This is a genomic window from Psychrobacter sp. KFRI-CH2-11, assembly GCF_038239325.1.
Classification (GTDB): domain Bacteria; phylum Pseudomonadota; class Gammaproteobacteria; order Pseudomonadales; family Moraxellaceae; genus Psychrobacter; species Psychrobacter celer.
In genome coordinates this window covers 1845482-1903152 of sequence record NZ_CP151283.1, presented here as the reverse complement: position 1 = coordinate 1903152, position 57671 = coordinate 1845482, and the positions used below count along the sequence as shown (strand labels likewise).

The following is a 57671-nucleotide window of genomic DNA, read 5'->3' as shown; positions in this document are numbered from 1 at the left end:
TTTATAAATACCATCATCGTATGATGTGCTGGCAAGCTCGCTTTATAAGACAGGTATCGTCCTACTGGTATCAACAAGGGCGCTGTTATGTTGGACGGACTATCGTCGTTTGAATATCGCACTGTACGAATGATAAATGAATGATAAAAAAATCCCTCTATCCATGACAGATAGAGGGAAGGAGAAACTTCAGATAATCTTACTAAGCTTTAAAGACTGAGTGTTGATGGTTAAGTTTTAAAAGATCAAGTTTTAACGACCAAGCTTAGCGATCAAACTCAGTCGCTATATGATTAAGCGCAGTTAAGCGGCTTTTTTGCTAAGACCGATTGAGCGAAAAGCAGTTTTTAGGTTGCTATTGTGCTCAAGGATTTTTTGTTCAATCTTCGCATAATCGTGTTTTAGCTTCTCATCTACTTCATGCAAACGATCAGCATATTCAGTCTTTTTCAGCTCGATGGCTTTGGCTTTTAGCGCTTGCCACTCTTCAACGGTCTGCATAAAGGCGTCGTATTCAAACTTAATGCGATCTTGAAAGTTTTTCATCGCATGAGGAATATCGATGCCACCTGCTGTCGCCGTCTCGATCTGCTGCTGGGCTTTTTTAAACTGCATTTGCACTTCAGCATGCTTGATGGTCGTGTCATCGACCGTACGCAGCTCACTGGTCAGACCGATCTTTGATAGCCCTGCGATCAGCCATTTGGTTGGGTCATACTGCCACCATTTGACACCATTACGATAGTCGTATTGGAAGAAGTGATGGTAGTTATGATAGCCTTCACCCCATGTAAATATTGCCAACAAGAAGTTGTCACGGGCACTGTTGGTGTCGGTATACGGGCGCGTACCAAACATATGACACAAGGAGTTGATAAAGAAGGTAAAGTGATGCGTCAATACCAAACGCAGCAAACCTGCAATGATGAGTGTGCCCCAAACATCCCCTAATAGCCAACCAATCGCAGCGACCATACCGACGTTCATAGCAACCACCCACAAGCCATAATACTTATGCTGGATTTGCAAGACGCGATCTTTGGTCAAGTCGGGGATGTTTTTGTAATCGAACTTACCACTAGGGTAGTTGCGTAGCATCCAGCCAATATGACTGAACCAAAAGCCACGCTTGGCAGAGTATGGATCATCCAAACGATCATCGACATGACGATGATGGCTACGGTGCCCAGATACCCAGTCAAATGCTGATCCTTGTACCGCTAGGGTTGAGCCAAGCAATAAAAAGTTTTTGACAATAGGATGGGCTTTATAAGCACGGTGCGACAGCAGACGGTGATAGCCTGCAGTAATACTAATGCCAGTCCATACCATAAAAGCGCCAAACACGCCCCAAACTGGTGCGCTGACATCGTGAGTAAACAAATACCACGGCGTGATGATCGCAGCCGCAATCGGAGTGGCGACTAAGATAGTGGCTGGAATCCAGTTGATCGGCGCTTTGGTAAACTCAAACTCGCGCATGTCGATACTAGCTTCTTGAGATCCTGCAACTGGCGCGTCGATATGTGCGTAGTTGCGCTTGGCAACTGGCTGCTCACCTAGTGAGCTTTTCGTTTTATTTTCATCAAAGCGCGTTTTAAAGCGTGTGATTTGAGTGCTGGCGGTCTTAACAAGCGTGTCACCAGATTTGATAGCGAAACGTAAGCCTTTAAGCGGTAAGCCAAGTGCTTTTTTTGCAATCATATAACATCCCTAACGGTATTCATTTAAGCGTCTATGGTACCCTAAAAGAACAATAAAGTGAACACTTATGCACTATAAAAATATTGCTAAATAACAACAACTTGTATGGATTATAGACTGGATAGGTCAAAATAGCGATAGACTTATCAGATATGAAGGAGAAGTGTAAGTGTTACAGCAGATATGTATAAAAACCCATGTCTCAGAGCTGACGGAGTATCAGAACCTACAGATAGAAAGTTAACAGCGCAACCGTAACCTCTCATCGGCCCAATACCTGACTGGGAAAGTCAGTGATGATGACATCGACCTGCCAGTCGATCAGCTGCTGTATGGCATCGATATCATTGACCGTCCACGCACTCACCGGCAAGTTGTAACGGTGGCTATGAGCGATGATGGTTTCACTTAGCAGCGGATAATGCACGCCCAGCTGTATACAGCCCAACTGCAAAGCAGTATTGGTTGCGGTCGCCAGCGCTTCGGGGGTACGAATGAGTAAACCTCGCGGTAGGCGTTTTAGTTGCTGATGCCGCTGCAGACGCACATGCAGTTCGGTGTCAAAGCTGGTCAGCACAATCGGTAAATGAATCAGCGGCGTGTCAATCAGATCGCGCGCCAGCGCTTGGATAAGGGCGGTATAATCGGTGCGCTCATGGGTCTTGATCTCAAGCTCAATGACAGAAAACTCGTGCAACGTCTGGGCGATACTCGCTAGGGTGATAATAGGATGACCGAGCTGTAGGTGTCGTCTGATCTCCGCTAGAGTCAGCTGAGCAATACGCGACTGCTGGCCACACATCCGCGCCAAATCCTCATCGTGAAAGATCACTAAATGACCATCAGCGCTTAGCTGGACATCGAGCTCTACACCAGCCAAACCATGGTTTTTTAGACGCCCGATATGCTGAAACCCAAGTAAGGTGTTTTCTAAGGCTTCACCGCGCGCGCCGCGATGACCGAGTAACAGCGTGTTTTTAAAGTTTATCATCAGATGCAGTAACGAGTGTTTTAGACTCATCATATCGTCTGAGATAGACGACGTCTAACAACATTTACGACTGCTATCTGAGTACATGCTGAACCAAAATGAATCAAAATGGTGGGCGCTAGATTTAACCTTTAATGAATCAAAATGTTCAACACGCCCTATATAAATATGTCATTGTTATGTTTTTGCAACCAAACGCAGGTTTTGTGGCGAATGAGGGACGTTATTTGTATATCCATGGCAGACACTAATGACCATTTCACCCAAACACCGTATAATAATTTAGTTTTAACCGCTGGCAGCTAGGGTTTTGGTTTGAACATCAATCACTGTCCGTCAGTGACGGTACGAATTAGTAAATTGGGAGCAAAATACATATGAGCGTAGCAAATAAGAGTGTGAGCAAGTGGCAAAAAGTGGCTGGTATTGGCATGGTATGTGGTTTAGCGCTTGTCGGCTGTGATCGCTCAGAAAAAGAAGAGACGACAGAGACCGCTGAGCTGACAGAGCAAGAGTCCGCCGCAGAAAATGCTGCTGCTACTGCAGTCAGCTGTGATGATCCTATGGTGCAAGATCGCCTCAAAACGACACTAAAAAATACGCTCAATCAACAAGCACAGACGCTCGCTGCCAATTATGCAAATGACGCCGAGATCAGCCTTGCAGGCGCTAGCATCGCTGATAAGACCAATGGTGTTGTGATTGATGTACAAAACGCAGCAGTACTACAAGCAGCCAACAGCAATGGCATGACGACGTGTCAGGCGAGCGTCAGTATGACGCTCCCAAGTGAGGATTTGTATCAAGCCAGTCAAGTGCAAGCGGCCAACAATCAGCCAAGCCTGCAATCTCGTCTTGCGCAAAATAACATTCGTATCAATAACAACATGCTCGTGGATGACGCCTTTACCTATGTCGTTGGCGCTCAAGGCGGGCAAGTAAGTACGCGAATCGCAGGCCAGCCCGCGCTTCTCACTATCGTGGCTGATGTTATGGCAGGCTCTGTGTTTAAGTCGGCGATGGATGCCGCCCGCGCCGAGCGTGAAGTAGAACGTCGCGCTGCTGCACAAGACAATGAGCGTCAGTCTGCACCTGTGCGTCAGCCGCGCGCTGCCACACCAGTCGAGCCGATCCGTCCGATCCAGCCTACTACGCCGCCGACCATCGAGGTGCCAAGTACCAATAACCAAAATGAAAGCGCTAGTACTAGCACGCAAAGCAGTACAGCAGACAACAGTGCTGCGACTCCCAGTGAGCCTGCCGCACCTGCGACGCCAAAAGCAGTGCCAAAAGATGACAGCATCGATATGGTCATTATCGAAGATGAAAGCGCTACTTATTAATCTATAAAAATCAGTAATGATAGTGGTTTTCAGAAGAAAAGAACCCGTAACGTCTTTACGTTACGGGTTCTTTTTTTTGCTTGTATATATCAGAAGTCTCGGGCCCGCTACTTATCACTGGCGAAGTTTTGTAACACCTGACTGTCCCAAAGTACCTCAGAGACGTGCTCAGGGTCTGTGCAAAAACGTGCCGCGACAAACAACCAATCAGACAAACGGTTGATCAAGCTGATGGCCGTTGCTCGGATTGCGTGCGGACGCGCTTGCTGTAATAGGACCGCTTGGCGCTCAGCACGGCGACACACACTACGTGCGACATGCAGCTGACTAACCAGCAACGACCCAGTGGGTAAGATAAAGTCTTTTAGTGGCGCTAAGGTAGCGTTCATTGCATCGATTTGTTGCTCTAGCCATTCAATGTGCATGCTGTTCACGCCTTCATATTCTGGCATGGCAAGCTCACCACCAATATTAAACAAAAGATGCTGAATAATAGCCAACGCCTCAGAAAGCTCGGACTCGTCCGTCTGCGTCTTAAATGCTGATAGAGCGCCTTGCTGCAAGTACGCACGTACCATACCGAGGTGTGAGTTTAGCTCATCAATATCACCCATCACGCCAAACAAGATATCGGCTTTGCTCACGCGGCTGCCATCTGCCATGCCGGTGCTCCCATCATCGCCGGTACGTGTATATATTTTACTCAAACGGTTGCCCATCTTTATATCCTTAGCAGTTTTTATCGTTCAGTGGTGTTAGTTATGTGCTCATTGTAGTATTTTATGGCGGTTTTCGCTAAGATAATGGGTTAAGTTTTATCGCGCTGCAGATTCTATGATTGTCCATTGATCGCTGCGCGTGATTTTTTGTCTGTTTTGTTTGTATTCCACTTATTTATATCAAAGGCTTTTTAACTATGACCACACCACTTGCCGATGCGATGTCTCAGCTGGCCATTTATGATTCACTGACAGGTAGCAAGCGTCAGTTTGTACCACTCAAAGCAGGACAGGTCGGCATGTATGTGTGCGGGATGACCGTTTATGATTATTGTCATATTGGTCATGCGCGTGTGATGGTGGCCTTTGATATGGCGGTGCGCTGGCTTGCGCAGCTAGGCTATGACGTCAATTATGTCCGTAATATCACCGATATCGATGACAAAATCATCGCGCGGGCGAGTGAAAATGGCGAAGAGATTGGTGCATTGACCCAGCGTTTTATCGATGCAATGCACGAAGATGCGAGCGCTCTAGGCTGCCAGATGCCAGATGCTGAGCCGCGCGCGACCGATCATATCGACGAGATGCAGCAGATGATTGGCAACTTGGTCAACAATGACTATGCGTATGCAGGGGATCATGGTGACGTCTATTATGCGGTCGATAGCTTTGCTGATTATGGCAAATTATCTAAGCGTAACTTGGATGATATGCAGGCAGGCTCGCGTGTTGAGGTCGAGACTGACAAGCGCAATCCATTCGACTTTGTCTTATGGAAAGCGGCCAAACCCGATGAGCCGCAGTGGGCGTCGCCTTGGGGACAAGGGCGTCCTGGCTGGCATATAGAATGCTCAGCGATGTCGACCAAATGCCTAGGTGATACCTTTGATATCCATGGCGGTGGTCACGACCTACAGTTCCCGCATCACGAAAACGAAATCGCCCAGTCAGAAGCCGCGACAGGCTGCGAGTACGCGCGTAACTGGATGCATGTCGGCTTTATCAATGTCGATGGCGAAAAGATGTCGAAGTCACTGGGCAATTTCTTTACCATTCGTGATGTGACCGCGAAATACTTACCTGAGACGGTGCGTTTCTTCTTATTATCGAGCCATTATCGCAGTCAAGTAAATTTCTCAGACAGCGCTTTGGATGAAGCGCATAATAGCCTAAGCAGACTATACAACGCGCTAAAATTGGCCGAGCAACAAAAAGGGCAGTCAATCATAATCAATGCAGAGCTAGTGGCTGAAGCTTACGATAGTGCTGCTGGACAAGACTTTATCAAAGCCATGAATGATGACTTTAATAGCTCAACGGCGATTAGTGTGTTGTTTGGCTTGGCTCGAGATGTCAATAAAGCCGTTAAAGCTGAAGATGTGACGGCGGCATGGCAGTCAGCCCAGCAGCTCAAGGCCTTGGCACAAGTGTTAAATCTCTTGCAGCAGCCTGTACAGCAGTTCTTGCAAGCAATGACCGGAGAGCAGGCGGACAATGGACTAGATGATGCCGCTATCGATGCGCTTATCACTGAGCGTCATGATGCCAAAGCCAACAAAAACTTTGCCCGCGCCGATGAGATACGCGAGCAGTTAAAACAGGCGGGTATCGAGCTTGAAGACAGCCGTGCTGGTACCACATGGCGCCGCGCGTAAGCGGATTTGAGCAGGCTTATAAGACCATGCTTGTTTTTTACATATAAAGTCAGCTTGATGCTGGCTTTTTTTGTACTCAAAATAAATTTAGTCGATCCTAAATAAAGTTGGCATGCAAGATACTATGTGCCACGTGCTAAAAGTGTTTATTGTGCGCGGCGTTGGGACAGCACGCAAGGTATTAAATAAAATATCTATACGCCTTGTACCAAGACCAAACGGTTTTGATACCGCATTTACGGTATTCTTACGCTTGTACGATACGCTTATTTTTTATATAAATTCATACAACTTACGCAACTTACTGGCCGTCGATATATGAATACTTCTCACACGGATGCTGCTGAACATCATCAGACTGACACGGATAGAGTCATACCCATTATTTGCCATCGCACTATTGGCCATCGGCTGATCAATGACAAGTCGCAGAAGAGCCGGCGCGCTATGATATGGCAAATACTGGTGATGTTTTTTGTACTGACGCTCGGCGCGGCGATAGAGGCTGTTGCCCAGCCAGATGGTTTTGGTGAATACGCCGAGCAGCAGCTAGACTCGATGAGTGATGGCAGCGTCAGTATCTCTGAGATTAAAGAAGAGATATTTGACCCCACTGAGCGTAGCGCGGTAGAGCAGGCAGGTGAGTTGCAGGGTAATGCGGGTCTGACGGGTGAATATCATGAGAGCTATTATCTTTTGGATAGGCTCAATACCGGCTTGCCGCCGTTATCTAAGCCGCCAAACCTGAACACGCCGCTTGCCACGTTAGAGTTTTTTCAGTCGGCAGTGATGAAACAGCAGTATGACTTGGCCGCTTACGCGCTGAATATGAATCTGATCGACCAAAGCACTCAGCGCAGCCGCGCGCTTGAGCTCTCCAAGCGTTTGGATTTTTTATTGTCCGAAAGAGAGTTGTATGTGTTTGATGATTTGCCAGATCGTCCGGATGGACTTATTGAGCCGCCGCTGGGTAACAACAGCAGCGTGATGGGCATCGCTAGACGCTCCATTCAGCTTGGTTATATCGACTACCGCGAGCGCCGCGTGCCTATCTATTTGCAGCGCGTGAGAGTTGGGGAGGAGGCACCTGTCTGGGTGTTTTCCGCACAGACAGTAGGCAATATCGATAACCTATACGCGCAGTACCATCCGGCAGAGTTTGAGCGCTATCTGCCTGCCTGGTTAAAAATACAGTTTTTTAGTATTGCTTTGTGGGAGTTTTTAGCACTTGTTTTGTTTTTCTTGTTGACCATGGTGGCGGGCTGGCTACTGAGTAAGGGCACTGAAAAGCTCATCAGTCGCTATATCGATGATGAAAAATACAGCAACTACGTCGGCAGTAGTCATGGGGTAGCAGATCTTGTCAGCAAATTGACGGTACCTTTGACCTTTACCATCAGTTTTTCATTGGTGTTTACCTTAGTGTCAGGGGGCTTTCCTTATCTAGATGCGGTGGCCTCATCGACCCGCCCGCTGATTTGGATTGGACTGGTATTTAGCACCTCATGGCTTGGTATTCGGATTATTAACTTTTTTGCCAATCGCTATCAAAACATGCAGATCGAAAATCTGGCCGAAGAGCATTTTGATAAAGAGCGTCGTCGCCGCACCTATGTATCGATATTTCGCCGCGTCTTTATCTTTGTCATGATTTTGGGCAGTATCTGGATTGGGCTTAGCGAATTTACCAATATGGAGGGTCTTGGCAAGACGTTATTGACCTCAGCTGGTATCGCGGGGGTGGTTATCGGTATTGCTGCGCAGCCTATCTTGGGCAATATCATCGCAGGGGTGCAAGTGGCGGTGACTCAGCCTGTGCGTATTGGCGATACGGTGATGATGGAGGGGGATTGGACGACAATTGAAGATTTGCGTTATACCTATGCGGTGCTAAAGACGTGGGATGAGCGCCGATTGATCGTACCGATGCGCCGACTGATTACCGAGGTTGTAGAAAATTGGTCTCATACCGAGGTGCATCAGACTTGCGTGGTCTATCTTTACGTGGATTATGGTGCTGATATCGAGGCCATACGCGAAAAATTTATCTCACTGGTCAAAGATAACGACTTATGGGATGGTGAGACTGAGCCTGAGATGGTCACGGTATCGCTGAGCGAAAACACCATCAAATTAAGAGGAAGCCTAGCCTCTGATGGCCCGATGAATGCCTTTTATCTTGAATGTCAAGTACGTGAGCAGATGCTACATTATCTCTATCGTGAGCAAAAATCATATCTACCCGCTGAGCGTTTTATCATGAAGCAACACGAAGCGTGAGGTGCGCTATCTGTACTCGATACGCCAGTTAATCCCGTGCCGCTGTCTGAGTGATAGCGCAAATGCGCGCCTGTTTGTATGATATTTATCAATTCTACAAAATAAGCTGATAAATAAGCATGCGAGGTGCCTGCGTATTTGTTATAATATGGCGTTATTTTTAAGGGATAAATGAGCGATTAAGAGATAAGTCTGCACTGTATTTGTGCAAATTTATCACTCATAAATCAATGGCAATTTTCAAGTACTGGTGTTTGTTTAGTGATAAAGGGTTTTTAGACAAACAACGACTGGCTCATTGTCTATTATCGAAAGCTCTATGATAAAAAGCCTGCAACACATAAGGCTTTGACTATCGTAAAGTCATACTGGTGATCTTGGTTGATTGTCTTATCGCGAAAATCCCACCCATCAAAATAACCACCACTAGGGGTCTGTATGTTGCGAATTGTCGATGAAGCCTTAACCTTTGATGACGTTTTATTATTGCCAGCCTATTCTGAAGTCCTACCAAAAACTGCTGATCTGACCACCCGTTTGACCAAAAACATCACGTTGAATTTACCGCTGGTTTCTGCCGCTATGGATACGGTGACTGAGTCTGAAATGGCCATCACTATGGCGCAGCTAGGCGGGATGGGTATCTTGCACAAGAGTATGGATATCGCCAAACAAGCCACGCAAGTACGCCGTGTGAAAAAGTTTGAAGCAGGTACAGTGGTTGACCCTATCACGGTACATCCAGAGATGACCATTGGTGAGCTGTTGCAGTTGACCGAAGATAACAACATCTCAGGCGTGCCTGTTGTCGAAAAAGGCACAGATAGTGTGGTCGGTATCGTCACTCACAGAGACTGGCGCTTTGAAACCAACTTATCACTGCCTGTCAGCAAAATCATGACACCAAAAGATCAGCTGGTCACCGTACACGAAGGCGAGAGCAACGAAAACATCAAGCGTTTACTCCATGAGCATCGCATTGAAAAAGTCATCGTTATCGATGATAACTATCGCCTAAAAGGTCTGATCACAGTCAATGACTTTGCCAAAGCCGAAAACAACCCAAATGCGTGTAAAGATGAGCAAGGTCGTTTACGGGTTGGTGCTGCTGTCGGCACCGGCGCAGATACGCAGGCACGTGTCGAAGCTTTGATCGCAGCAGACGTCGATGTCATCGTGGTAGATACTGCGCATGGTCATTCAAAAGGTGTGATCGAAAAAGTCTCGTGGATCAAAAAACACTATCCTAACGTTCAAGTGATTGGTGGTAATATCGCCACCGGTGATGCAGCCCTTGCATTACGTGATGCAGGTGCAGACGCGGTAAAAGTCGGCATCGGCCCTGGTTCTATCTGTACCACGCGTATCATCGCTGGTATCGGTGTACCTCAAATCTCAGCAATCGACAATGTCGCAAGCGCCCTACAAGACAGCATTCCTTTGATTGCTGATGGGGGTATCCGCTACTCAGGTGATATGGCAAAAGCCATCGCCGCTGGTGCATCGTGCATCATGGTCGGCTCGCTCATGGCAGGTACCGAGGAGGCACCAGGTGAGGTCGAGTTGTTCCAAGGTCGCTACTACAAAGCCTATCGTGGCATGGGTAGCTTGGGTGCGATGTCAGGCTCAAATGGTTCATCAGACCGTTATTTCCAAGATGCCAAAGACGGCGTAGAAAAACTGGTGCCAGAGGGTATCGAAGGCCGCGTTCCTTATAAAGGCCCAGTAGCTGGCATCGTCAATCAGTTGGTCGGCGGCTTGCGCTCATCAATGGGTTACACAGGCTCTGCGACTATCGAAGATATGCGTAGCAAACCACAGTTTATCAAGGTGACGTCTGCTGGTATGAAAGAGTCGCACGTCCACGATGTGCAAATCACCAAAGAAGCACCAAACTACCGTGTGAACTAATTTGTTGTCCTACCTACTGTAGGTGCTGCGTTTTTGCCAGATTGCACGACTACAGAGACGTTAAGATACAAACAGCCAACAATGCCTCGTTATTGTTGGCTGTTTTTTTTGTAAAATACCAAAATGGATTATAGCCATAGTAATTACAACAACAGTGATTATAATGACAGTAACAATAATAACAGTAGTGCCGATCTCTGAGACGGCCTTTTACTTTTATATGTGAGGAAGATAGATAATGAGCTACTTTGGCACCGATGGTATTCGTGGAAAGTTTGGTGAATCGCCAATCACACCGGATTTTATTTTAAAATTGGGTTATGTGACAGGCAGGGTGCTGATAGAGAATAATACCAATCCATCGCGCAAGCCCAGTGTGGTCATCGGTAAAGATACTCGCCTGTCAGGTTATGTGATAGAAGGGGCGCTACAGTCGGGCTTTAATGCCGCAGGGGTGGATGTCCATATGCTCGGCCCATTGCCGACGCCTGCTATTGCGCATTTGACTCGCAGTTTTAATGCGGATGCTGGTGTGGTCATCTCCGCCTCGCACAATCCTTATTTTGATAATGGCATCAAGTTTTTTTCGGGCGATGGTAAAAAGCTGACCGATGAGATGCAGACGGCCATTAACGACAAGCTCACCGCCATCATGAGTGCCTCTGAAGCAGACAATAACACCATCATGCCTATTGTGGATCCTGCCAAACTTGGCAAAAACAATCGTATCAACGATGCCAAAGGTCGCTATATAGAATTCTGTAAAGGCAGCTTTCCTTATCAGTATGACTTAAGCCATCTCACCGTCGTCGTCGACTGCGCCAATGGAGCCGGTTATAGCGTGGCACCGAGAGTCATGCGTGAGCTGGGTGCCAATGTTATCGCCATCAATCATGCGCCTGATGGTATCAATATCAATGCTGACTGCGGCTCGACCCATCCAGCAGGTTTACAAAAGGCGGTCGTCGAGCATGGTGCTGATGTCGGGATCGCGCTAGATGGCGATGGTGACCGTATCGTGATGGTCGATGAAACGGGGGCGTTGGTCGATGGTGATGGGATCTTATACGTGCTCGCCACCCAAGGCGCAGACAAAGCTAAGGGCGTGGTCGGTACGTTGATGAGTAATATGGGGCTAGAGCTGGCGCTCAAAGCCGCTGAGATTGACTTTGTCCGTGCAAAAGTAGGCGATCGCTACGTGATGCAAGCGCTTGAGGCCAATGGTTGGATACTGGGCGGGGAGCCATCTGGTCATATTTTATGCTTGGATAAAAGCCGTACAGGCGATGCGATTATCGCAGGTTTGCAGGTGCTGGCTGTCATGCAAGCGCGTGGCCGTGCGCTTAGTGACTTGGTCGAAGGGTTTGACGTGCTACCACAAAAACTGGTCAACGTGCGCTTGTCTGAGATGAAAGACCCGTTTGAGTATCCTGAGCTGGTGGCCGCCTTTGACAAAGCGCGTGCGGCGCTGGCAGGTCGTGGTCGCTTACTCATTCGTCAATCAGGTACAGAGCCGATGATTCGAGTCATGGTTGAGTCCGACGACGAGATAGAATGTGATGTGCTGGCCAATGATCTGGCAGATCAGATCAAGGCGGTATTGGGCTAATTGATTGCCGTTAAAGGTTATGAAAATCAATCATGATCAGCAGTCACACTATATATTATATAAAGGAGTTGCCATGAGTATGGATTTTACCGATCAGCGTTTGTCATACGAAAAAGGCGTTTTAGATCAACAGTCAGTCCCCACCTCTCCATTTGAGCTACTCGGCGCATGGATGACTGAGGCGATTGAGCAAAAAGTACAAGAGCCTTATGCCATGAGTCTGGCCACTTGCGGCGCGGATCTTAAGCCCAGCGTCCGTATCGTATTGCTGCGTGAGATTACTGAGATAGGGGTAGTGTTTTATACCAATTACGACAGCGCTAAAGGACAAGATATCAGTGAAAACCCCAACGCTGAGGTGTTATTTTTTTGGCATGAGCTAGAGCGTCAGATTCGCATCAGTGGCCGTATTGCCAAAATAGACGCGGAAAAGTCAGCGGCTTATTTTCAAAAGCGTCCTCACGACAGTCAAGTTGGCGCATGGGTGAGCGAGCCACAAAGCGGGGAAGTGGCTGATCGGAAAGTGATGGAACAAAAATTCGCGCAGTTACAAAGCCGCTATCCCAGCGACAGTCCGGTGCCGACGCCGACGTTTTGGGGCGGTTATGAGATTACTGCTGAACATATCGAGTTTTGGCAGGGGCGCGCCAGCCGCATGCATGACCGTATCGTCTATAGCAGAGACGATAACAACAACTGGCAGACCAAGCGGCTATTACCATAGCCAAGCACGCTTTTTGCAACCACCGACTTCGTCCTTTTGTTGCGCCATTTATTGCTTAATATTCATCATCACCGCAGAAGACCCAAGTTTCGCTTGGGTCTTTTTTTTGTCGGTGTAATCGGTACCATGGCGATACCATTGAGGGTGATGATACAGTTGAGAGAAAAAATAACTGACAAGTGTTTTATTTTATCGCTGAGATGCTTGACGGCGCTATATTCTCGGTTCACACTATGATGCAGATTGATAAAGGTTTGCTGCGGTAATTGTAGCTCTGTAATTAATTGGACTAATACTGCTGAGTAGGCGAGTACCACTAAATATTAGGCCATGTCCTCAGTGTAACCATCAATCCAAATATAAACCTATAAAAGACATAGGATAGTGTCTGCTCGTTGTGACAAGGAAAGCAAAATGGATTTTGTACACATCATTCCACCCAAAACGCCACAGGCATGGCTCGACATGGATGCGCTCGATCACAATATCGCGCTGGTCAATCAAAAAACCCAAGCCGTCAATCTGCGTCTGGCCACCAAGTCCATACGCTCCATCGATGTTTTGCATTATATAAAAGACAGATCACCTCATTTTATCGGGCTTATGTCCTATGCGGCCGATGAATCCGTCTATCTGTTAGAAAATGGCTTTGACAATATTCTCTGCGCTTATCCGACCTTAGATACCATCAGCGTGACAAAAACCCTTAAATACACTCAGCAGGGAGCGGTGGTGATTTGGATGGTCGATCGTCCGGAGCATGTGGCGGTATTGGAGCGCGTTGGTATTGAGCACGGCGTCAAAATCGATGTCTGCTTGGATATCAATATGTCGATGCCACTGCCAAAACTATATTTTGGCACCAAACGCTCGGCACTGCTGCACAAAAAAGACATCAAAGCGCTGCTTAAGCACATAAAAAAGTCAGATCATATCAATCTCGTCGCTGCGATGGGTTACGAGGCGCAAATTGCAGGCTTGCCCGAGCATTTACCAGGCAAGGCGTTGTTGACACCTGCTATTAAACTACTCAAACACCGCTCCCAAAAGCAAGTCAGTCAGCGCCGCGGTGCTATGGTGAATTGGCTAAAAAAACAAGGCTATGCGTTGCAGCTGGTCAATGGCGGCGGCAGCGGCAGTATGGATTTTACCGCATGTCAGCCTGAGATTACCGAGGTAACAGTCGGCTCAGCTTATTATAAGCCTGCTTACTTTGATTATATGGAGAGCATGCAGGACTTTCGAGCGGCAGCAGGGTTTGTGTTGCCGGTAACGCGCCAGCCTGAAAAAGACGTGATCACGTGTCATGGCGGCGGCTTTATCGCCTCAGGCGCCGTAGGCGTTGACAAAGCTCCCGTGGTGCATTATCCCGCTGGTCTCACCATACTCAATGACGAGGGATTTGGTGAGGTGCAAACGCCCATGAAAATGGATAAACGTACCGTGTCAGAGACAAGCCTAAAGATTGGCGATGCGGTTTGGTGCCGTCATGCCAAAGCTGGCGAGCTTTGTGAGCACTTCAATGAGCTGGTCTGCTATGAAGGCGCTGATCAGATGCCGCAGGGCACAGCTGAGCAGGCTATAAACCATACCTCTATCCGCCGCAAGGATGTGGCGGTAACGATGACAACCTACCGAGGAGACGGCAGATGTTTTCATTAAAACAGTGGCAAGCAAATAACGAATGGCAAAACTGGGTAGGCTATGAGCGCGCGCAGCCAGAGCAAAAACTGATGCCCGCCTCGGTAGCAGAGCTGCAAGATATCATCAAGCAAGCAAGAAAAGATAAAAAACGCGTGAGAGTCACGGGCGCGGCGCACTCTTTTAGTGGCTGCGCCAAACCTGAAGAGATTGCTGTCAGCTTGCATCACATGCGCGGGCTTATCTCAGTGGATACCGAGGCTAAGTTGGCAACGCTACATGCAGGCACATATTTACATGAGATTGGTGAGGCACTAAAAGCGCATGGCCTTGCGCTTGAAAACATGGGCGACGTCCAAGCGCAGACCATCGCAGGTGCGGCCAGCACGGCAACCCACGGCACAGGAGTGACTCTTGGTTCTATCGCCAATCAAGTGGTGGGCTGGGAGTGGGTAGATGGGCGCGGTGAGCTGCACAGTCATCAGCGCGGCAACCCGCAGACAGACATTTGGGCAATGCGCTGCATGTCAGCCTCGGCATGCTGGGCGTCTTTACCAAGCTGACGCTCAGAGTCGTCGATCTATATGGTTTACAAGAGCGCAATGAGGTCATGGATTTTGCCGATGGTTTGGCAAACTTTCATAAAAACGCCCAGTCGCATCGTCATTTAGAGTGGTTTTTATTTCCTGGCACCAACAAATTACAGCAAAAAACGCTCTCGGTCATTGAGCCAAAACCGATGAGCCACGCGCAAAAGCTCAAAGATACGTTTGACAGCGTGGTGACGCTCAATGGGGCTTTTTATGTACTGTGTGAGCTTGCGCGCATGAAACCTGAATGGAGCAAAAAAGTTAGTCAAATATCCGCCAACTCTATTCCCAACACTAGGCGAGAGGGCTACAGTTACGAAGTATTTCCGACCCCGCGCGGCGTAAAATTTAACGAGTCGGAGTATTTTATTAAGCTCTCAGATTTTGATGCTTGTATCACTGAGGTCAATCAAATCTTGCTCAAAGACAATAAATACTCACACTTTCCCATTGAGGTGCGCACCCACAAAGGCGAGACAGGAATGCTTAGCCCAACCCAAGGTGAGGACTGTGCGGTGTTGTCTTTTCACGTTTATAAAGGTATGGACTGTGAGCCACTGTTTAAATGGCTGTATGAGTATATGAAAAAATGGCAGGGTCGCCCGCATTGGGGCAAGGTCAATAAGCTCAGCCATATAGAGCTACAAAACCTCTATCCTAAGCTCAATCGGTTTTTGCAAATACGCCGTGAGTATGACCCAGACAATGTGTTTATGAATCGCTGGCTTGAAGATAAGTTTTTAAACCATCGCCTATAGCGTGTCTGCATGTTGATCCATGAAAAGGGTTGTCGATTGCAGCAGACCTTAATCAGAACACAAAAAAAACAGCTCTATAAAGAGCTGTTTTTTATCCGCTATCGCTACGCTAGGCCACAGCTAGCGTAGGCTAATCGATAACCAATAAAAAGCTAACCAACAGACTGATCGTAATTGACCTCTAAGCGCATGCTACGCTGATAGCTATCGAGGCTAGCCAGCTGCAACGCATATTGCTCAATATGCGGATAGTCTGCCAGAGCATGACGTTTGGCCAGCATAATCAAGTCAAACGATAGCATAAAATCAGCACCGCTTAGCTTATTGCCAACGATAAAGGATTTATCTTTCACCTCATCGTTTAGGTAGCTGAGCAATCGATGCTTTTCAGCACTGATATAGCCATCTAAAAAGGCATTATCCTCCACGCCTGCTTTTTTGGTAAAAAGCTCAAGCAGCAGCGGCAGCATCAAAGAGCTTTCGGCAAAATGAATCCACTGCAGATAAGAGCCATAATCGCTACTGTCAGTCGCAGGGCGCAAGCGCTTGGGCGCAAAACGCTCAATCAGCAGCTCAGTGATAGCACCTGACTCCGCATATAACTGACCATCCATCTCGATAACCGGAGACTTACCCAGTGGATGGACTGCTTTTAGGCTGTCTGGGGCCAGATGCGTTGTCGCATCACGCTGATGGCTGACGATTTCGTAAGCGACGCCCAGCTCTTCTAAGAGCCATAGCGTACGTAATGAGCGTGATTGATTGAGATGATGTAAGCGAATCATGATGCCAGCCTTTTTAGAGAGTCCATTTTCGTTATATAAATCACCGAATACTTAACCGTTCAGTTTCGTCATTAAGCGTTTTGCTGCTTCTTCTGATGATGCTGGGTTTTGACCCGTAATCAATAAGCCGTCTTCAACGACAAAAGATTCCCAGTCCGCCGCCTTTTTGTAGTGACCGCCATTGGCTTTTAGCATATCCTCTACCAAAAACGGCACCACATCAGTTAGGCCAACGGCGTCTTCTTCAGTATTGGTAAAACCTGTCACCGTCTTGCCTTTGACCAAATACTCCTCATCGACTTTGACGTTTTTGAGGGCAGCAGGGGCATGGCAAACCAAGGCCACAGGCTTGTCTTGCTTGATAAAATCTTCGATCAAGTTGATAGAGTCTTGGTCGACAGCCAAATCCCATAGCGGGCCATGTCCACCTGGGTAAAACACTGAGTCGAAGTCGGAGGCATTGACGTCAGCGAGTTTTTTGGTAGTGGCAAGATGTTGCTGTGCGTCGCTGTCTGCTTTAAAGCGCTTGGTGTCTTTGGTTTGGGCATCATCGGTATCGCTACTAGGATCGAGTGGCGGCTGACCACCAGCAGGAGAGGCGAGAGTGATGTTGGCACCAGCATCCAAAAAAGCATAGTAAGGCGCAGCAAACTCTTCTAGCCAAAAGCCTGTTTGATTACCGGTATCGCCGAGTTTGTCGTGCGAGGTAAGTACCATTAAAATATTCATAATTGTCCTTTTTATGTCTGTGATTCTTGGCGTAAGTTAGAACGTGTTCTCATTTTAAAAAGGGTGATAAATAAACCGAGCCCTAACAGTATTACGGGTTAACACCTAATTTTCAGTAGCGGTTTTAACCCGTTATGTTGAGAAGTCGTTATTTGATTAGGGACTTGAGTTATTGAACGTCAGCGACTTTGATGACGGTTTTACCAAAGTTTTCACCATTGAGCATTTTGACAAAAGCATCCGGTGCATTGTTTAAGCCGTCAGTGATGTGCTCTTTGGTTTTCACCGCGCCTGATTCTACCCATTTACCCATAGTCTCCAAGAACTCTGGGAAATGATCGCCGTACTCTTCAAAGATAATAAAACCTTTGACCGTCAAGCGTTGTCTTAAAATCAGACCCATCAGCATACCCAAGCGGTCTTTACCCTCAGGCAAATCCGTGGCGTTGTACTGTGATACCAGACCACATACAGGGATACGCGCATGGGCGTTGAGTAGGGGCATCACCGCGTCAAATACTTTGCCGCCGACGTTTTCATAATAGATGTCGATACCATCTGGGCAGGCATTTTTTAATTGCTCGGCGAAATCATCGGCTTTGTGGTCGATACAGACATCAAAACCTAGCTCCCGAACTGCAAACTCACATTTATCCGCGCCGCCTGCGATACCGACCGTACGCAGTCCATACTGATTGCCTACTTGTCCGACGGTGGCACCGACAGGGCCGGTGGCCGCAGCAACGACGAGCGTCTCGCCTTTTTGTGGTTTACCGATATCGGTCAGACCCATATAGCCGGTAAACCCTGGCATACCAAGTACGCCCAGACCGTAAGAGGGATTTGCCATATCTTTGTCTAGCTTGACCACGCCTTCACCATTACTGACGCTATAATCCTGCCAACCTGAATTGGACACGACCAGGTCGCCCGCGGCAAAATTGTCGATATTGGACTCGACCACTTGTGCAACTGTGGCACCCATCATTACATCACCCACTTCTAGTGGATCGGCATAGCTTTTGGCGTCGCTCATACGTCCGCGCATGTAAGGGTCTAGTGATAGATAGACGGTGCGCAGTAGCATTTCGTCATCTTTGGGGGTTGGGATATCGCTGGTTGCCATATCAAAGTTTTCAGGTTTTGGCTCGCCAATTGGGCGGCTGGCCAATTTAATCTGACGGTTTGTTGTTTGATTTTGTTGGGCATCAAAGCTCATTTTAAGCATCCTTTTTTGTTATTGATTGATGGTTTTAGATCGAGCAGCCAATAAACGGAGCATGGCTGCCGATAGTTATTCACTGATTATGAAAAGACCATTAAGCCGCGCCAGTTAGCGCCCGCTCTAAGATACGACGTGATACCGTTAAGTCATTATCTTTATGCTCACCCAGCTTTACCATATTATGAGCGTCAAGCTGCTGGATGATCGGGTCAATCACTGACTCATCGAGCGCGGCATCTGCGAAGCTGACAGGTAAACCAAGGCTACGGAAAAAGTCCTCGGTATATACAATAGCAGTTTCGATAATGCTGTCATCGTCTTGTTTTGTATCAGTATTGCTGTCGATGGCCCAAACGTTACGAGCGTATTGAAGCAGTTTTTCTTTTTTGCTGTCTTTGAGCTCACGTAGTACAGATGGCAGTAAGATAGTCAGCGTGCGGGCGTGATCGATACCATGTAGCGAGGTCAGCTCATGGCCGATCATATGCGTTGTCCAGTCTTGTGGTACGCCAACGCCGATAAGACCGTTTAGCGCCATGGTTGCTGTCCACATGATGTTTTTGCGGGTTTCGAGGTTTTCTGCATCGGCTTTTACCGCCTGACCTTCTTCGATCAAAATCTTTAACAGGCTCTCAGCAAACGCGTCTTGCACCTTGGCATTGACAGGGTAGGTGAGATACTGCTCCATCACATGGACAAACGCATCTGCCACCCCATTCATCACTTGGCGCTCAGGCAAGGTGAGTGTTTTGGTCGGATCTAAGATAGAAAAGCTAGGATAGGCAAGCGGGTTGCCAAATGGTAGCTTGGCCTGACGATCACTGTGATTGACCACGCCGCCTGAGTTCATCTCTGAGCCAGTCGCAGGAATGGTCAATACTGCGCCTAGCGCCACTGCTGAGTCTATATCTTTGCAATAGCTGGTCAGCGCTTCCCACGCCTGATCTCGTGAGACCGTACCATCTTGCGTGGTCAAAGAAGACACAAGGGCGACAAACTTACTGCCATCAATCACTGAGCCGCCGCCAACGGCAAGCAAAAAGTCGATGTCATGCTCATTGACCATATCCGCCGCTTTTAGCAGGGTGTTAAACTCTGGGTTTGGCTCAATACCGCCAAACTCAAAGATATCGCGCTGACCGTTGGCTTTGAGCGCTGTTCTGACTTCATCCAAGGTGCCCGTGCGCTCAGCTGAGCCGCCGCCATAAGTGATGAGTACGCGAGCATCTTGCGGGACAAGCTCTGATAGCTCTTTGATTTGCCCTTCACCAAAGACGATGCGTACGGGATTGTAGTATTGAAAGTTATTCATAAGGTTCCTCAGTTAATGTTGTTTATCTGATAAAAAAGACAGCGATAAAAAGACAGCAAAAATAAAATCACTTATCTTTTACGATGGCGCACATTGTACATCAATTAGACCGGTCGTCTAGAGATGTTTACAAAAAACACTTATAACTCAGAAATCTTATTTACTCAGCTTACTCAGTGCAGGCAGGCTGGCCGTCGGGTGATATCGATATTTACTCAAACAAAGACGACGATAAGCGGTGGGCTTAGCGTCCCATTTGTGAGGTGGTCATTTGCCATACTTCTGCCAGTGGTGTGTTGGTTTGACTGGTTTTAGCGATTAAGCTGGCACCAAGCCACGCAAAATACCAGCGTTTTGCCATACTCTCAGCAGCGATATTCTCAGGGCGGGGCACCGACTGATCTGCCCAGCCAGCTTTGATTTGCTCAGCCAGCCAACTAATGGTTTGTTGATAGCCGGCGTTTAGGGCAATACGCATCGGCTCAGACAAATCAGCGACTTCGGCACTGAGCTTGACCACAAGGCACTTTTCGTGATCGCAGCCGTTTTGCTGGGTGTCATACCAGTTTTGAAAATAATCATAAAGCTTTTGTTGTGCGTTACTGTGACGACGACCAATGGTATCCAAACGCGTTTTATAATTAACAAAATAGTGACTGATGATGGCTTCACCGAAGGCTTCTTTTGACGTAAAGTAATGATAAAACGAGCCTTTCGGGACGCCAGCGGTGTCTAGTATTTGTTTGATACCCACGGCGGTAAAGCCTTTTTTGGCAATGAGCTGGTAGCCGACATCGAGCAGGTGAGTTTTAGTATCAGGAGGGATGGTCGTTGCATTGGCAGACGTTAAGTTGGTAGACATAGGGAGATGTCCTCTTATTATAGGGTTTGAAAGAATTAGGGTAAACATTGGCTACATTAGTCAGTGATTATATGACGGTGAGTCTTGTAGCCGTCATGCTACGATAGGGGGCTTCCCTTTATTATATATTATACGTTTTATTGATATATGTTGTGACGCTCTCAGGGATAGGCTCGTTACGTTTATTCAACACAGCAGAAGGCAAGATACGTTTCGTCACTATATTGGCTATGGTAGCATTAGACCAGTCGTCTAGCAAGTTGCTACTATTTTTACTACTTTATTATATAAGATAAATAAGGATAATCATGTCAACCAATACCAATAATCAAATCGGTCAAAACCTGTATGAGGATTTTCATCTACAATACATCGCAGGCGAATGGCAAAGCGGCCAAGATGATAGTGTCAATACCGATGTCAATCCATATAGTGGCGATACACTGGTGGAGATTCAGCAGGCCACCAAAGAGCAGCTCGACACCGCCTATCAAGCAGCACATGCGGCACAAAAACACTGGGCGCAGCAAACCCCAGCCGAGCGAGCCGCTGTCTTGTATAAAGTAGTCAATATTTTAGATCAGCGCCAAGAAGAAATCGTAGATTGGCTTATCAAAGAGTCGGGCAGTACCCGTATCAAGGCGATGGTAGAGTTGGGTAGCGCGCGAGCGATTACGCTAGAGGCGGCTACATTTCCCAATCGTGTCCATGGCCAGATTCGCCCATCCAACACCGCTGGTAAAGAAAACTTTGTATACCGTGAGCCAATCGGTGTCGTGGCGGTGATTAGCCCGTGGAATTTTCCGCTTCATTTGACTCAGCGCTCTATCGCTCCTGCGTTAGCCCTGGGTAATGCTGTGGTGCTCAAGCCTGCCAGCGACACGCCAATCACCGGTGGCTTGCTGCTCGCCAAGGTATTTGAAGAAGCAGGACTGCCAAAAGGCTTGCTGAACGTCGTCGTCGGTGCAGGCGAAGAGATCGGTGATGCCATCGTCACTCATGATATTCCAAGTTTTGTGTCATTTACAGGCTCGACCTCGGTCGGTAAGCATATCGGTGAGCTGGCCAATGGCGGCGACTATATCAAACAAGTTGCGCTAGAGCTGGGCGGTAACAGTCCGTTTGTGGTCCTAAAAGATGCTGATATCGAGCAAGCGGCAAAAGCGGCTGTCTTTGGTAAGTTTTTACATCAAGGTCAAATCTGTATTGCTATCAACCGCATCATCGTCGAAGATGACATTTATGATGACTTTGTGGCGCGTTTTTTGGCGCATGTTAAGACACTAAACGTCGGCGATCCAAGCCAAGAAGATACGGCAGTTGGGCCTATTATCAATAAAAAACAAGTCAAATCGCTAAAAGAGAAAATCGCCAAAGCCCAGCAACAAGGTGCCAAAATGCTATTAAGCGGCGAGATTAAAGGACAGGTGGTGCCGCCGCATATCTTCACCGAAGTCACCCGTGAGATGGACTTGTCGCGCAATGAAGTGTTTGGGCCACTGGTCGGTATCATTCGCGCCAAAGATGAAGCAGATGCGTTGTCCATTGCCAATGACTCGATGTATGGGTTGTCTAGCGCCGTCTTTACAGCAGACATGCAAAAAGGCCTGCGTTTTGCGCGCGGTATTCGCGCAGGTATGACACATATCAATGACATCTCGGTCAACGATGAGAGTAACGTGCCCTTTGGCGGTGAAAAGAACTCAGGTATCGGCCGCTTTAATGGTGAATGGGTGCTCGAAGAATTTACCAGAACGCACTGGATTTCTATGCAAAACGAGCCGCGTCAGTACCCATTTTAATTGCTTCATGCGCCGTGCTTGCTCAATGAGCGCAAAAAAAAGACCGCCATCAGTGCGGTCTTTTTCTGTTTAGGATAAATGAAAGGTATAATAAGCGAGAGGTATGATAGCTGAGATTAGCGAGAGTGAAAGCCGAGTAACGCTTCAATCTCTTCGACCGTCATTTGTCTGACAAGTGCCTGCTCTTCTACCGATAGACGGTTGGTATGCTCTTTGATCATTGTATAAATGCTACGCGAAATCTCAGAGGTCGTCGCATAGTACATTTGAGGTTGTTCTTTGGTAAGGGTGGTCAAAAATCTGTTGATGATTTTGCGTTTTTCGTCCGCTGCATGTTCTTCAGTCATAATAGTCTCCTAGAAGAGAACCATTTAAGCAGTCGGGGATATGAGAGTCAATAACAGGAGTGTAATAGTCGCTGTCACTATCACTATATCTATCACAACCTCTATATCTGTTATAACCTCTGTTATGACAATGGATAAATGACTTTTTAACAATGGTATTGTATAAGCTATAACATTCATTTAATATGAATTTTATAGCGCTATCTTTTAACTTTATATTAAGAAGACAGTTATGCACACTATCAAACTACCCAGCAAACCGCCAAGCTCGCTGCACCCCATACTCAATTTGAGCTTTCGTGTTTTCTTTAGTGGGGCGGCATTGTTTGCTGTCATCATAATGGCGTTGTGGGCGTTGGTGTTTACAGGCCATACCGATATTGATGCGCAGGTATTAAACCCGCTGTACTGGCATGGTCATGAGATGGTCTATGGGTATGCGCTGGCGGTGGTGGCAGGGTTTTTGTTGACAGCGGTGAAGACGTGGACTGGGGTGATGATGCCTTATGGTTATCGGCTGCTGGGTATCTTTATGTGTTGGCTGCTGGCGCGTTTAAGCTGGCTGGCGTTTGGACTGGGTGTGACGGTGACTGGCAGTAGTGTCGTGTGGTTGTACGCGGCGGCCGCGTTTGATCTATTGTTTGTGGGGCTGATGGCCTTGGCGGTCTTTCGCGCGGTATTACAGGTCAAGCAGTACAAGCAGATGGGTATCTTAGCCAAACTGGCATTGCTAACGTTGGGTAATGGGCTGTGCTATTGGGGCATTATCAGTGCGGATATGAGTATGACGAAACTCGGTATCTATCTGGGATTTTACTTAATTATCGGCTTGGTGTTGACCATTGGTCGGCGCGTGGTACCATTCTTTATCGAGCGCGGTTTGAGCGTGGCGGATGCTAATGGCGTCAAACAAACTGTGACCTTGCGCAATAGTAAAAGCCAAGATATCGCAAGCCTTTTGTTCTTTTTGGCGTTTTTTATCGTGGATTTGTTTTATCCTAATAAGTATTTGCTGACTGTGACGGCGCTTGGAGTGGCAGTGGTCAATATCATACGTCTTGTGGGCTGGTATCATCGCGGCATTTGGCAAAAGCCGTTATTATGGTCGTTGTATATTGCGTTTTTGGGTATGTGTCTGAGTTTTTTACTGTATGCACTGCAGCCATGGCTCGGTTATACTCATAGTATTGCCATGCATGGATTGGCGATTGCAGGTATCGGTATGATGACAGTAGCGATGATGACGCGGGTATCACTTGGACATACAGGACGCAATATCCATCAGCCGCCGAGGTCTGTCACTGTCATGTATGTGCTGATGGTGCTGGTGTTTATTAGCCGTGTGTTGTTACCGCTGGTTGATATGAGTCATTATCTGCTATGGATTATGGTTGCTCAAGGGGCGTGGATAGCTTGCTTTGTATTATTTTGCCTGAGTTATCTGCCGATGCTGGCACGCCCAAGACCCGATGGCCTGTTTGGATGATGCTGCTTAGCTACTGACATTAGAATAATGCCAACGGGCTAACAACTTTATGAGAATAAGTGAACGATAAGATGCGATTGACCAATTATAGTGATTATGCGCTGCGCTCGTTGATTTATCTGGCGGTGAGACCCACGCCTGAGACATTGGCAAACATCAGCGATATTGCCAGTAGCTATCATATTTCAAAGAGTCACTTGACCAAGATTATTCATCAATTGGGTCAGCTTGGTTATATAGAGAGTGTGCGCGGTAAGGGCGGCGGCATTCGACTGGCTGTCGCGCCAAAGGACATTAATTTGGGTGTACTGATCAAACAGATAGAGCCTGATTTTGATTTGGTTGAGTGTTTTGCCACGCCGGCACCTAGTGAAGCGCGCCAGCCGCGCTCAGCAGGATTGCCGATTACCCTTATCGCTGCAGAAGGCGCGGACAGCTCTAAACCGGTAGGCTGTGTGATTACGCCCGTATGTCAGCTTAAAAGCGTGTTTTTTGAGGCGTTGACGGCGTTTGTCGGGGTGTTGGAGAGATATACGCTGGCTGATATCATCGACAATAAAGACGAGCTGGCGACTGTTCTGTTTCATTAAACGCGTTTTTATGAAAAGCAGTTTTGTTGATTTTATCTTCTATGAGTCACTGTTTTATTCGAAAAGAGTGCACCAAAAAGGGAGCGCGCTTAAAGCGGTTCCCTTTTGCTGTATAGTAGATTCAATTTAAAAATGTTATAGCGCTACTGGTATAAATTTTTCTTGCGTGCTGTATACACAGAGGCTGCGAAAAATTCATCCCAGTAGCGCTTTGGAACTTATGACAGTTTTGTTTTCAACTGACTATATCCTACTTATATTTCAAACTAAGCCTAATTTCAGACTAAGCCTGTTCTAGCTTTGGTCGTGCTTTATCGATGGCTGTTAGTAGTGCCTTTTCAAACTCGCCCTCATTAAACCTCACCAAATAAGAGTGCGCGGCACAAAAGTTGCGTACATCGCGCCATTCGTGAGCCAGATTGGTCGCCCAGTCGCAGTATGTTTTTCCTGCGTTCGTCTCATTTTTGAGCGCTTTTTTGGTGGTTGGGTGCAGCAGTAACTCAGGAAGCACTTTTTCTAACAACTTGACGGGAGGACTCATAAAAGTATCATCGACGTGCAAGCTTTTGCTGGCCGGATGATAGGCGAGCAGTGAGCCTGCATGTATCATCTCATTAGGTGAGATGTAATGGATGCCTTGTGAGAGAGAAAACTGTAACTCAGGATAGCGCTTGGCGACTGCCTCGCTTTCGACCAAATCATCCGCCCACTGTACGTCGGGGACTTGTTTGTGATGGCGGCGACTGCCATAAAAAGTCGCCTGCGGAAAGTCTTTGGCCATTTGCGCGCAGCTGACGGTATGAAACGGATGGACGTTTAGGACGGCTTCGACATCTTGCCCCTGATTGGTCAAGGCCATCACTTCATCGCGCACGTCGCCTGTCAGCCCATAGCTGTCTAAAAAAATAAATTTGCCTGAGTCTAATTGCACCAGTGAGCACTGCGTACCGATATTGAGCACGCCGCCCAAACGAAAGGTGCCGCGTATGTTCCAAAACCCTGCACCCAAATCATGAATTTTATCTGACATATGGTCTTCCTTATAATGAAAATGATGTAAAAAAACGATAAACGTAAAAAATAGCTAAAATGTCGCCTCTAATAAAAACATCAAAACCAGCGGTAAAAAAAGCATCAAGGTCTACAAGAGTGCTCAACACGACTTAACAAGTATTAGGTCTTTGCCGCCCAAAGTCTGTTATAAAAAAGATAGCAGCAATGTAGATATGTAAAAATAAGGACACGCTCTAGATTTTGTGATTAAACTCTTTTTATCATGAAGTGGCGCGCCGCTGTGCTAAAATCCTTCAACTGACAAGTTTTCTAAAAGCCTTTTTTCTACGCATCGGCTTATAAGCATTGCTCCATAAACATTGTTTTTTTAGATGTTGTCTTTTAGGCATTGTTTTTACATGTTGTCTTGTAGGAGTGATCGTATAAATACTTCATTGTTCAAAATTGCTCAAAGCTTGCTATGTATGTCGTCGATACTGCAAGTTGTCAAGTAAATCACCTATCTTATCTATCACCGACGTCTGGCTTGTCTCAGCGGCGTCCAATACAGTTAGCACTATTTTGAAACCAATACATCATACAACAAGTCGCAACGTCGCCGACGCTCACCACTCAAACGGCGAGAGAGCATATCACGCAAACATGCCACACCATTCGCCTTCGTGGGTATTAAAGCTGACCATGGGGCTTATCGGCATGTTTGCTTTTTTGCAGGTCTATTCTGTGCAGGCTATCTTGCCAGTGCTTATCACAGACTTTGCTGCCACGGAAGTGCAGGCGGGTATGGTGGTTGGCGCGACGGTACTGGCGATTGCGATTATGTCGCCCTTTTTGGGTATGCTGTCTGATGCTGTCGGCCGCAAGGTGTTTATTGTTGGTGCTTTATTGTTTTTGGCGATACCAACGGCGCTTATCGCCCAAAGCCCGAGCATCGGCTGGATGGGGGTTTGGCGGTTTTTGCAGGGGTTGTCTGTACCCGGTATCACGGTGGTGACGATTGCTTATATCGGCGAGGAGTTTGAGGGGCGTGCGGTCACAGAGCTGATGTCGTTTTATGTATCAGGCTCTGTGCTCGGTGGCTTTATGGGCCGGTTTTTGCTGGGGCATTTGCATGAGCTGATCGGCTGGCGTGCAGGCTATTATGTGATGGCAGCGATGACGCTACTTGGCGCTTTATGGGTTACGAAGATGCTGCCTGCGTCGCGGCAGTTTGTGGCCAATCCAAACTTTCGCTCGGCGATACAGACGCTCGGCGAGCACTTAGTCAATCGTTACGTGGTGACTTCTTGCTTATTGGGCGCTTGCGTGCTGTTTTCGTTGGTTGGCTGTTTTACCTTTATCAATTTGCACCTTGCAGATACGCCTTATGAGCTGAGCACTGGGGCGCTTGCCAATATTTTTGCCGTGTATTTACTGGGGGTGATCATCACGCCGCTTTCTACCACATTGCTGCGCCGCTTTGGCTCAGCGCGTACGGTACGCGTGGCTGTGGTGGTCTCTATGCTTGGCGTACTGCTGACATTGGTCGCGCCGCTTTGGGGCGTGGTGATTGGGCTGGCGGTGATGTCGTCAGGAGTGTTTATTACCCAGTCGGCGACCATCAGTTATATCGCGGTCAATGTCAAAAAAGGCCGCTCTTTGGCGTCGGGTCTATATTATATGGGTTACTATGCAGGTGGCACGCTGGGTGCATGGCTGGGCGGCATCGCCTATGCGCGCGGGCAGTGGTCGCTGACGGTGTGGCTATTATTGTTTGTACAGGTTTTGGCGTTATTGGTCGCCAGTATGGGGATGATTAAGACCAAGCCGCACGCCGCGTAAATCTCTTGTTGAATAGCGGCAAAGCAGATAGGCGGGGTACGCAGCCCTACGGTTAGCGCTCTTTACATGAGACCGCTTTACATGGCATGGCTTTTTTCTTACTATCAATCAACAGTCTTCATACTTCATATAGTTAACCTATTTTAAAATAGGCACTTATTTAGAACAAATACTTGGCTGACAAAGGTTTGGCATTGACTTTTCAGTAAGAAAAAATAATAACAATCTGGATGTTTCATGCTTTACTTATAAGTATCTGCTATCCACAAAAACGAAAGACAAGGACGTTACATTTATGTCAAATATCTATCACAGTGCACCTGCTGCTTATGACTATCCATTGCTTGTCAAACAGCTTCTTAATCGTGCTAAGACGGTCTCGCTCGAGCAAGAAATCGTGTACGCAGATAAACAGCGATTTACTTATCAAGAGTTGTTTACGCGTATCAATCGCTTAGCCAATGTGCTGGCAGACCTCCACTTAGATGCAGGCGACGTGATTGCGGTCATGGACTGGGACAGCCACCGCTATCTTGAGTCTTATTTTGCGATTCCGATGTCAGAGTATATCTTACAAACGGTCAATATCCGCCTATCACCAGAAAAAATCCTCTATACCATCAACCACGCCAAGCCCAAAGTGCTGTTGCTCAACTCTGAGTTTGCGCCGTTGGTCAAAGACTATCAGTTTGAAAACTCCAGTATCGAGCATATTATTTGGCTAGATGACAATGGGGTGTCGTATGAGGGCGTGTTTGGCGGCAATCAAAACCGCGTCACAGGGGAGTATGAGGCACTGCTGGCAGCGGCTGATAGTGAGTTTGATTTTCCAGATTTTGATGAAGACACCATCGCCACGACTTTTTATACCTCAGGTACGACAGGCGATCCAAAAGGCGTGTTTTTTAGCCATCGTCAGCTGGTGTTGCATACGCTCACAGAAGCAGCGACTTTGGGTATGTTGCCCAACAAGCAAGGCGTCAGCTACGGCGATGTCTATATGCCCATGACGCCGATGTTCCATGTGCATGCGTGGGGTTTTCCGTTTACCGCCACCATGGTTGGCCTAAAGCAAGTTTATCCAGGTCGCTATGCCCCCGACAGTCTGCTGGATTTGATAATCAACGAAAAAGTCAGTGTCACCCATTGTGTACCGACGATTTTACAAATGGTGCTAAAAGAAGCACAAGAACGCGAGGCCAGTTTCAATGGTCTAAAAATGATCATCGGCGGCTCAAGACTGACAGAGGGTCTGGCAAAGGCTGCGTTAGCACAAGGCATCGAGGTCTATACAGGCTACGGTATGTCAGAGACAGCGCCTTTGATTAGCCTGACGGCGTTTAGTCTTAATGAGCCTGAAATGAGCGAAGAAGAGGATGTTGCGCGCCGCTGTATGACGGGTAAACCAGTACTGATGGTCGATGCGCAGATATGGGGCGAAAACAACCAGCCAGTAGGCACAGGCAAAGATAAGACAGGCGAGCTGGTACTACGAGCGCCGTGGCTAACCCAAAGCTATCTAAAAAATGACGATGCTGGCAAAGAGCTGTGGGAAAACGGCTATATGCACACTCAAGATATCGCATACATACGCTCTGATGGCTATATCCGTATCACTGATCGTCTAAAAGATGTGATCAAATCAGGCGGTGAGTGGATATCATCATTAGAGATTGAGACGATTTTGTCGCTGCATCCAGCGGTGGCTGATGTCTCGGTGATTGGGGTGCGTGATAAGCAGTGGGGCGAGCGTCCGCTGGCGTTGGTTGTCCTAAAACCTGCCTGCCAAGATACTAAAGTCGAAGATATCAAGGCCATCGCAGAAAAAGCAGTCGAGCGTGGTATCATCCCCAAATATGGCGTCCCAAGTCAGTTTAAGTTTGTCGATGATTTGCCAAAAACCTCAGTCGGAAAACACGATAAAAAAGTCATGCGAGAGATGTACGCCGATCAAACAGAGGTTTGATAGACAAAAATGGGCAGCCATGATGCCCCTGCCTATGCTAAAATATCGATGAGAATATAGGCATAATAGTTGACCTTTATCGATTGCTCTGCTACATTTTAAACCGATACATAACGTATCGGTTTTTTAGTTCTGGTAAGGATGACCAGTACCTCATTTAGACATGTTGTTATGATAATGTCTGATAAGGCCCTATTGCCCCACCTATCGTCACGCTAAGGACAGCTATTATGAGCGACACCATTCAAACTCCTATTGCCACTCAAGAGTCAGCCACCAATATGGCCGACAGCGCCTCTCAATTTGCAGATATCTACCACGCCTCAATTCATGATCGAGAGCAGTTTTGGGCGGAGCAAGCAAAGCGTATCTATTGGCACAAAGAGCCTGAGCAAATCCTCGATGACAGCAATCTGCCCTTTGCCAAATGGTATGTCGGCGGCGAAACCAACCTATGCTATAACTGTGTCGATCGTCATCTAGCAGAGCGTGCCGAGCAAGATGCTTTTATTTGGCTGTCTTCTGAGATTAACCAAGAGCTGATAGAGACTTTTCCTGCCATTGTTGATGCGTTCAAGGACTTGGGTAACCATGTCGAGCTATATACCGATTATGCCAAGCGCCGCCTGACCTACAATGACCTTTATAAAGAAGTCAATTATTTTGCCGATGTGCTGCAGCGTCATGGTATCGGCAAGGGTGACCGCGTCATCATCTATATGCCGATGATTTTAGAAGCCGCTTATGCCATGCTGGCTTGTGCTCGTATCGGTGCGGTGCATTCGGTGGTATTTGGTGGCTTCGCCGCGCATAACCTCGCCATTCGTATGGATGATGCTGAGGCAAAAATGGTCATCACTGTCGATGCAGGTCTACGCGGCGGTAAAGTGGTTAATTATAAGAGTTTGGTCAATCAAGGTGTGGCGCAAGCCACGGTCAAGCCCGAGCATGTATTGGTGGTCAATCGCGGGGTGCTACCATTTGAGCCGCAAGCCGTCGATGTCGACTATGCCGAGCAGCGCCGCATTAGCTGCGAAGCCAATGCCATTGTTGAGCCTGTGTGGCTAGAGTCCAACACGCCATCTTATTTGCTTTATACCTCAGGTACGACCGGTACACCCAAGGGTGTGCAGCGCGATACCGGCGGTCATGCAGTCGCCCTGACCACTTCGATGGATTATATCTATGATGGCAAGGCAGGCGAGACCTTTTGGGCGATATCAGATATCGGCTGGGCGGTCGGGCATTCTTATACCATCTATGCACCATTGCTCGCTGGAATGACTAGTGTGATGTATGAGGGTCTGCCGCATCGTCCAAACCCAGGTATCTGGTGGCGAATCGTCGAGGCCAATAAAGTCAATATCTTATTTACCGCACCGACGGGTGTGCGTATGCTCAAAAAGCAAGATGAGACATGGATGACGCGCTATGATGTCTCAAGCGTCAAGTCGTTTTTCTTAGCAGGCGAGCCACTTGATGAGTCAACAGCCAATTGGCTGACCAAGCACTTAGGCGTTCCGATCTTAGACCACTATTGGCAAACAGAGTCCGGCTGGCCGATTTTGAGCAACACGCCCAAGTTCAATCACAAACCGCACAAGCAAGGCTCACCTGGTTATCCCATGTATGGCTATGATGCTCGCGTTCTCAACGAAGAGACGGGCGAGCCATGCGCGGCAGGCGAAAAAGGCTTGCTGGCGATCAGTGCACCACTACCGCCTGGCTGTCTCACCACCGTATGGCGCAACGATGAGCGCTTTATGAGTAGCTATTTTGGCTTGTTTGATGGTCAGCAGTACTCAACATCAGACTATGCAGTCACTGATGAAGACGGCTATTTTTATATCTTAGGGCGTACCGATGATGTGATCAATGTCGCCGGTCATCGTATCGGTACCCAAGAGCTGGAAGAGGCCATCAGCACCCATCCTGAGATGGCGGAGTGCGCGGTCGTCGGTATTGCAGATGAGTTAAAAGGCGAGCTGCCGATCGCTTTTTGTGTGTTAAAAGATCATGAACAAGTGAAAACGACCGAAAACCGCTTTCGCATTGAGCAGCAGGTCATCGGCGCGGTGGTAAAATCGCTTGGCGGTATCGCAAGACCGGCAGCCATTTATTTCCCGCAAGCACTGCCAAAAACCCGCTCTGGCAAAATCTTGCGCCGCGCTATTCGTGCCTTAGCAGAAAACAAGCCCACCGGCGATATGTCGACACTCGATAACCCAGCTGCAATCGATGCAGTCAAACAATCTATGCAGGATTATTAGGACACGCCCGAATCTTCTCTTATGGCGGCTTGCCCAACAAATCAAAATACCGCTTAAAAACCAAAAAGCTCATGCTCGCTCATGGGCTTTTTGGTTTTTGATGATAAGAAAATGCAGATAGCCAAAAATCTTAGATAAAAGTTTGATAAAGCCCTTGACCCTAAAATTGTTTTATTGCTATAGTCAATAACGATACAAAATAAATCATTTTAAATTATTTATTAATCCATAAAAACTTCTGGTTTTTTATCCCTTTTAAGTATAACTAGACACCTCGACATGGTCGTCTCGCAGACAAGATAAGGATATCTTATGCACCACGTTCAGCAGCTCATCAATGGCCAGTTTGTAGACTCTACTACCAACGAGTGGATCGATATCACCGATCCTGCTACCCAAGAGGTCATCGCCAAAGTGCCGCAGACCACAGATGATGAAATCAATCAAGCCATCGCCGCGGCTCAAACAGCCTTTCAAACATGGCGCAAAACACCCATCACCACGCGCGCACGTATCTTTTTAAAATACCAGCAATTGATTCGCGAGCATATGGATGAGCTGGCAGAGACTTTGACAGCAGAGCAGGGCAAAACCATCGCTGATGCGCGCGGGGATGTGTTCCGCGGTTTAGAAGTGGTCGAGCATGCTGCAGGTATTGCCAACCTACAAATCGGTGATTTTGTCGAAAATGTCGCTTCAGGCGTTGACACTTATAGTATCTGGCAGCCGCTTGGGGTTTGTGCGGGTATCACACCGTTTAACTTCCCAGCGATGATTCCGTTATGGATGTTTCCGATGGCGATTGCCACGGGCAATACTTTTATCCTAAAGCCATCTGAGCAAGACCCGATGGTGACCATGCGTCTGGTAGAGCTGGCCGTCGAAGCTGGTGTCCCTGAAGGTGTGCTAAACGTCGTACATGGTGGTAAGGCCACAGTTGATGCCATCTGTGATCATCCAGACATCAAAGCGGTGTCGTTTGTCGGCTCTAGCGCTGTGGGTAAGCATGTCTATGAGCGTGCTAGCCAATCAGGCAAACGTGCCCAGTGTATGATGGGCGCAAAAAACCACGGCGTTATCTTGCCAGATGCTAATAAAGAGCAAACGCTCAATCAGCTAGCGGGCGCAGCCTTTGGGGCAGCAGGTCAACGCTGTATGGCGCTATCTGTCGTGGTGCTGGTCGGTGCGGCAGGCGAGTGGATCGATGACATAAAGGCCAAAGCCGAGAGCCTAGTGGTATCTGCTGGTAAAAACGATAAGGATTTGGGGCCACTGATTTCTCCTGCAGCAAAAGCACGCGTTGAGCATCTCATCGGTACAGGGGTAGAAGAAGGGGCGAGCTTGCTGCTTGATGGTCGTGGTATCACGGTTGAAGGGTTTGAAAAAGGCAACTTTGTAGGGCCGACTATCTTTGATAATGTCACAAGCGACATGCAAATCTACAAAGAAGAGATCTTTGGCCCTGTGCTGTGTATCATGCGCGCCGATAGCTTAGATGAGGCGATTGAGCTACTCAATGCCAACCCACATGGCAACGGCACCGCTATCTTTACTCAATCAGGGGCCGCAGCACATAAGTTCCAGCAAGACGTGCAAGTCGGACAGATCGGCATTAACTTGCCAATTCCTGTGCCACTACCGATGTTCTCATTCTCAGGCTCACGCGCCAGTAAACTCGGTGATTTGGGTCCTTATGGCAAACAAGCAGTGCAGTTTTATACCCAAACCAAGACGGTTACAGCGCGCTGGTTTGATGACGAGGCCAGCCGCGGGGTCAATACCACTATTTCGATATAAGGCCTTAGTCTGTGTCATTGCGGTATAGTGTCTATCTTGCTGATTGTCGCCATGTGTATTTTTGCCATGCAAGCATGTGTCGATGACGTTATACCGCTGTTATACTGTATAACCCGACATTTTATGACCGATACTGTATCATGACCGATACGGTATCAATCATACCGTTAACCGACGTTAAAACGGGCACGGCTGACCCATTTTTACTCTATTTGTAATGCATGCACAAGGATGACCCCATGGATTTTTCATTGACCGACGACCAGATCGCCTTTCGCCAAACCGCCAAACAGTTTGCTCAAAAAGAGCTCAAACCAAACGCCGCTGAGTGGGACCGCACCTCAGATTTCCCAGTCGATGTCATCAAAAAAACTGGCGAGCTTGGTTTTTTGGGGCTGTATACCAATCCAGAGTATGACGGCCTTGGGCTACTGCGCTTAGACTCCGCCATGGTGTTTGAGGAGCTGGCATGGGGCGATACCGCGGTCGCCGCTTATATGAGTATTCATAATATGGCAGGCTGGATGATCGGTGAGTATGGCAGTGATACTCTGTGTAAAAAATATCTACCAAAGATGGTCAGTGGTGAGTGGCTTGGCAGTTATTGCTTGACCGAGCCCAATGCCGGCTCGGATGCGGCCTCACTACGCAGTAAAGCCGACAAGCAGGGCGACTATTATGTGTTAAATGGCGAAAAGACCTTTATCTCGGGCGCAGGCGCGACCGATGTACTGGTCGTCATGGCACGAACAGGCGCCGCCGGTCCAAAAGGTATATCAGCGTTTGTCGTCGATGCCCATAGCGATGGCATTGAGTACGGCAAAAATGAGCACAAAATGGGCTGGAAAGCACAGCCCACACGCACCATCAGTTTTAAAGATGTCAAAGTCCCAGCCGAAAATCTAATCGGCGAGGAAGGCCAAGGTTTTCGTATTGCGATGAAAGGCTTGGACGGTGGACGTATCAATATCGGTATCTGTGCGGTCGGTACAGCGCAGTCGGCGCTTGAGACCGCGACCAATTATGTGCAAGAGCGCAGTCAATTTGGTAGCCCGATTGCCAGCCTACAGTCGGTGCAATTCAAGCTTGCTGATATGTTGACTCAGACCATTACCGCACGGCAAATGCTGTATCTGGCGGCCAACAAAGTCGACAATCAAGACAGCCAAGCATCGACCTATTGTGCGATGGCAAAGCGTCTGTCTACTGATCTTTGTTTTGATGTGGCCAATCAAGCACTACAACTGCATGGTGGCTATGGCTATCTCAATGAGTATCCGCTTGAGCGTCACGTGCGAGACTTGCGCGTCCATCAGATATTAGAAGGCACCAATGAGATCATGCGCGTGATCGTCTCGCGTCAGCTGATGCAAGATGATGCGCTGAGCCAGCTACGCTAATCTTGGTATTGGGTTTTTAGGACGTGTCTTCATTTCAAAAATGGTGATAAAAATAAAGGATTACTTATGACGGATTACACCAATCTCAACCTAGCTATTGATGGTCACATCGCCACCGTGACACTAAATAATCCACCTGCTCATACGTGGACGATGGATAGTCTGCCCGCGCTCAAGCAGTTGGTGACCGATCTTAATGCCAATGATGAGGTATATGCCCTAATCATTCATGGCGATGGTGAAAAATTCTTTTCAGCAGGGGCGGACCTAAATAATTTCTCAGACGGTGACAAAGGCCGAGCCATCAGCATGGCCATTGCTTTTGGCGAAGCGTTTGAAGCCCTGTCAGCTTATCGCGGCGTGAGTATTGCAGTCATCAACGGCTACGCGATGGGCGGCGGGCTTGAGTGCGCGCTGGCCTGTGATATCCGTATCGCAGAAGCACACGCCCAGATGGCACTACCAGAGACGGGTGTGGGGCTATTGCCTTGTGCTGGTGGTACACAAAATCTGCCGATGCTGGTGGGTGAAGGCTGGGCCAAGCGTATGATATTGTGCGGTGAACGCGTCGATGCCGAGACGGCCTTGCGTATCGGTTTGGTTGAGGAGGTCGTGGACAAAGGCGCAGGACTACAAGCAGCACAAGCGTTGGCAAAAAAAGCTGCCAAACAGTCTCCTGTTGCCGTCAGTTATTCTAAAGCCCTTATCCAAGCAGCTAGACATAACCCGCCTGCGCAAAACCTCATCCATGAGCGCGAAGCATTTGTAAAGCTGTTTGATACCAACGATCAGCGCGAAGGCGTGCAAGCGTTTTTAGAAAAACGTCAGCCAACTTGGCAAAATAAATAAACGCCCAAGACCGTATTGATAAAACGCCCTAATATTCATTTTACTTTTTGTAGGTCTTTTTATGACAACCTCAACAGATAACAATAATCAAAACGCTGCTACGCCCGCCGCGCCAGTATTGTTTGATACTGAACAGACAGACTGTGGTCATCTCATTGGTATTATGACGCTTAACACACCAAAATCTCTCAATGCCCTAAGTGTCGAGATGTGTCAATTATTGGCCGCGCAATTAGAGCAGTGGGAGCGTGACGAACAGGTAGTGGCGTTGGTGCTCAAAGGCGCAGGCGACAAGGCGTTTTGTGCAGGTGGTGATATTCGCAAGCTATATGACAGCATGTCAGAGTCTGCGCCACTACCTAACCCTTATGCGACAGAGTTTTTTGGTCATGAGTACCGTCTCTATCGGCAGATGCATTTTTATTCCAAGCCGCTGATACTCTGGGGCGATGGCATCATCATGGGCGGCGGTATGGGGCTGATGGCAGGGTGTAGCCACCGTGTGGTCACTGAGCGTACGCGCTTTGCCATGCCTGAGGTGACCATTGGGCTGTTCCCTGATGCCTCTGGTAGTTGGTTTTTGCAGCGTATACCCGCCAAGATGGGATTGTTTTTAGGCCTGACTGGGGCGATGTGTAATGGCAACGATGCCATCTTGTCCAATCTAGCTGAGTATGCCGTGAGCAGCAGCGATTATGATGCCATCTTACAACGTCTCAAACAAAGCGATTGGCAGCAAGCCGCTCACCGTACAGACATAAGTCATCAGCGCCAGCATAACAGCGCGCACGATATCGTCAGCCGCGCACTGGCGGCGCAGCCTGTCACTGAGTTGCCTGCTAGTAAATTGGCCACCTATTGGCATGCCATTGGACAGTTAATAAATAGCGGCGGATTGGGTGATATTGATGCCATCTTGCAAAGCGACGCGGCGTTGGAGAAGTTAGATGCCGACTTTGCGCAAGATAGCTGGACGCAGCGCGCTGTTGCCACTTATCGAGCAGGCTGCCCTGTGACAGTGGCGTTGACTTATGCACTGTATCATCAAGTTGCAGACCTATCGCTTGAGCAGGTCTTGTACCTAGAAGCCAATGTCGCTGTACACTGCGCTGCCAATCCTGACTTCAAAGAAGGCGTACGGGCGCTGCTGATTGATAAAGACCGCAACCCCAATTGGTCGCGTTCATTGGCAGACTGTCTCAGTGCCGATGGACAGGCATACATTTATCAGCATTTCACCAATCCCTATGCGGCAGGCGAGCACCCATTGGAAGGCTGGCTGGGCGGTGAGGCTTTGGGGAGCCAGATTATCAACCACTAACAACCTACTAAAAATAAGAGCAGATCTGCCTAAGTAGCCGAGCAGGTGCTACTGGCAATAACATAAAAAATCAATCATCAAGGAGCGATGAGATGGGTATGAAGGACACAAATACCAAAAATACGACAAAGAGTGCCAAGGCAAAACCAACGATTGCCTTTATTGGTCTTGGTAATATGGGCGCACCGATGGCAGAAAACCTATTAAAGGCAGGCTATTCGCTATCAGTATATGATTTATCTGCAGAAGCATGCGAGCGCCTGCAGCAAGCAGGTGCCAGCGTCGCTACCAGCCCAAAAGAGGCGGCGAGCAATACGAATGTTGTGATTAGTATGTTGCCAGCGGGCAAGCACGTCCATTCTGTCTATCTAGGTGAGAATGGATCTGATGGCTTGCTAGCAGAGCTGCCCAAGGGCACACTGGTCATCGATAGTAGTACCATCGCTGCCGCTGACGCCAGATTGGTAGCAGACGCCGCAACTGGTCTTGGTATAGATTTTTTAGATGCGCCCGTCTCTGGCGGTACAGGCGGTGCCATCGCTGGTAGTTTGACCTTCATCGTTGGCGGTAGTGCCGACGCATTTGCCAAAGCAGAGCCGATACTGGCGGTGATGGGCAAAAACATCTTTCATGCAGGCGAGCATGGAGCAGGACAAGTCGCCAAAATTTGTAACAATATGCTCTTAGGTATCTTGATGGCAGGGACGGCAGAGGCCATCAATCTAGGCGTAAAAAACGGCCTCGATGCCAAAGTATTGTCTGACATCATGCTACAAAGCTCTGGGCGCAACTGGACGCTGGAGGTTTATAACCCTTATCCTCAGGTGTTAGAAAATGTGCCATCGAGTAAGGGCTACAAAGGCGGCTTCATGAGTAAGCTGATGCAAAAAGACCTCAACCTTGCCATGCAAACGGCCAAAGATACCGCGGTCGAGACACCGATGGGTGCCAAGGCGACAGAGCTCTATGACGATCACGCGCGCGAAAATGGCGACAAAGATTTTTCTAGTATCATGGGGCGTCATGACCATTCGGTGTTGTCTTAAAGTGCCTAATTCTTGAATTGCTTAGTTTTTGAATTGCTTAGTCTTTGAAATATCTGTCTCGAACGCACAAAGCTACTAAAGACAATCGTCTCAAAGCAAAAAAGGTCTGCGCTATCTGTGATAGCGCAGACCTTTTGGTTATAAAATCCTGCTTAGTTTTGTAGCTCATAGACCAAAGCCTGAATATCCTGAGCGGCTGTCTGCAGGCGCGGCACATGCGTCATCAGCTCGTCTAACGACACGCGTATGGTCGGCGCATGCAGGTACAAAGAGGCCAGATAACGTGACTTCTTATCTAATACAGGCACAGACACCGCCACCATCTCCGAAATAAACTCTTCGTTGTCGATACCGACCCCTGTCTCAGCGATTTTATCCAGCTCTTGATTGAGCGCATCGATATCAGTGATGGTGTTTTTGGTAAACTTATCCAAAGGCAAGCCTTTCAATATCTTGTTACGGCTAGTGGTGGAGAGCTGGCTCAGATACAGCTTACCCGTTGCTGTACACCACATCGGAGACTTGACGCCCACAGGCAGATAAATCTGCAAGGGTAGTGAGGTCTGCGCGCGGTTGGTATAGAGCATATTCATGTGATAAGGAATCGCAATCCCGCAAGTCTCTTCGATCTCCTCGACCAGCTTATGCAAAACCATCTGCCGCTCATTAAAAAACTGGCGCTGCTGCCACAGCTCAACGCTCAAATTGCGTACTCGCTTGCCAGGTATGATGCCGCCGCCGATATCAACGGTGACAAACCCCTCATCCACCAGATTTTGAATCAAACGATGGATGGTCGGTTTTGGAATGTCCAGCTCTTGCGATAGCTCAAGTGGAGAGAGCGGCTTAGAAGCATAAGACACCGCTTCTATAATCTCTAACACACGGGTAATCGACGATACTTTAGGCATATAAATGGCTCGATAATGATAAAAAAAGAGAAAGCGCAGTCGCTTGCAACGCGTTAATAATTATAACAAAAAATCATAAACCTGAGGCTTTGTAACTGGATTATTACTGTCTCTAATTTAGCACAATATAATGCTTAGACAAACGTTAGTCGCGGTATAACAAAACATTTATGTCGTTTATTTTCCTAACTGATTTTTTTGTCCAAAAACACCCTTAGATACGTCAACTCACAAAACACAACAATCTGTAGTAATAAGCTATATAACTGTTATTGAAGCTGAGACGTCAGTAAGCGATGATAATGACATATTTTGTAATATCCTTACATGAGTATTAAGTCACTTAAAAATCATGTCTACGCTGTTGGATCACTTTGAGAGCGTTGTGTAACAGAAAGTTGAAGTTTTGCCGGTTGATGTAGCAATTATTACAATACCTATGCAATCTTTACATAATGGCAAATAAAAAGCGCGTCTGTAGGGGTGACTTTTTGAGCCAAAATTGTTTTAATCTGCTCAACAAAATGATGGATTTAAAAAGAACTAAATTGTCATTTTTTTTGGGCGAGTTATTCCACACTTTAGGAGAGTATTTATGAAAATTATTAAACTAACAGCAATTTCTGCTGCCGTTTTGGCTTCAACTGCTGCACTAGCGGCTGAGCCAGTTGTCGTTGTTGATGACAACACAGCTGTCGCTTATGAAGCAGAGCCAGTTGCGGTCGCTTATGAAGCAGAGCCAGTTGCGGTCGCTTATGAAGCAGAACCTGCTTATGCATACAATGCTGATGCTGGTGTGGTACGTAACACCACTGGCGCCGTCGTTGGTGGTACTAAGACTTTTTTCCAAACCGCTATCAACCCAGCCGCTGTCAGTGCTGAAGTTGGTACACTAGGTTATGGTGCCAATATCGCTTGGGGTTTGAACGAAAACACTGAACTACAAGCCGGTTGGGCAGGTGGTGATGTTGCTGAGCTATTTGGCGGCGACTTTGATGCAAACGACGTAAACTATGATGTAGACTCTGACTTTAGTAACCCATACCTAGGCGTACAACTACGTCCTACTGGCAATTGGTTCACTATGGGCGCAGGTATCATCGTACCGGATAACGATATCGACGTAACTGCTAATCCAGAAGGCGGCGTATATAAAATCAATGGCGCAGAATATGATGCAGATGACGTAGGTTCTTTACAGGGTACTATGGAGCATCGTAACAAATTAGCGCCTTATGCAACTATTGGTTTCCGCCCAAATATTACCAATAACTTTGGTCTATTCGGTGAAATCGGTGCTGCATACATGGGTAAAACTGATGCCACCGTAACTGCAAGCAATACGAGCAATAACTTTGTTAGTATCAAAGATGGTGCTGGTAATAACGTTGTTACTACACAAACTGCTGAAGATGTTGCGCGTTTGGCTGAAAATGAACTAGAAGATAAAGACTACTTAGAGTGGATGCCAATCGTAAAAGTTGGTGCAACTTACCGCTTCTAATTTAATCACAGTCTACTGGCTGTTATTAGATAAATAAAAAACGATCCTATTTATTAGGGTCGTTTTTTTTGTGCGCTGAGTAGTAACAAGTAGTAAGATGCCTCGCAATTGAGAGCGCTTTAGAAGTTAGCCATAGATCCTCATCAAAACACCAGTACAATATGTTGCCTAGGAATGATGACGATACGGTACCCTGTTTTTTTATCCATCACAGTCATCAGATGATGGTCGTCTATCACGCTGTCTATCAAATCCCCTATCAGATAAGCGTAGTCGATACCCAGCCCTTGCGCGAGGGTGTATTGATATACCTTGATATAGCTTTCTTTTATTTGCCATAGCTGCTTTGCTATCGCATCACGCTGCCATGCAGGTAGCCGTTGCAATACCGCCTTTTCTTTATCAGCATAAAAGCGCCGAACCACCTGCCAAGCTACCTCATTTGCTTCTATATCGATGCCAGCAGGACGATGCCGGCTGATAATGACGGCCACCTGATTGTCTAGACAGCTCGTTGGTTGAGTGCTGCTATTATCAGTATCGTCTGTATTTTTTGCGCCTGTATGGCTAAAGCATACGTAGTATTTGCTACGAGCAAGCTGATAAGGAAAGGCTGACTCATCTAAAGTATCGTCTATCTGTAGCTTGGTGAGTAGCTGTTGTAACAACAGCCGTACGCCTTGCCGCTGTAGTTGGCGCTGCTGCTGCGCCCGATCAGGTGCTGATATGTCTGCAGGCGCACGGCAATACTGCCACTGCTGTGTATCATCTATATGGGTGTTTAGGGCGTATCGGCTTAGATAAGGCGGCTTATTGATATGCTTATGGGCAAGGGCGTTGACACGGGCGGTGGCACACCATGTCGTAGGCCCAAGTCTCACAATATGAGTTTGTGTTAAGTATAAGGGCATAGGTGTAGCCGCAGGTTTTATGTAGGAGTAGGAAGTATAAAGCCCAGCAACGTGATATTGCTGGGCCTTTTTAGTATTACGCTGACGATTGGTAATACGAGCGTATGGGGTTTGTCTTAATAAGACAGCTCCGCGCGGCGGTTTTGCGCATAGGCGGCCTCGGTGGTGCCAGCGGCGGCAGGGCGCTCTTCACCGTAGCTGATGATACGGATATTGTTGACCGCGACACCTTGGGCGGCCAGATAGTCACGCGCTGCTTGGGCGCGGCGCTCGCCTAGCGCCATGTTATACTCGCGGCTACCACGCTCATCGGTATGACCAGCAATTACTACGCCAGCGGTTGGGTTTGAGCGTAGCAAGCTTGCGTGTTGATTGAGGACATTGGCCGCTTGTGCGGTGATTTCGCTACTATCGAAGGCAAAGTAAACGACGGCTTGTAGGTTGTCTGCGCCAGTGACGACGGTACTAGCGTTGTCTACGATGACGGCACCATTATAGCCCGTCTGACCGCCTGGGATACCTAGTGGGGCAACCACAACTTCAGAGGTGGCGCGTTTGGTCGCACAGCCTGTAGTGATTGCGACAGCGCTTGACAATACAGCGAGAACTGCAAGCTTAGAAAAACGAATTGACATGGTGAGCTCCTAAAATTTTTAATTAACGTTGTTGTTGTAAACTGCTTCGATAAAACTCAGGCAATTACCATTTATCATATATTCAGTGTTACTTTATGTAAGTAGTATTACTGTAAATAACTCGAGAATTTACAATCAGATATGCTCGTTTTGTTATATACAGCTGTTTTGACAAATGCTCTGATATCGAGGTAGAAAGACAAACTACCAGCGGTGCTTGCCCCAGTTTTCAGGGTTTGCCCAATAGTCGGCATTGAGCCAGTTAGGCAGCTGCTTATAGTCATACAGATTAAATTGCCACAGTGTCGCTGACCCAAGAGCATGGGCGGCGGCAGGCATCTGGGTCATATCGGCACCTGATAGGTCGGTATCCCCTGTCAAGGTAGAGGTCTGTAATATATCAAACGGGGTAAATCCATAGGGTTGTAAGTCGATATTGTGCTCAAGGGCGATGAGTAGATGGGCGGCATACAGGTCGCGATAGCGCATGAGTAATGGGATATACTGCTGTAGCTGCTCTGCTGATAGCGCCGGCAGCCAAAAACACACTAGCTCATACCGCTCAGGTACTGGCTGTTGGTTGAGCGCCAGTAGGGTCGATGAGGCAAGTTTGTCAGCTGGCTGTGTGGTATCGCCGGCTTGAAAATCAGCATGGTTGGTAAGCGCTGTATGTAATAACGCTAGCGTGTTTTTGTCTTCGGTTACCCACAGCAGACCGGGCTTATCCTCAATATTTTTGGTGCTTTTGCTGTCTGATTGAGTGTTTGTCTGCGTATTAGTTGCCTGTGTTAAAGTGGGCAATAGCGCATCGATATACGCTATTAATAAAGGTAGCGTCACCTCTGCGCGACGAGCGGATTGCTTTGTCATATGATAGGCCGTTTCTCAAATGGTAATCGTCAGTGTCTTTATTAAATCATTTTGGTATTCATTATCCAATGAAAAATTGAGCCTTAAAACGACCAAACTTACTGTTTTTACCAAAGCCAGCTATCTGACTGATTTATTTAAATTTGACTATCAGCCGCGGATTATCAGCGTCACAATCTAGGGAGTTGCTCTTGAAATTTGGTGATTTAGGCCAATGTAGCTAAAAAAATAAACAGCTAAACCTCATCAAATCTAACACAGTGCTTTTAGGTGTTAAGGTTAGGGCGTGCCTTCAATTCACTCGATAGTTATCTAAATGGGCTAAAAATGGCCAAATTTTGCCAAAAATCGTCAAACAGCTGGTCAATATCCCGATATTAACGGCGCTATTTTCCTTGTTTGACCGCAATTTATCTCATTTTTATCACCATTTTTGAAATAAAGACACGCCCTAGGAAGCGCTAGGAATTTTGATCACACGTACTTTTTATAAATAACAATAGGAATCCCCATGTCTACTGCTGAAACAGATGCCCAAATTATCGATCCTGAAATGCCTGATGTGCCACCACAAGCACCCAGCAAAATCAATCTAAAAGACTATCAAAAACCAAGCTTTGCTGTCGAAACGGTCGATTTGGATATCAAGCTATATGAAGACCACGCGCAGGTAGCTAGCACGCTACAGATGGTGCGCCAAAGTGCAGGAGATCTTGTGCTATTTGGTGAGGATTTGGCGCTACTGGCGCTTACGATGAACGGCGAGTCATTGCCCTCCGAGCGCTATCAACATAGAGCAGGCAAGCTGACGATAGCAGATGCCCCTGATGACGTTACTTTAGAGATACAAGTGCGTATCTGCCCGCAGACCAACACAGCGCTTGAGGGGCTATATATGGCGGGCAGTGGCGACGATACCATGTTTGTCACTCAGTGCGAGCCTGAGGGGTTTCGTAAGATCACTTTTTATCCAGATCGCCCTGATGTGCTGGCGGTATTTACCACGCGCTTGGAGGCGGATAAGCGTTATCCAACGCTGCTGGCCAATGGTAATTTGGTAGAGGCGGGCGACGTCAGTGGTACACCAGACCGCCATTATGCCATCTGGCATGACCCGACCAACAAGCCAAGCTATTTGTTTGCTTGCGTCATCGCTGATTTGGATGTCTTGACCGATTCATATACCACCAGTGAAGGGCGCGAGGTGACGCTTGAGCTTTATGCCAAGTCTGCCGATATCGATAAGTGCGATGTCGGTATGCAGGCGCTAAAAGACGCCATGCGCTGGGACGAGGTCAACTATGGCCGCGCTTATGATTTAGACCGTTATATGATCGTCGCTGTCAGTCAATTTAATATGGGCGCGATGGAAAACAAAGGTTTAAATATCTTTAATACCGCTTGCGTGCTATCTAGTCCTGAGACAACCACAGATGCGCGCAGCTTTAGTGTCAAATCTATCATTGCTCATGAGTATTTTCATAACTGGACGGGCAACCGCATTACCTGCCGTGATTGGTTTCAGCTATGCCTAAAAGAAGGCCTTACGGTGTACCGTGATCAGTCGTTTTCTGCCGATCAGCAATCAAGCGCGGTACAGCGTATCGATGATGTGGCCACCTTGCGCGCGCATCAGTTTGCCGAAGATGCAGGGCCGCTTGCGCATCCTGTGCGTCCTGAGAGTTTTGTTGAGATCAATAATTTTTATACGACGACTGTCTATGAGAAAGGCGCGGAAATCGTGCGTATGATTGCCAATACGCTAGGGCCAGTCAACTTCCGAAAAGGGACAGATGAGTATTTTCGCCGTTATGATGGGCAAGCGGTGACGGTGGAAGATTTTTTATCTGCGCTCAGTATTACCGATAGTAAGATTGAGGAATTTATCGACTGGTATCGTCAGCCTGGCACGCCTGTGGTGACAGGTCATCAAGACTATGACGGCGACACGCAGACCTTGACCATAACGTTGAGTCAAAAAACCCGTCAGGTCGCAGGTTTTGATGCGCCAAAGCCCTTACCGATACCTGTAGCGACGGCACTGTTTGAGCGAAATACTGGCAATATCGTCGCCGAGCGTATGTTACTACTCGATCAAGAAACACAAGCCTTCGTCTTTGAAAATGTGACCAGCGAGCCTGTGGTATCGCTATTACGTGACTTTAGTGCCCCTGTACAGCTCAATTATGCTTATCAAGACGCTGATTTGGCGTTTTTACTTGAGCACGAGACCAATGGTTTTAACCGCTGGCAAGTGACGCAGATGCTGGTCAATCGTATCTTGCTACAAAACAAAGGCGAGAAAAGTAGCCCAGATATTTATCTGCATGCACTGGCGCAGACATTGCCAACGCTTGCCGCCGAGGATGCGATGCTGGCGGCACGCTTACTGGATATTCCATCGGCGCAGGAGCTGGCATCTGCCATACCGCAGGACTATGACCCAGAAGCGATCAAAGCGCAGCGTGAAGGTTTATATCAACAGCTGGCTTTGGCATTAAAAGATGAGTGGGCAGAGCTTTATAAGCAGCTACCCATACAGGCGTATCAAGACAGTGCCGATGCTCGCGGCAGACGTGCGCTGCGTAATGTGGTGCTCGATATGGCGGTGACCGCCAACGTTGCTGGGGCTGCTGAATGGGCACAGCGGCAGTATGATAATGCCAGCTGTATGACAGAGCGTTTTGGCGCGTTAAAGGTCATGGTCAATCATCAACTGGCAAAAGCTGATGACTATCTAGCAGATTTTTATGAGCGCTTCCAAGACAATGATTTGGTCATTGACTTGTGGTTTAGTGTGCAGGCATCTGCCGATACGGTCGACCCTGACGCCATTACTGCACTGCTTACCCATAAGGACTTTGATTGGAATACGCCCAACCGTGTCCGCTCGGTCGTCGGTGCCTTTGCCTCGCAGCCTACCGTACTATGGACAGCTGATGGACTGGATATCTATACCGGTGTCATCAAAAAATTGGATACTGCCAATCCAGTATTGGCATCGCGCTTATTACAAGTGCTGGCGCGCTGGAACACTTTGGCTGAGCCGCGCCGTCAGATGGCGCATGAGCAGCTGCTTGATTTACAAAAGCAGGTATCGTCTAAGCATGTGCTTGAGAGTTTAGAGAGTGTGCTTGGGTCTACAGGCGAGTAGGATAGGATATAGTCGATGCACTCTAAAAAGCGCATAGCGCTACTGGGATGAATTTTGCGCAGCCTCTGGGAACGCAGCACGCAAGTAAAATTTATACCAGTAGCGCGTTTAAATTTATATAACAGTTTTATTTTCAACTGACTATAGATAAGAATCATCAGATTAAAAAAAGTTAAATAAAGACAGCCATAAAAAGCCCGTCCGATATGCGTATCGGGCGGGCTTTTTTTAGCGTATCACAGTATCAGTGCTGGGCGTGCTAGCTAGACGATAGCTCTTTGCATTGAGAGTTAGCGATTTGGCAAGACGTCTTTGACCATATCACGCAGCTTGTATAGAGCTGTGACCGTACTGTCCCAATCCAAGCAGCCGTCGGTGATAGATTTGCCATACTCAAGCTGGCTTAAGTCAGCCGTCAGCTTTTGATTGCCGCCCTTAAGGTGACTTTCGATCATCATACCGATGATGGATTTGTTGCCGTTTTGGATTTGTTCGGCGACGTTCGTGATGACCATTGGTTGTAGATATGGGTCTTTACCTGAGTTGGCATGGCTTGAGTCAATCATGATTTTGCCATTGGTTTTGCCTTTGGCCAGTGCGTTTTCGGCTTGTGCTACCGCCGTTTCATCATAGTTTGGTTTGCCATTACCACCGCGCAATACCACGTGAGCGTAAGGGTTGCCTTTTGATTTGATGATAGAGACTTTGCCATCTGCTGATAGACCTAAGAAACTATGGCCTTCTTTGACCGCTTGCATGGCGTTGACCGCGACTGTCATTCCGCCGTCGGTGCCGTTTTTGAAGCCCACTGGACAAGACAAACCTGAGCTCATCTCACGGTGCGTCTGGCTTTCAGTGGTACGCGCACCAATGGCTGACCAGCTGATCAAATCCTGCATGTATTGCGGCGTATTTGGGTCCAAGGCCTCGGTGGCACACGGCAAGCCTTTTTCGTTGAGATCTAACAAAAGCTTACGCGCCGTACGCAAGCCTTTTTCGATATCAAAGCTGTCATTCATGTCAGGGTCGTTGATCATGCCTTTCCAGCCCACCGTCGTACGGGGTTTTTCAAAATAGACACGCATTACCACAAATATGCTATCTTCGATCTCTTTTGCCAATACCGCCAAACGATCGGCGTATTCGTGAGCGGCTTTAATATCGTGAATAGAGCAGGGGCCGATGACCACAAACAAGCGCTTGTCTTTACCGTCCAAGATATCTTGGATAGTGTTGCGGCCTTTTAGGACGGTATTATAAGCTTTGTCTGACAAAGGCAGCTCAGCTTTTAGCTCAGCGGGAGTGATCAAAGGAATGAATTTTTCAATATTCACGTCGTCAATATCTGCATTATGGGTAACTGGTGTTGTCATGGTTATATATCGTCTAGCTGATTTATAGGGATATTCATTATGCGGACAAAAGCGCTGGTTGACAAGGGCAGTCATACAGTTAATTAACTGATAACTGGAATGAGGAAGCCAAAATCCAGTTATCATTGTGACGCCTGCGTTGGATATAAAAACAGGCGGCGCGTGGTTTTTGTGAGTCAATTTAGCTATTTTGGCCGTCGTCACGTATGATGGCAGCGTCAATGAGCATCGTTATTAGCGTTATCAGGCCTTATGGCCACTGACATGTGTTATATTTTATAATTGTTTTTATCGTACCTTTATCATCTTCATATCGAGAGCTTGTCATGACAGATTTTGCTACCCTTAACCACTCCCTTGATGTGACGCCAGACGCAGCGGTACAGACGCTTAAAAGTCACAGCACGGCTGAGCTTTTGGTACCTGAGTCAAACGCGGGTCCACTGGTCATCGGTATCGTCGCAGGCGAGGTGTCAGGTGATAGCTTGGGTGCCGACTTTATGCAGCAGATGAACAATCTGCGCGATGATATTGTTTGGGTCGGGGTCGGCGGCGCCAAGATGCAAGCACAAGGATTACAAAGCATCTTTGCATTAGAGCGATTGGCTGTGATGGGTCTGGTCGAGGTGATGGCACAATTGCCAGATTTACTAAAGGCACGCCGTGAGTTATTAGCAGCGTTTCAAGACGCTGCTATTGACTGGTTTATTGGTATCGATGCGCCTGATTTTAATCTGCGGGTCGCAAAAAAACTAAAGTCTAAAGGGGTGTTTTGTGTTCAGTATGTCAGCCCCTCTATTTGGGCATGGCGTGAGTCGCGTATTCATAATATCAAAGCAGCCACCGATTTGGTGCTGTGCTTGTTTCCGTTTGAGCTGCCAGTCTATGAGCGTCATAACCACCCAGCAGTCTGTGTCGGTCATCCGCTGTTACGCACCATAGATCAAGGGCTACTCGCGACACCTATCAATCAGCGCCGCAGTGAGCTGGTCTGGCATAATGATGGCTTGCAGCAGTTTTTTATTGATCGTTTTGATGAAGTCAGTCAGCTCATTTGCGTGATGCCAGGATCACGGCGCGGGGAGATTACCGCCATATTGCCTTTGATGCTTGATGGTATTCAAAAATTGATATTATTGGACCCAAAACTGTGTTTTATCATCCCTACTGTGGATCAAAACCATCAATATATCGTGCAAGATGTCATCGATAAACGCTCAGAACAGCTGCGCGCCGCTATCGTAGTGGTCTACGATGATAGTCAGCCAACCTTTAGTCAGCAAGCGATGGCAGCAGCCGATGTGGTGATGCTAGCCTCAGGCACCGCGACACTAGAGGCGATGCTGCTTGAGCGACCGATGGTGGTGATTTATCAGTTAAATCAGCTGACCTATCAGATCGCCAAGCGTCTGGTAAAAGTGCCTTATGTGGCGTTGCCCAATATCCTAGCAGATACCGCGATAGTGCCTGAACTGATACAAGAGCAGGCGAGTGGGGACAATATCTGCCGTACGGTGATGCGTTTATTACAGCCACGCGCCTATGCCGAGCAAATGAGCGATCTGCTTACCACCAAACAGCTATTACAGCAGCAAAGTAACCATGAGCCGGCAAACAGCGTCATCGAGCAATGGTATAAGCAAAACCACCAGCAATAACACATATCATCTGTGCCATATGGCAGCACTGTTATGACAAAGTGCTAAAAACCATACTAAGAACAATGCTAAAGACAATGTCACCAAGTCCAACTTTCACCCCTTAAAAAAAGATATAACAGTGTTATGAGTAACCCATCTAGTAGTGCCCAGCCTTTGATACCGATTGATGTACGTATTGAGCAAGTCGATATCAAAGGGCAGTATATTCAACTAGCAGCGCCCATCCATTTGTCTGGTCAACTATATGCATCGGAGCTACAAAGCCAATATGGGCAGACGACAAAGGACGCGGCCTTGCCACTACAAATAGGTGTCGATGAAGCTGGCCGCGGCCCTTTGCTAGGCTCTGTCAATGTCGCCGCGGCGCTATTACCTGCCGCGTGGTCGGGGCTCATAGAAGCGCAGCCGCTAAAGGATACCCCGCTGTCTGTATTGACCGACTCCAAGCAGTTGAGTGAAAAAAAGCGTGACAGGCTTTATCCCTTGGTGCAGCAGTATGCGGTCGGGTATATCATCGCGGAGATACCTGCCGCCGTCATCGACCAAATCAATATTTTGCAGGCGACGATGCTCGGTATGCGTTTGTGTACCGAGGAGCTGCTACAAGCAGTTGCCGCTCATTTAACGACTGTCGGTCATCGCTTTATCGAAGTGCTAATCGATGGCAACCGCTGTCCTGATTTAAACGTTAGTAAGCTTGCCAAGGCAGGTATAGCGCCCGCTATGCTCGACTGTCAAGCATGGGTCAAGGGCGATGGGCGTCATACCAGTATCGCCGCGGCCAGTATATTGGCAAAGGTGAGCCGTGATAAGGCCATGTATGAATTAGATGCGCAGTATCCTGAGTATGGCATCGCCAAACACAAAGGCTATCCAACGCGCGCTCATATGGCAGCCGTTGCGACGCTTGGTGTGTTACCAGAGCATAGGCGCAGTTTTGCCCCTATAAGAAGGGCGCTGGAGAGCGAATGATAAACGCCGACTATGCTCGTTATCGTTAGGGCGTGTTGCACATTCAACCATGGTACTGACAGAGAGTATTTTTTAGGCGACTCTAAGGTAATTAATCTACGTTTCGTAAGCTTTAATGAACTTATTTGACGAGGTATGCTTTTTTATTTTTATCATTACCAATGACCGATGATTTAAAAAGCTGTGAGATTGCACGTCGGCAAGAGCAAAGCCAGCAGTAAGACCTTACAGCAGCAGTCATTTAGTTTTACCACAGGTGAAGTGAACTACTAGGACATGCTTTGTCGAACGCCTCTTAGAACGATGAGTTTGGTTGTTCTAAAAAGGCTTCTTCTGCCGCTGTCGACTCTCGGTCCAATATGTCGTTACGGTGCGGATAGCGGCCAAACTGCTCGATAATATCTTTATGACGGTGCTCAAAGTCGAGTGTCATCGCGTCATCTAACTGCTCAAAGAGCAGCAAGTAGCGCTCATGAATCATCAAAGATTCAGAGTGCATAAATGGCATAATCATAAATTTGCGCCACTGCGCGGGTAGGGTGTCGAAATGTGGTTGTTGAATGGCTTCTTGCGCCAATATCAGTGCCATGCCATCTTGTGCAAAGGCATTGGCTTGCCCGCGGCACAGATTGCGCGAAAACTGATCGAGTACAATAATCTCAGCCAAGCGTCCTGCTAGAGCAGTGATGGAGCTGTTACTATCTGCTGCGGCGTTGGCGATACGCCAAGTGACACATTCACCTTGTTTGGCAGCTTGCCAAATCTTACCAAATTTTTCTCTTATTTTTTGATCAAAGGCATCGTTTTTTTCAAACCAATACGCCTCATTGTCTTTATCAAACCAAAAATCTAAAACCGCCCGCGCATCGGCATCAAGATGCGCTAAATTGATATTTTTTGGTTCAAGCTGAGATAAATTGGCTTGGCTCGCCGCGCTGGAATAATCGGTTGATAATGACATAAGATATTCTAATTATAGTGAATTTAGTCTACTATAGCGCAATTATTTATATCTGTCATGATGCCAACCGCAGCGATTAGGTAACCACTTATGAATGTTGAAAACACTGTAATAACCTCTGATCTATCCTCTCTACCTACGCCTTATTATTTGCTCGATGAAACGGCAATCGTTGCCAATATGCAGATTATCGCACGTCTGTGTGAGTTATCTGGTGCCAAGGCTTTGCTTGCGCTCAAGTGTTTTGCCACGTGGGGCGTGTTTGATGTGATGCAGCCTTATTTGCATGGTACGACCTCGTCTTCGCTCAATGAAGTGCGTTTGGGCTATGAGACTTTTGGTAACAACAGCGATGCCAATAACAGTGATAAAAAAGAAACCCATGCCTATAGTGTCGCCTATAGCGCGGATGAAATCGATGAAGTATTAAGCTACGCGGACAAGATTATCTTTAACTCCATCTCGCAGCTGCATGCCTTCAAAGATAAAGCGCATGCACAGGACATTCCAGTCGGGCTACGTCTCAACCCAAAGACCAGTAACTCGTCGTTTATCATCGCTGATCCTGCCCGTCCTTTTAGCCGTCTTGGTGAGCATGACAAAGATAAGATTGCCGCAGTGCTTGGTGATATCACAGGGGTCATGATTCATAACAACTGTGAAAACGACAGCTTTGAGGCGTTTAGCGCAAGCTTGGCTGATATCGAAGACAGGTTTGGTGATATTTTAGCGCAGCTTGAGTGGGTGAGCCTCGGCGGCGGTATTCACTTTATCGCACCTAGTTATCCACTAGAAAAATTAGCCGACAGACTAAAAGGCTTTAGTGAAAAATACGGCGTACAAGTCTATCTTGAGCCAGGTGAGGCCAGTATTCATGGCGCCGGCACGCTGGTCACAACAGTGCTGGACACCATGCACAATGACAAAAACCTCGCCGTCGTCGATGCTTCTATCGAGGCGCATATGCTGGATTTGCTGATATATCGTGAGTCTGCGCCAATCACTTCTGTCAATGCAGACTCAGTGGAGGTGCTGCCTGTCGAACAAGTACAACAAGACGCTGCTGACAATACTATTATCTACGGACGCTCTTGCTTGGCTGGCGATATCTTTGGCGAGTATGCTTTGGCGCATGAGCTGCAAGTAGGCGACACCGTTGCGTTTGGTAATGCGGCAGGCTATACCATGGTTAAGAAAAACTGGTTTAATGGTGTTAATATGCCAGCGATTGTGATTCGACGTCTAGATGGCAGTATTGATGTGCAGCGCGAATTTGATTATCAAGATTACAAAGCCAGCTTGTCGTAGTAGCAGGCTTCGTTTTTAAGGTTAAGTTATCAAAAACAAAGACTTGAGGGTAAAGGTTCAAACTTTAAATTCATTGGTTTTTTCTACATTATTTTTATCGACAACCGAATAAAAATTGTTATAATCGCGTCGAATAAAACGCCTACAAAAAGGGTGCTTTGTTCGACGGGTGCGTGGGTTTTCCTCGGTCTTCCTTTTTAATTCACGCATATCATTCACTCGTTTCTGTTTTGCATAGCCAGTATCGATGGTATCGACAGGGACACAAAGGAGGATTGTTCATTGAACACAAATCAAACCAAAGCTAGTAAAAAAAACGTACTCATCATTGGCGCAGGCGGTGTCGCGCAAGTGGTCGCGCATAAATGTGCGATGCACAACGATGTACTGGGCGAGATTCACATTGCTTCACGTACCAAAGATAAGTGTGATGCTATCGCTAAAAGCGTCGAGGACAAAGGCAGCTTTAAGCAAGCGGCAGTCTTGCATACCCATCAAGTCGATGCCATGGATAGTCAAGCTGTTATCGATCTTATCAACGATACAGGGATTCAAATTCTAATCAATGTCGGCTCGGCATTTATCAATATGACGGTGTTAGAAGCTTGTATTGAGACGGGTGCGGCTTATATTGACACCGCTATCCATGAAGATCCGCGTAAGATTTGTGAAACGCCGCCATGGTATGACAACTACGAATGGAAACGCAAGCAGCGCTGCGCTGACAATAATGTCACGGCAATCTTGGGTGCAGGGTTTGATCCAGGTATGGTCAATGCCTACGCGCGTCTGGGCTATGACATGATGGATAAAGGTTCAGTGACGGATATCGATATTATCGATATCAATGCTGGCAGTCACGGTAAGTACTTTGCCACCAACTTCGACCCTGAGATTAATTTCCGTGAGTTTACCGGTACGGTGTACTCTTGGCAGGACAGCCGCTGGCAGTCGAATAAGATGTTTGAAGTCAAGCGTACCGACGATTTGCCAGTCGTTGGCGAGCAAAACAGCTACTTAAGTGGGCATGACGAGATTCATTCTTTATCAGCCAACCTAGATGTGCCAAATATTCGTTTTTGGATGGGCTTTGGCGAGCACTATATTAATGTCTTTACCGTGCTCCAAAACCTAGGTCTATTGTCTGAGCAGCCGGTGATGACCGCCGAAGGGCAAGAAGTTATTCCGCTAAAGGTGGTCAAAGCGGTACTACCAGACCCAAGCTCGCTGGCTCCGAACTATACCGGCAAGACTTGCATTGGTGACAAGGTCAAGGGCCAGATAAATGGCGTCGATACTGAGGTATTTATTTATAATGTCTCAGACCATAAAGACGCCTACAATGAAGTTGGTAGCCAAGGTATCTCTTATACCGCAGGCGTGCCACCTGTCGCTGCTGCGATACTGGTCGCCACTGGCGAATGGGACGCCGGTCAGATGGTCAATGTCGAAGAGCTGGATGCTAAGCCCTTTATCAATCTACTCAATAAGATTGGCTTGCCAACCCGTATTCAAGACGCCAATGGTGATAGAGCATTAGAGTTTGATATTTAGTCAGTAAGTTTATGTCATAAAAGAGCCTATCTTTTGTAGATAGGCTTTTTTTATGCTTGGTTTTACAAGATAATGGCAGCGCTGATACTGATGTCTACTATTATCTGTCGTTTTAGAGCAATGGCTTACGCTTCACTAGGGTTGTACTTTCTCAGCGCCGCGATACGATCATCCAGTGTTGGGTGTGAGCGGAAAAGGTTAGCTATACTAAAGCCTGTAGACTGCCCAGACGAGATAGCAAAGGCTTTCATGCTCTCAGGCATCTGGTCTGGACGCTGCTCAGCAGGACGCAGGGCATCTAGTGCGCTGATCATCTTGTCACGGCTGGCAAGCTTGGCACCCATCTCATCAGCACGAAATTCGCGTAGGCGTGAGAACCACATAACGATGGCGGATGCCAAAAATCCTAGCAAGATATCCATCACGATACTGGTGACAAAGTAGCCAATACCAGGGCCTTCGCCTTCGTTTTTAAACACAGTACGATCGACGAAATTACCGATAATACGCGCAAAGAACATCACAAAGGCGTTCACTACCCCTTGAATGAGTGCAAGTGTGACCATGTCGCCATTGGCCACATGACCAATCTCATGCGCCAATACCGCTTCTATTTCATCTGCAGTCATATTCTGGAGTAGACCCGATGAGACGGCAACCAGCGCTTTGTTTTTATTCCAGCCTGTGGCAAACGCATTGGGCTGCGAGTTGTTAAAAATACCCACTTCAGGCATATCGATATTGACCGCGCGCGCTTGTTTGGCGACCGTATCTATCAGCCATTGCTCAGTGGCATTGCTTGGTGCCTCAATGACCACCGTTCCCGTTGATTTTTTTGCCATCCATTTGGAGATAAATAGCGATACCATCGACCCGACCATGCCGTAGACACCGCACATAATGGCTAGGCTGGCATAGTTTATCCCGCCTGCGCTATGTACGCCACCAACCCCAAAAAATCGGGACAAAATCCCAAACACGATGCTAAATACTACGATCACCGCTAAGTTGGTTAATAAAAACAATCCAATACGCATCATGACGCTAACTTCCTCATAAAAATTCGACCACAGTCTTAGGCGCGACCCTGCGACTGCGATAACAGCTAAAACAAACAGCAGACAATTATAACCTGCTAAATATAATATGGCAGGCAATAATGCATGTATTCGTCAGTGCTTACTTACGGAGTCATCTTGATTTGCTATAATGGGCCACAGGCTGATAAGTCAGCACGGCAAACGACTTCACGGCAAACGATTTATAGTATTCATAGTTGGCATGAAGATGCTTACTTTTTTGGTTGATTATCATGCGTATTCGTAAACTGTTTAAATTTGAAAACGCTCATATTGTGCGTAACTGCAGCTCAGAGCGTTGCAAGCACTCTATTCATGGTCATAGCTATCAGATTGAGCTGATACTTGAGGCCACGCGTTTAGATCACGGGCAGATGGTCTATGATTTTGGTTTATTAAAATCCTCGATCAAAGACATTATTGACAGTTTTGATCATGCCATTTGTTTTTGGAACAAAGACGATCCTGAGTATATCGCTGCTTGCAAAAAATTCAGCGCGCGCTGGATCAGTTTGCCAGTATCACCCTCAGCTGAGCAGTTTTCGCGTGTGATATTTTTTTGGGCGCAAGAAATCCTAGCGCAGACGCAAATGCAAAACGGCGAGGCAGACGTCAGTGTGTACTCAGTGATAGCCCACGAAACAGCCACAGGTTACGCTCAGTGCTTCGCTGATGATGTGGCAAACGCGCAAATGGGTAAGCTTGTTTTAGAGGACTTTGAGTTTAGTGAGCAAGTACGAAGCGAATGGCATGATCCTGAGCTTTATGCCAAGCTTATCCGCGGTGAGCGCTTTACCAATCCTTCAGTCACCATGCAAGTACAGGCAGGTAATCGTGATGTCGAGTAATACAAAAGCAGCCAAAAATACCAAAACGTTGACGCTACGTACAGAATATGACACCCGGCGTTTGGCGGCGCAGTTAGCAGCGCTATCGCTAAGTGGTAGTGTGTGGCTGGCAGGTGATTTGGGCGCGGGCAAGACGACCTTGACCCGCTACTGGTTACAAGCGCTTGGTCATGCAGGAGCAGTCAAAAGCCCGACTTATACATTGGTAGAGCCGTATGCGATCGCACAAAGCGATGGCTCAATAAAACCGGTCTATCACGCCGATCTTTATAGGCTACAAGACCCAGAAGAGCTGTCTTTTATCGGCTTTGATGAGTATCTAGATGAGCCAAACGCGCTGGTTATTATAGAATGGGCCAGCCGAGCAGACAGCTACTTGCCGCCGCCCAGCGTATTTATCGACATCACGCAAGCCACCAGCGATGACCGTGATAACGACACAGAGCATCGGCATGTTGAGCTGCGTCTATCCAGAGTAGGGCAGGCGCAAGGCATAGATCTGTCTGCTTTACATATTTAGCTTTTGTCTACTTTGCTTTTTTAACGCTATAACGATACCTTTTCAATGCCAGAGACTCCTTCTCAGACCCGTATCAAAAAACTACCACCGCTGCTGGTCAATCAATTGGCTGCAGGTGAAGTGGTGACGCGCCCGGCTGCCGTGGTAAAGGAGTTGCTAGAAAACGCCATTGATGCTGGCGCAAGTGATATTGAGATACGGGTGACCCAAGGCGGCATGGGCATGATCGAGGTGATAGATAACGGTACTGGCATTCATCCTGATGATATGGTGATGGCGATTACCCGTCATGCGACCAGTAAGATTGCAGATGTGGCCAATCTACAAGGGATTACGACGTTGGGGTTTCGCGGGGAAGCATTGGCCGCGACGGCGGCGGTTTCTCGCTTAACCTTGACCAGTAGCCCTGACGATAGTGGCGTCGGCCGTCAGTTACAGGTTGCAGGCGTGCTGGCTGATGTACCGACGCTCACGCCCGTGGTGCATCATCGTGGGACGACGATTACGGTCAAGGATTTGTACTTTAATGTTCCGGCTCGGCGCAGCAATCTTAAATCTATTGCCACGGAGTTTGGTCATATTGAGGCGATTGTTCGTGATGTGGCTTTGGCCCGCGCAGACGTAGCACTGAGTCTGTTTCACGATAATAAAAAACGACTATTACTCTCATCCAGCCCGACGACCTCTTGGGCGACCAACTGCGGTGCTAATGCCCATCAAAACAGTCCAAACCCCTTATCGCTATCACGGCTGGAGCAAGCATTGGGAGTTGCTTTAACGACCAATGCGCTTGAGATTATGCTTGATCTGTCGGGTCTACTACAGCAGTCTTTAGTGTCTGATGCTGGGATGGGGTGGGG

46 protein-coding genes (1 of these 46 cut by a window edge) are annotated in these 57671 nt (G+C 47.6%); 29 read left to right on the top strand and 17 right to left on the bottom strand.

Annotated features, from left to right (window positions below; translation table 11 throughout):
• Positions 1–303: 303 nt before the first annotated feature.
• On the bottom strand, positions 304–1482 hold the full coding sequence (locus AADH33_RS07850) for an acyl-CoA desaturase (RefSeq protein ID WP_348549972.1): 1179 nt from the start codon (positions 1480–1482) through the stop codon (positions 304–306).
• A 484-nt stretch (positions 1483–1966) separates the two neighbouring features.
• Complete coding sequence (locus AADH33_RS07845) at positions 1967–2728, bottom strand: glycerophosphodiester phosphodiesterase (RefSeq protein ID WP_348548519.1); 762 nt, start codon at positions 2726–2728, stop codon at positions 1967–1969.
• A gap of 344 nt (positions 2729–3072) precedes the next feature.
• Here AADH33_RS07845 and AADH33_RS07840 point away from each other — a divergent pair, with 344 nt between their 5' ends.
• Positions 3073–4038 carry a hypothetical protein gene (locus tag AADH33_RS07840; RefSeq protein ID WP_348548518.1) on the top strand — a complete coding sequence of 322 codons (966 nt, stop codon included), beginning with the start codon at positions 3073–3075 and terminating at the stop codon, positions 4036–4038.
• A gap of 107 nt (positions 4039–4145) precedes the next feature.
• Here AADH33_RS07840 and AADH33_RS07835 read toward each other — a convergent pair whose 3' ends face one another.
• Positions 4146–4757: a cob(I)yrinic acid a,c-diamide adenosyltransferase gene (locus AADH33_RS07835; protein WP_348548517.1), complete on the bottom strand. Its 612-nt coding sequence runs from the start codon at positions 4755–4757 to the stop codon at positions 4146–4148.
• Between the two features lie 197 nt (positions 4758–4954).
• Between AADH33_RS07835 and cysS the strand changes: the two genes are divergently transcribed.
• The 8 genes from cysS to AADH33_RS07795 all read left to right on the top strand — a co-directional run bounded on the left by cysS (position 4955) and on the right by AADH33_RS07795 (position 15928).
• Positions 4955–6415 carry a cysteine--tRNA ligase gene (gene cysS / locus AADH33_RS07830; protein ID WP_348548516.1) on the top strand — a complete coding sequence of 487 codons (1461 nt, stop codon included), beginning with the start codon at positions 4955–4957 and terminating at the stop codon, positions 6413–6415.
• Positions 6416–6733: 318 nt separating this feature from the next.
• Positions 6734–8695, top strand: a complete 1962-nt coding sequence (locus tag AADH33_RS07825; RefSeq protein WP_348548515.1) for a mechanosensitive ion channel family protein — start codon at positions 6734–6736, stop codon at positions 8693–8695.
• Positions 8696–9133: 438 nt separating this feature from the next.
• Complete coding sequence (gene guaB, locus AADH33_RS07820; protein ID WP_075100990.1) at positions 9134–10606, top strand: IMP dehydrogenase; 1473 nt, start codon at positions 9134–9136, stop codon at positions 10604–10606.
• 238 nt (positions 10607–10844) lie between these two features.
• Positions 10845–12215 (top strand): phosphoglucosamine mutase, encoded by a 1371-nt coding sequence (glmM, locus tag AADH33_RS07815; protein ID WP_348548514.1) that lies wholly within the window; start codon positions 10845–10847, stop codon positions 12213–12215.
• 79 nt (positions 12216–12294) lie between these two features.
• A complete protein-coding gene (gene pdxH / locus AADH33_RS07810; protein ID WP_348549971.1) occupies positions 12295–12939 on the top strand; it encodes a pyridoxamine 5'-phosphate oxidase in 645 nt (214 codons plus the stop codon).
• 414 nt (positions 12940–13353) lie between these two features.
• Positions 13354–14601 (top strand): alanine racemase, encoded by a 1248-nt coding sequence (locus tag AADH33_RS07805; protein WP_348548513.1) that lies wholly within the window; start codon positions 13354–13356, stop codon positions 14599–14601.
• Positions 14589–15143, top strand: a complete 555-nt coding sequence (locus tag AADH33_RS07800; RefSeq protein ID WP_348548512.1) for an FAD-binding protein — start codon at positions 14589–14591, stop codon at positions 15141–15143. Before AADH33_RS07805 ends, AADH33_RS07800 begins: the two co-directional genes overlap by 13 nt.
• A complete protein-coding gene (locus AADH33_RS07795; protein WP_348548511.1) occupies positions 15089–15928 on the top strand; it encodes a D-arabinono-1,4-lactone oxidase in 840 nt (279 codons plus the stop codon). The genes AADH33_RS07800 and AADH33_RS07795 overlap by 55 nt, the downstream gene beginning before the upstream one ends.
• A gap of 152 nt (positions 15929–16080) precedes the next feature.
• Here the strand turns inward: AADH33_RS07795 and AADH33_RS07790 are convergent, their stop codons facing one another.
• The 5 genes from AADH33_RS07790 to AADH33_RS07770 all read right to left on the bottom strand — a co-directional run bounded on the left by AADH33_RS07790 (position 16081) and on the right by AADH33_RS07770 (position 20841).
• The gene (locus tag AADH33_RS07790) at positions 16081–16713 is read right to left on the bottom strand and encodes a glutathione S-transferase family protein (protein ID WP_348548510.1); all 633 of its coding nucleotides are present in this window, start codon (positions 16711–16713) and stop codon (positions 16081–16083) included.
• 51 nt (positions 16714–16764) lie between these two features.
• The gene (locus tag AADH33_RS07785) at positions 16765–17442 is read right to left on the bottom strand and encodes a type 1 glutamine amidotransferase domain-containing protein (RefSeq protein ID WP_348548509.1); all 678 of its coding nucleotides are present in this window, start codon (positions 17440–17442) and stop codon (positions 16765–16767) included.
• A 169-nt stretch (positions 17443–17611) separates the two neighbouring features.
• A complete protein-coding gene (locus tag AADH33_RS07780; protein WP_348548508.1) occupies positions 17612–18661 on the bottom strand; it encodes an NADP-dependent oxidoreductase in 1050 nt (349 codons plus the stop codon).
• A 100-nt stretch (positions 18662–18761) separates the two neighbouring features.
• The gene (locus AADH33_RS07775) at positions 18762–19979 is read right to left on the bottom strand and encodes an iron-containing alcohol dehydrogenase (protein ID WP_348548507.1); all 1218 of its coding nucleotides are present in this window, start codon (positions 19977–19979) and stop codon (positions 18762–18764) included.
• A gap of 244 nt (positions 19980–20223) precedes the next feature.
• On the bottom strand, positions 20224–20841 hold the full coding sequence (locus AADH33_RS07770; protein WP_201585738.1) for a TetR/AcrR family transcriptional regulator: 618 nt from the start codon (positions 20839–20841) through the stop codon (positions 20224–20226).
• Positions 20842–21149: 308 nt separating this feature from the next.
• On the opposite strand from AADH33_RS07770, the gene AADH33_RS07765 reads away from it, so the two are divergent.
• Positions 21150–22643, top strand: a complete 1494-nt coding sequence (locus AADH33_RS07765) for an aldehyde dehydrogenase family protein (protein WP_348548506.1) — start codon at positions 21150–21152, stop codon at positions 22641–22643.
• Positions 22644–22759: 116 nt separating this feature from the next.
• Here the strand turns inward: AADH33_RS07765 and AADH33_RS07760 are convergent, their stop codons facing one another.
• The gene (locus AADH33_RS07760; protein ID WP_100749732.1) at positions 22760–22990 is read right to left on the bottom strand and encodes a hypothetical protein; all 231 of its coding nucleotides are present in this window, start codon (positions 22988–22990) and stop codon (positions 22760–22762) included.
• 232 nt (positions 22991–23222) lie between these two features.
• Here AADH33_RS07760 and AADH33_RS07755 point away from each other — a divergent pair, with 232 nt between their 5' ends.
• The gene (locus AADH33_RS07755) at positions 23223–24476 is read left to right on the top strand and encodes an NnrS family protein (RefSeq protein ID WP_348548505.1); all 1254 of its coding nucleotides are present in this window, start codon (positions 23223–23225) and stop codon (positions 24474–24476) included.
• Positions 24477–24547: 71 nt separating this feature from the next.
• Positions 24548–25066: an Rrf2 family transcriptional regulator gene (locus tag AADH33_RS07750; protein ID WP_348548504.1), complete on the top strand. Its 519-nt coding sequence runs from the start codon at positions 24548–24550 to the stop codon at positions 25064–25066.
• Positions 25067–25349: 283 nt separating this feature from the next.
• Here the strand turns inward: AADH33_RS07750 and AADH33_RS07745 are convergent, their stop codons facing one another.
• Positions 25350–26096: a hypothetical protein gene (locus AADH33_RS07745; protein ID WP_075100978.1), complete on the bottom strand. Its 747-nt coding sequence runs from the start codon at positions 26094–26096 to the stop codon at positions 25350–25352.
• 626 nt (positions 26097–26722) lie between these two features.
• Between AADH33_RS07745 and AADH33_RS07740 the strand changes: the two genes are divergently transcribed.
• From AADH33_RS07740 to mmsB, 8 genes are all read left to right on the top strand, one after another.
• Positions 26723–27901, top strand: a complete 1179-nt coding sequence (locus AADH33_RS07740; RefSeq protein WP_348548503.1) for an MFS transporter — start codon at positions 26723–26725, stop codon at positions 27899–27901.
• A 295-nt stretch (positions 27902–28196) separates the two neighbouring features.
• A complete protein-coding gene (locus tag AADH33_RS07735; protein ID WP_348548502.1) occupies positions 28197–29867 on the top strand; it encodes a fatty acid--CoA ligase in 1671 nt (556 codons plus the stop codon).
• 230 nt (positions 29868–30097) lie between these two features.
• Positions 30098–32137 carry a propionate--CoA ligase gene (locus tag AADH33_RS07730; RefSeq protein WP_075100975.1) on the top strand — a complete coding sequence of 680 codons (2040 nt, stop codon included), beginning with the start codon at positions 30098–30100 and terminating at the stop codon, positions 32135–32137.
• Between the two features lie 312 nt (positions 32138–32449).
• Positions 32450–33934: a CoA-acylating methylmalonate-semialdehyde dehydrogenase gene (locus tag AADH33_RS07725; protein ID WP_348548501.1), complete on the top strand. Its 1485-nt coding sequence runs from the start codon at positions 32450–32452 to the stop codon at positions 33932–33934.
• Between the two features lie 239 nt (positions 33935–34173).
• A complete protein-coding gene (locus tag AADH33_RS07720; protein WP_348548500.1) occupies positions 34174–35334 on the top strand; it encodes an acyl-CoA dehydrogenase family protein in 1161 nt (386 codons plus the stop codon).
• A 66-nt stretch (positions 35335–35400) separates the two neighbouring features.
• Positions 35401–36183 (top strand): enoyl-CoA hydratase, encoded by a 783-nt coding sequence (locus AADH33_RS07715; protein WP_348548499.1) that lies wholly within the window; start codon positions 35401–35403, stop codon positions 36181–36183.
• A 61-nt stretch (positions 36184–36244) separates the two neighbouring features.
• Entirely contained in the window at positions 36245–37504 is a 1260-nt protein-coding gene (locus tag AADH33_RS07710; RefSeq protein ID WP_348548498.1) for an enoyl-CoA hydratase/isomerase family protein, read from the top strand.
• Positions 37505–37596: 92 nt separating this feature from the next.
• Positions 37597–38550, top strand: coding sequence for a 3-hydroxyisobutyrate dehydrogenase (gene mmsB, locus AADH33_RS07705; protein WP_348548497.1), 954 nt, complete (start codon positions 37597–37599; stop codon positions 38548–38550).
• A 152-nt stretch (positions 38551–38702) separates the two neighbouring features.
• On the opposite strand, the gene AADH33_RS07700 is transcribed toward mmsB, so the two are convergent.
• Positions 38703–39461: an IclR family transcriptional regulator gene (locus AADH33_RS07700; protein WP_105245544.1), complete on the bottom strand. Its 759-nt coding sequence runs from the start codon at positions 39459–39461 to the stop codon at positions 38703–38705.
• A 595-nt stretch (positions 39462–40056) separates the two neighbouring features.
• Between AADH33_RS07700 and AADH33_RS07695 the strand changes: the two genes are divergently transcribed.
• On the top strand, positions 40057–40965 hold the full coding sequence (locus AADH33_RS07695) for a hypothetical protein (protein ID WP_348548496.1): 909 nt from the start codon (positions 40057–40059) through the stop codon (positions 40963–40965).
• Between the two features lie 143 nt (positions 40966–41108).
• Here the strand turns inward: AADH33_RS07695 and AADH33_RS07690 are convergent, their stop codons facing one another.
• The 3 genes from AADH33_RS07690 to AADH33_RS07680 all read right to left on the bottom strand — a co-directional run bounded on the left by AADH33_RS07690 (position 41109) and on the right by AADH33_RS07680 (position 43381).
• Positions 41109–41876 (bottom strand): 4'-phosphopantetheinyl transferase family protein, encoded by a 768-nt coding sequence (locus AADH33_RS07690; protein WP_348548495.1) that lies wholly within the window; start codon positions 41874–41876, stop codon positions 41109–41111.
• A 116-nt stretch (positions 41877–41992) separates the two neighbouring features.
• A complete protein-coding gene (pal, locus tag AADH33_RS07685; protein WP_348548494.1) occupies positions 41993–42511 on the bottom strand; it encodes a peptidoglycan-associated lipoprotein Pal in 519 nt (172 codons plus the stop codon).
• A 204-nt stretch (positions 42512–42715) separates the two neighbouring features.
• Positions 42716–43381: a DUF6231 family protein gene (locus AADH33_RS07680; protein WP_348548493.1), complete on the bottom strand. Its 666-nt coding sequence runs from the start codon at positions 43379–43381 to the stop codon at positions 42716–42718.
• A 511-nt stretch (positions 43382–43892) separates the two neighbouring features.
• Between AADH33_RS07680 and pepN the strand changes: the two genes are divergently transcribed.
• Positions 43893–46535 (top strand): aminopeptidase N, encoded by a 2643-nt coding sequence (pepN, locus tag AADH33_RS07675; RefSeq protein WP_348548492.1) that lies wholly within the window; start codon positions 43893–43895, stop codon positions 46533–46535.
• A gap of 290 nt (positions 46536–46825) precedes the next feature.
• Here pepN and AADH33_RS07670 read toward each other — a convergent pair whose 3' ends face one another.
• The gene (locus AADH33_RS07670) at positions 46826–47908 is read right to left on the bottom strand and encodes a 3-deoxy-7-phosphoheptulonate synthase (protein ID WP_100749718.1); all 1083 of its coding nucleotides are present in this window, start codon (positions 47906–47908) and stop codon (positions 46826–46828) included.
• A gap of 326 nt (positions 47909–48234) precedes the next feature.
• Between AADH33_RS07670 and lpxB the strand changes: the two genes are divergently transcribed.
• Entirely contained in the window at positions 48235–49566 is a 1332-nt protein-coding gene (lpxB, locus tag AADH33_RS07665) for a lipid-A-disaccharide synthase (RefSeq protein ID WP_348548491.1), read from the top strand.
• Positions 49567–49692: 126 nt separating this feature from the next.
• Positions 49693–50541, top strand: coding sequence for a ribonuclease HII (locus tag AADH33_RS07660; RefSeq protein WP_348548490.1), 849 nt, complete (start codon positions 49693–49695; stop codon positions 50539–50541).
• Positions 50542–50836: 295 nt separating this feature from the next.
• Here the strand turns inward: AADH33_RS07660 and AADH33_RS07655 are convergent, their stop codons facing one another.
• Positions 50837–51502, bottom strand: coding sequence for a DUF924 family protein (locus AADH33_RS07655; RefSeq protein ID WP_207969242.1), 666 nt, complete (start codon positions 51500–51502; stop codon positions 50837–50839).
• A 90-nt stretch (positions 51503–51592) separates the two neighbouring features.
• Between AADH33_RS07655 and nspC the strand changes: the two genes are divergently transcribed.
• Positions 51593–52810 (top strand): carboxynorspermidine decarboxylase, encoded by a 1218-nt coding sequence (gene nspC, locus AADH33_RS07650; RefSeq protein WP_348548489.1) that lies wholly within the window; start codon positions 51593–51595, stop codon positions 52808–52810.
• Between the two features lie 282 nt (positions 52811–53092).
• Positions 53093–54364, top strand: coding sequence for a saccharopine dehydrogenase family protein (locus AADH33_RS07645; RefSeq protein WP_348548488.1), 1272 nt, complete (start codon positions 53093–53095; stop codon positions 54362–54364).
• Between the two features lie 125 nt (positions 54365–54489).
• On the opposite strand, the gene htpX is transcribed toward AADH33_RS07645, so the two are convergent.
• Positions 54490–55404: a protease HtpX gene (htpX, locus tag AADH33_RS07640; RefSeq protein WP_348548487.1), complete on the bottom strand. Its 915-nt coding sequence runs from the start codon at positions 55402–55404 to the stop codon at positions 54490–54492.
• A gap of 272 nt (positions 55405–55676) precedes the next feature.
• On the opposite strand from htpX, the gene AADH33_RS07635 reads away from it, so the two are divergent.
• The 3 genes in view from AADH33_RS07635 to mutL are tightly spaced (at most 45 nt apart) and all read left to right on the top strand, a layout consistent with a single transcriptional unit that may run on beyond the window.
• The gene (locus tag AADH33_RS07635) at positions 55677–56291 is read left to right on the top strand and encodes a 6-pyruvoyl trahydropterin synthase family protein (RefSeq protein WP_334222027.1); all 615 of its coding nucleotides are present in this window, start codon (positions 55677–55679) and stop codon (positions 56289–56291) included.
• Entirely contained in the window at positions 56281–56811 is a 531-nt protein-coding gene (gene tsaE / locus AADH33_RS07630) for a tRNA (adenosine(37)-N6)-threonylcarbamoyltransferase complex ATPase subunit type 1 TsaE (RefSeq protein ID WP_348548486.1), read from the top strand. The genes AADH33_RS07635 and tsaE overlap by 11 nt, the downstream gene beginning before the upstream one ends.
• Before the next feature lie 45 nt (positions 56812–56856).
• On the top strand, positions 56857–57671 hold the 5' end (the start) of the coding sequence (mutL, locus tag AADH33_RS07625) for a DNA mismatch repair endonuclease MutL (protein WP_348548485.1). The gene runs 1072 nt beyond the window's last position; the window shows 815 of its 1887 coding nt (coding positions 1–815); it begins with the start codon at positions 56857–56859; its stop codon lies beyond the right edge, outside the window.

What these genes read in the sequence shown, in the direction of transcription:
- AADH33_RS07775 (WP_348548507.1), bottom strand. Translation starts at nt 19,979, where the DNA reads ATGAATAACTTTCAATACTACAATCCCGTACGCATCGTCTTTGGTGAA.
- AADH33_RS07710 (WP_348548498.1), top strand. Translation starts at nt 36,245, where the DNA reads ATGACAACCTCAACAGATAACAATAATCAAAACGCTGCTACGCCCGCC.
- pal (WP_348548494.1), bottom strand. Translation starts at nt 42,511, where the DNA reads ATGTCAATTCGTTTTTCTAAGCTTGCAGTTCTCGCTGTATTGTCAAGC.
- AADH33_RS07765 (WP_348548506.1), top strand. Translation starts at nt 21,150, where the DNA reads ATGTCAACCAATACCAATAATCAAATCGGTCAAAACCTGTATGAGGAT.
- AADH33_RS07660 (WP_348548490.1), top strand. Translation starts at nt 49,693, where the DNA reads ATGAGTAACCCATCTAGTAGTGCCCAGCCTTTGATACCGATTGATGTA.
- AADH33_RS07845 (WP_348548519.1), bottom strand. Translation starts at nt 2,728, where the DNA reads ATGATGAGTCTAAAACACTCGTTACTGCATCTGATGATAAACTTTAAA.
- AADH33_RS07790 (WP_348548510.1), bottom strand. Translation starts at nt 16,713, where the DNA reads ATGATTCGCTTACATCATCTCAATCAATCACGCTCATTACGTACGCTA.
- AADH33_RS07720 (WP_348548500.1), top strand. Translation starts at nt 34,174, where the DNA reads ATGGATTTTTCATTGACCGACGACCAGATCGCCTTTCGCCAAACCGCC.
- lpxB (WP_348548491.1), top strand. Translation starts at nt 48,235, where the DNA reads ATGACAGATTTTGCTACCCTTAACCACTCCCTTGATGTGACGCCAGAC.
- AADH33_RS07680 (WP_348548493.1), bottom strand. Translation starts at nt 43,381, where the DNA reads ATGACAAAGCAATCCGCTCGTCGCGCAGAGGTGACGCTACCTTTATTA.
- AADH33_RS07730 (WP_075100975.1), top strand. Translation starts at nt 30,098, where the DNA reads ATGAGCGACACCATTCAAACTCCTATTGCCACTCAAGAGTCAGCCACC.
- AADH33_RS07825 (WP_348548515.1), top strand. Translation starts at nt 6,734, where the DNA reads ATGAATACTTCTCACACGGATGCTGCTGAACATCATCAGACTGACACG.
- AADH33_RS07655 (WP_207969242.1), bottom strand. Translation starts at nt 51,502, where the DNA reads ATGTCATTATCAACCGATTATTCCAGCGCGGCGAGCCAAGCCAATTTA.
- AADH33_RS07840 (WP_348548518.1), top strand. Translation starts at nt 3,073, where the DNA reads ATGAGCGTAGCAAATAAGAGTGTGAGCAAGTGGCAAAAAGTGGCTGGT.
- AADH33_RS07670 (WP_100749718.1), bottom strand. Translation starts at nt 47,908, where the DNA reads ATGACAACACCAGTTACCCATAATGCAGATATTGACGACGTGAATATT.
- AADH33_RS07715 (WP_348548499.1), top strand. Translation starts at nt 35,401, where the DNA reads ATGACGGATTACACCAATCTCAACCTAGCTATTGATGGTCACATCGCC.
- AADH33_RS07800 (WP_348548512.1), top strand. Translation starts at nt 14,589, where the DNA reads ATGTTTTCATTAAAACAGTGGCAAGCAAATAACGAATGGCAAAACTGG.
- AADH33_RS07760 (WP_100749732.1), bottom strand. Translation starts at nt 22,990, where the DNA reads ATGACTGAAGAACATGCAGCGGACGAAAAACGCAAAATCATCAACAGA.
- htpX (WP_348548487.1), bottom strand. Translation starts at nt 55,404, where the DNA reads ATGATGCGTATTGGATTGTTTTTATTAACCAACTTAGCGGTGATCGTA.
- AADH33_RS07745 (WP_075100978.1), bottom strand. Translation starts at nt 26,096, where the DNA reads ATGTCAGATAAAATTCATGATTTGGGTGCAGGGTTTTGGAACATACGC.
- AADH33_RS07770 (WP_201585738.1), bottom strand. Translation starts at nt 20,841, where the DNA reads ATGTCTACCAACTTAACGTCTGCCAATGCAACGACCATCCCTCCTGAT.
- guaB (WP_075100990.1), top strand. Translation starts at nt 9,134, where the DNA reads ATGTTGCGAATTGTCGATGAAGCCTTAACCTTTGATGACGTTTTATTA.
- nspC (WP_348548489.1), top strand. Translation starts at nt 51,593, where the DNA reads ATGAATGTTGAAAACACTGTAATAACCTCTGATCTATCCTCTCTACCT.
- AADH33_RS07850 (WP_348549972.1), bottom strand. Translation starts at nt 1,482, where the DNA reads ATGCGCGAGTTTGAGTTTACCAAAGCGCCGATCAACTGGATTCCAGCC.
- AADH33_RS07735 (WP_348548502.1), top strand. Translation starts at nt 28,197, where the DNA reads ATGTCAAATATCTATCACAGTGCACCTGCTGCTTATGACTATCCATTG.
- AADH33_RS07700 (WP_105245544.1), bottom strand. Translation starts at nt 39,461, where the DNA reads ATGCCTAAAGTATCGTCGATTACCCGTGTGTTAGAGATTATAGAAGCG.
- AADH33_RS07785 (WP_348548509.1), bottom strand. Translation starts at nt 17,442, where the DNA reads ATGAATATTTTAATGGTACTTACCTCGCACGACAAACTCGGCGATACC.
- AADH33_RS07740 (WP_348548503.1), top strand. Translation starts at nt 26,723, where the DNA reads ATGCCACACCATTCGCCTTCGTGGGTATTAAAGCTGACCATGGGGCTT.
- AADH33_RS07635 (WP_334222027.1), top strand. Translation starts at nt 55,677, where the DNA reads ATGCGTATTCGTAAACTGTTTAAATTTGAAAACGCTCATATTGTGCGT.
- mmsB (WP_348548497.1), top strand. Translation starts at nt 37,597, where the DNA reads ATGGGTATGAAGGACACAAATACCAAAAATACGACAAAGAGTGCCAAG.
- AADH33_RS07780 (WP_348548508.1), bottom strand. Translation starts at nt 18,661, where the DNA reads ATGAGCTTTGATGCCCAACAAAATCAAACAACAAACCGTCAGATTAAA.
- pepN (WP_348548492.1), top strand. Translation starts at nt 43,893, where the DNA reads ATGTCTACTGCTGAAACAGATGCCCAAATTATCGATCCTGAAATGCCT.
- AADH33_RS07695 (WP_348548496.1), top strand. Translation starts at nt 40,057, where the DNA reads ATGAAAATTATTAAACTAACAGCAATTTCTGCTGCCGTTTTGGCTTCA.
- cysS (WP_348548516.1), top strand. Translation starts at nt 4,955, where the DNA reads ATGACCACACCACTTGCCGATGCGATGTCTCAGCTGGCCATTTATGAT.
- AADH33_RS07690 (WP_348548495.1), bottom strand. Translation starts at nt 41,876, where the DNA reads ATGCCCTTATACTTAACACAAACTCATATTGTGAGACTTGGGCCTACG.
- AADH33_RS07750 (WP_348548504.1), top strand. Translation starts at nt 24,548, where the DNA reads ATGCGATTGACCAATTATAGTGATTATGCGCTGCGCTCGTTGATTTAT.
- AADH33_RS07835 (WP_348548517.1), bottom strand. Translation starts at nt 4,757, where the DNA reads ATGGGCAACCGTTTGAGTAAAATATATACACGTACCGGCGATGATGGG.
- pdxH (WP_348549971.1), top strand. Translation starts at nt 12,295, where the DNA reads ATGGATTTTACCGATCAGCGTTTGTCATACGAAAAAGGCGTTTTAGAT.
- glmM (WP_348548514.1), top strand. Translation starts at nt 10,845, where the DNA reads ATGAGCTACTTTGGCACCGATGGTATTCGTGGAAAGTTTGGTGAATCG.
- AADH33_RS07725 (WP_348548501.1), top strand. Translation starts at nt 32,450, where the DNA reads ATGCACCACGTTCAGCAGCTCATCAATGGCCAGTTTGTAGACTCTACT.
- AADH33_RS07805 (WP_348548513.1), top strand. Translation starts at nt 13,354, where the DNA reads ATGGATTTTGTACACATCATTCCACCCAAAACGCCACAGGCATGGCTC.
- tsaE (WP_348548486.1), top strand. Translation starts at nt 56,281, where the DNA reads ATGTCGAGTAATACAAAAGCAGCCAAAAATACCAAAACGTTGACGCTA.
- AADH33_RS07755 (WP_348548505.1), top strand. Translation starts at nt 23,223, where the DNA reads ATGCACACTATCAAACTACCCAGCAAACCGCCAAGCTCGCTGCACCCC.